Below are 56,799 nucleotides of genomic sequence, written 5' to 3'. Positions count from 1 at the left end.
CGGCGTCAACGCCAAGGACTCAGTCGCCAGGGCCAGGTCCGCCTGCTCGTGCAGCACCATTTCGGCCAATTGTGCCGGACTGCCTTCGGCCAGCGACAGATGGACTTTGGGAAACTGTTTACGAAAGCCCGGGATCACGCGCGGCAGCAGATAGCGCGCCTGCGTATGGGTGCACGCAATCACCAGGCCGCCTTCATCACGGCGGGCAAACTCGTCACTGACTTTTTTGAGATTGTCGACTTCGCGCATGATGCGGTCGATCACCTGAGACACGGCCAAACCCGGCTTGGTCAGCCCCTTGATGCGCTTGCCGTGCCGTTCGAAAATCTTGATACCGAGCTCGTCTTCAAACTCGATAATGGCTTTTGATACACCTGGCTGCGAGGTGTACAGCATGCGGGCGGCTTCGGTGAGGTTGAAGTCACGGCGAATTGTCTCGCGCACAAAGCGAAATTGTTGCAGGTTCATAATGGCCCCGAATAGATGGGCCATTATAAGTAATATAGAACCTATTTTATATAACTTATATTTATAAACTTAGAGGAAGCGAAGAGGGAACGGTCCGCCGCCAACCGGCCAGCGCCAGACCATTCCCTTGGCCATGCTCAACGCATCGAGATGGTGGTATTCACCGTCCGCCCGTGGGAAGACCAGCGAGCCGTGACCGTCTTGGTTTGTGTCCAGAATTGCACGGCTTGCTTGCCGTTCGGGCCCAGGTCACCCCGCTTTGAGCCGCGCGAACCCGTGAAACTGAACCACGCCACCGGCACGGGGATGGGGATATTGATCCCCACTTGGCCGACATCGATGTTGTTCTGGAAGTAGCGCGCCGCGCCGCCATCCTGCGTAAACAGGGCCACCCCATTGCCGTTGGGATTACGATTGATAAACGCGACGGCTTCTTCCAGGGTTTCGACACCGACCACGCACAGCACGGGGCCAAAGACCTCCTCGGTGTAGATGGTCATGTCTTCGGTCACGCCCTCAAACACCGTCGGGCCCACGAAGTTGCCTTGCTCGAAGCCTGAAACGGTCAAATTGCGTCCGTCCAGCAGCAGCTTGGCGCCCTCGTCCACCCCTTTTTGAATGAGGCTTTCGACCCGTTTCTTTGCATTGGGCGAAACCAATGGCCCCAGATCGGCCCCACGGTCCGTACCGGCATTGACTTTCAGGCGCTTGGCACGCTCTACGAAATCGGGCAACCAGTTACGGGCTTCACCCACCAGCACCGCCACCGACGCTGCCATGCAACGCTGACCCGCGGCGCCGAATGCGGCGCCAATGAGCTGATTGAGAGCCACCTCGGGATCGGCGTCGGGCAAGATCACGCAGTGGTTTTTGGCACCCATCATCGCCTGGCAACGCTTACCGGCATCAGAGGCACGTTGGTAAATCTCGGAACCCACGCGGGTCGATCCGATAAACGACACGGCCTTGACATCGGGATGCTCGCACAAGCCGTTGGCAATTTCAGGCCCGCCATGCACTACGTTCAGCACCCCCGGCGGCAGCCCCGCCTCTAGCGCCAATTGCGCCAGGAACAGGGACGAGGTGGGATCTTGCTCGGATGGCTTGAGCACAAACGTATTGCCGCAAGCGATGGCCAACGGGAACATGAAGCACGGCAACATGACGGGGAAATTGAAAGCGGTAATCCCCGCGCAGACGCCCAACGGCTGGATCAAGGTATAGACATCAATGCCGCCCGCCGCATTCTCGGCATATTCGCCCATTTGCAGGCTGGCGATCGAGCACGCGTGCTCGACAACCTCCAGGCCGCGCCCGACTTCGCCTTCGGCATCGGGCAGCGTTTTGCCGTGCTCACGCGTGATCATCTCGGCCAATTTGCCGGTGTTCTCGCGCAGCAAGTGCTGCAGCTTCAGCATGACGCGCATGCGCGCGCCCTGCCCTGCATTGCGCCAGGTCTGAAAAGCCTCTTTGGCATTGGCCACGGCCAGATCCAGTTCCTCGCGTGTGGCAAAGGGCACACGCGCCACGACCTGCTGCGTCGCCGGATCAATCACGTCGCGCCACTCTGTCGTCTTGGACTGCACGAGCTTGCCGCCTATCAATAGCGGAACGCTGGGAACTTCACTCATGATGACTCCTTTTGCCTGATGAATTACCGCCATGTGGCGGAAGAATTAAGCGTTACTTTTTAAGCAGCGGACAACTGGATTCGGCCAGCGGCTGAAAAGCCTCGTTCGCCGGGATCGTGGCGATCAGTCTGGAATAATCCCAACCGCCCTTGGACTCGTCCGGTTTTTTGACTTCGTACAAATACATATCGTGAATCACACGGCCGTCAGGACGGATGCTGGCGTTGCGCATGATCGGATCCTTGATGGGCAATTCGCGCATCTTGTCGGCAACGGTATGCCCTTGCGTACTGCCGGTCGCGGCCACCGCACGCAAGTAATGCAATACGCTGGAATACACCCCGGCCTGCGTCATCGTCGGCTTTAGACCGCGAAACGCTTTTTCGAAACGCGCCGCCCAAGCGCGTGTGTCGTCGTCGTAGTCCCAATAGAAGCCATCGACATAGGACAGGCCCTGCGCATTTTCCAGACCCAGGGCGCGTAGATCCGACAAGAAGATCAACAGCGACACCAGACGCTGCCCACCCTCGACAATCCCAAATTCGCGCGCCTGCTTGACGGCATTGACGGTGTCTTGGCCGCCGTCAGCCAAAGCCACGACTTGCGCTTTGGAGCTTTGGGCTTGCAACAGATACGAGGCAAAATCAGGCGCATTCAAGGGATGGCGCACCGACCCCGCAACAGTGCCGCCGAGCGCTTTGACGGCCTTGGCGGTGTCGGCCTCCAGCGAATGCCCAAAGGCGTAGTCCACCGTGATGAAGTACCAGGATTTGCCGCCCGCCCGCACGGTGGCTTTGGCCCCGCCCGCAGATTGCGAATACGTGTCGAACATCCAGTGAAAACCGACCGGCGAGCATTCCTTGTTCGTCAGGGCGGTGGTGGCCGGCCCCGAGAACATCACCACTTTATCTTTTTCGCGTGCGATGCCTTGCACGGCCAACGCCACAGCCGAATTGGTCAGATCGGCAATCGCCGTCACGCCATCGCGGTCAAACCATTCCCGGGCGCGAGCAGCGCCCACGTCGGCCTTGTTTTGATTGTCTGCCGAGAGCAACTCGATCTTCATGCCCTTGCACTCAGCCGCCAGGCAATCGTCGATCGCCATTTGCGCCGCCGCGACGGAACCCGCGCCGCCCATCGCCGCATACGTGCCTGACATATCCGTCAAAACACCGATTTTGACTGGGGGTTTATCCGCGGCCACTGCTTGGCCGACCCACATAGCGCCCAGGCACAAACCGGCGGCCAAGCCGCGAGCGTGCAATGTCATGATGATGTCTCCGGTAGTTATTGATGTTGTGAGCGACCCGTCGTTGTGTTCCGCGGATCTGCCGATCTAGTGTAGATGTGTAAAAATCATCAAGCAACCGGACAAAATGCACATTCGTTGTGCATAAATACACAAAGGGATTTTCATGCTGGATTGGGACAGCCTACGCTACTTCCTGGAGGTCGCGCGCACCCAGCGCGTCAGCGCCGCGGCACGCAAGCTGGGGGTGGAACACACCACGGTCTCGCGGCGTATCCGTGCCCTGGAAGCCGAGCTGGATTCCTTGCTGTTTGAAAAATCGCGCAATACGGGGTTCCTCTTGACCGACGACGGGCAACGTCTGTTCGTTTATGCCGAACAGATGGAGAGCGCGGTTCACAGTGCACGAGAAAATTTGTCCGGCATCGGCCAGGCCCTGTCAGGCCATTTACGCATCGGCGCCACAGAAGGGTTCGGCAGTTATGTGCTGACCCCACTGGCGGCGGATTTTCAGCGGCGTTATCCCCACATTACTCTGGACATCCTGCCGGTACCGCGATTTGTCAGCCTGTCTAAACGCGAAGCCGACCTGGCCATCACGATTGAACGCCCGCAACGCGGCCCCTATATCTGCACCAAACTGTGCGACTACACCCTGCGTTTATACGGCACGCCCGGCTACCTGGCCAACCATGCACCGATTCACGAACGGGCCGATCTGGCCGGCCACACGTTTATCGGCTATGTGGACGAATTGCTGTTCAGCGAGCGCCTGCGCTACCTGGAAGACCTGCTGCCCGAGAGTCGCGTCGTGCTACGCAGCACCAGCGTGATTGCGCAGTATCACGCGACGTTGCAAGGGCGCTCGCTGGCAATTCTGCCGTGCTTTATTGCCGCCCAGGATCCGCGATTAGTGCCGGTACTGGAAGACGAGATCGCGATCACGCGCAGCTTTTGGATGTATTGCCACGAAGACCTTCACAAACTCAAACGGATGGCGATTTTGTGGGATTTCATGCGCCGCTCGGTGACACGTAATACCAGGCTATTGGCGGGCAAACAGGGCACGATGCGCTATTTGCCCTGACTCGGTAGGCGTTATGGTTGCTTGGGCGACTTGACCCGCAAGCGTCGCATCAGCAGGTAGGTGGCGAGCAGCAGTACCACCAGATGGACGGCCCAGACACCGATGCCAAATGGCAGCTTGCCGCCGCTGATCCAGGCCCGCGATAGATTGATCATGTTCATGTAGAGCAAGCCGACGAGCCCCGCAATCAGCAGATCTCCGGAACGGCCTAACCGCGGATTCACGGCGCCCAGCGGAATGGCGAGGAACGCCAGATTCAGCGCCGCCAAAGGCATGGATATCCGCCACATGATCTGTGACCACGAGCTATCCGTGTCGTCGGCCACCAATTGCAACGTAGGACGCGCCTTGGTGGAGCGTTCCGCAGCGGCGCGAGCTTCGGCCAGGGGGTCGCCCGATTTGCTCTCGAGCCGCATGCCGTATTTATCAAAATCCACCAAGCGGATTTCCGGCGTACCCGGCTTCAGGTCATAGCGATGGCCACGGCCCAGCACGAGGAAGCGATCGCCGTTGGGCTCGGTCGTGATGCGCGCGCTGCTGGCCGTCATGACGCTATGCCACTCGGGACCGGTTTCGCGAGCAAACACGTTGCCCAATTCATCCTGAGGGTTCGTCGGTTCCTCAGCAAAAAACACACGCTCGCCGTTGTTTGATTCGGCAAACTGGCCTGCCGTGACTTTGGACAAATCCGAACGCTGCTCGAAGCGCTCGCGGTATTCGGCGATTTGCCGATACGCCCACGGGGAAGCCACCAACGTCAGGACCGCGATCAGCCCGGCCGTCGGCACCGCCACGCGCAACACCGGGCGCAACCAGTCGGCCAGCGACAAGCCGCTGGCGAACCAGACCACCATTTCGGATTCGCGATAATTGCGGGTGACCGTCGTCAACACCGCGATGAATAACGACACCGCCAACACAGTCGGCAGCGCGGTAATCGTAGAGAATGCAGCCAGGCCCAGTACCACGTCGGCACCGATCGAGCCCCCTGCGGCTTCGCCGAGCAAGCGCACCAATAGCACACTGAGCCACACGACCACCAGCGTGGAAAACACAACGCCAGCATGGCTGGTGATCTCGGCGACGACAGACCGTTTGAATAGAGACATGTGAGAATATGCGGGATAATCAACCGCACTGCACCACGCACACGGGAACCCTCCATGGAATTTAGCACACACACTACCGCTTCCCTGCATCAAATCAAGACGGCCGCGCTGGCGATCGGCATCTACGCCGACGGCGAGCTCAGCCCCGCGGCCGACGTGATCGACCGTGCCAGCGATCATGCCGTTCGAAATGTCGTCAAAACCGAGTTCCGTGGCCGCGCTGGCGCCACCCTCGTACTGCGCTCGCTACCCGGCGTAACGGCGCAACGGGTGGTGCTCGTCGGCCTGGGTAAGCAAAGTGAATACAACGCGCGCGCGCATGCGGCAGCCGAGCAAGGTTTTGCCGCGTATTGCGCCACGGCCCGCCTCACCGAGGGGGCCTCGACCCTGGTGGCCAATCCCGTCGCCGACGTCGATCTGCGCACCCGTGCCCGTAGCGCCGCGATTGCCGCGGGCGCTGCCACCTATCATTACGACACGACCTTCAGCGCCCCCGACCGCGACGCTCGCCCGAAACTGAAGAAAATCGTACAGGTGGTCGACCGCGCCGATGTCGCGCAAGTCCAGCAAGGTCTGCGCGAAGGCGCCGCCATTGCGCACGGCATGGAATTGACCCGCAACCTGGGCAACCTGCCCGGCAATATCTGCACACCCACCTATTTGGGCGATACCGCAAAAAAACTGGCGCGCGAATTTGGGTCGCTCAAGGTCGAGGTCCTGGATCGCAAGCAGGTCGAAGCCCTGGGCATGGGCTCATTTTTGTCCGTCGCGCGCGGCTCCGAAGAACCGCTGCGTTTCATTGTCTTGCGCCATCAAATCAAGGCGGCAAAGAAATCCAAATCGGGTCCGGTCGTGCTGGTCGGCAAAGGCATCACCTTTGACGCGGGCGGCATCTCGCTCAAGCCGGCCGCCACCATGGATGAAATGAAATACGACATGTGCGGCGCCGCCAGCGTGCTGGGGACGTTCCGCGCCCTGGCCGAATTGGAGCTGCCGGTCGAGGTCGTAGGCCTGATCGCGGCCTGCGAAAACCTGCCCAGCGGCAAGGCCAACAAGCCGGGCGACGTGGTGACCAGCATGTCTGGCCAAACCATCGAGATCCTTAATACCGACGCCGAAGGCCGACTGGTATTATGCGATGCCCTGACCTACGCCGAACGATTCAAGCCGTCGGCCGTCATCGATATCGCGACGCTGACTGGCGCCTGCGTCGTCGCGCTGGGCCACGTCAATACCGGTCTGTTCTCGACCGACGACAGCCTGGCCGACGCGCTGCTGTCGGCCGGCAAGCAGTCGCTCGACACAGCGTGGCGCCTGCCGATGGACAGCGCCTACCAAGATCAGTTGAAGTCCAATTTCGCTGATATTGCCAACATCGGCGGACCTGCAGCCGGTTCGGTGACGGCAGCCTGCTTCCTGTCGCGCTTTACGAAGGCTTATCGCTGGGCTCACCTGGATATCGCCGGCACCGCTTGGCGCGGCGGTAAAGACAAGGGTGCGACGGCCCGCCCCGTACCCATGCTGATGCAATTTTTGCTGGACCAGGCCTGAGGGTCGTTCATTGATAATGACCTTTGACGCCCCCTCTCGCACCCTCGTTCGCTCATGACGCGTATCGATTTCGCCTTTGGTGCGGGTGATCGCTTGCGAGCCGCCTGCCAGGTGGCCCGCAAGCGCTATCAGGCAGGTCAACGACTGATTGTGTACTGCGCCAATGGATCGCGCCTGACGGCGTTTGACCGTATGCTCTGGGCATTTGATGACATCTCGTTCGTACCGCACGTCCTGGTTACGGATCCGCTCGCCGCGCAGACGCCCGTGCTGTTGACTGCCGCCGCGCCGCAGGCCTCGACGGTCACGGCCGAGGGAGGCGACCCTCCCTGGCTGCTGAATCTGGATGACGATTGCCCCCCCGGTTACGATGGCTTTGCGCGACTATTGGAAATCGTCTCGGACGATCCCGACGACCGGCAGGCGGCGCGTCAACGCTGGCGCACCTATCAGGCCGGCGGGCATGACCTGCATAGTCACGACTTGGCCGGTCGCATTGGATAACGGGGTATCGACTGCGCCGTCGGGCCGCCCTGACGGTGGCGATCTCCCTGATGGTCGACACGATTCCGAGCCCGTTTAGACGTTTACCTTCACGAGCAAACTCCCAATGGAGCCACCATGCCTCACCCCTCTGATCCCGGCATCCCGACCTTGACCCAGCGGGCCGAACCGACGCTGGCGCCCGCCACACCGGCGCCGCCTCGTCAAATCCGGCCCGAACGCGACGATCTGCCCGTATTAACCGAGGTGGCTGACCCTGACGCGCCAGTTCTCGCCCCGGGCACCGCAAATGCGCACGCCCCTCAGGCCGCCGGCGGCGCGCACTCGCCACAGGCCGCATTCAGCACGGCAAGCCAATCCGACGCCAATACCGCGGTGTTACGGGCGGCTCTGCAAGCCGAGCTGGAGCAAACGCTGCAGCGCGCCTTGGATGACGCTACGGCGCAGTTGAGAGCGCGCCTGGAGGCCGAGCTGCCTGCCCTGATCGACCGCGCAGTGAAAAGTGTGCGTCCGGGTTGACCTACCCCTTGTGCCCAAAGAATTTTCCCCCATCTACAAGCGGAATCCGTCCGGCACGAATCCGCCGGAGCGGTCATAATGATTCAGTTTCCACGCAAAATTTGCGTACATATTGACCAAAACTAGAGTGGCACGCCGATTAAGTAGATATTTCAGGGAACTGTAAGGTATTCTATCCCTCTAAATACATTGGTTAGGCAACCCCGTTTGCCACACACAGGAGCCGTCCATGAACAATTACCGCCCTTCCCCCTTCAACCGCACTGGCGCCATTGCCGGCGCGCCGGGCGAGGTCGTCCGTAACAAAGTCTTGCGCAATACCTACTGGCTGCTGGCGCTGTCGTTGATCCCCACAGTGCTGGGTGCGGCGGTTGGGCTGTATACGGGCATCAACCAAGTCATGATGACCAGCCCCGGGCTGTCAGCGATCGTGTTTCTGGTCGGTGCTTTCGGCTTGATGTTTGCTATCGAAAAGAACAAAAACAGCTCACTGGGCGTCGTCCTGTTGCTGGCCTTCACGTTCTTCATGGGCATCATGCTGTCGCGCCTGCTGGGTTTTGTGCTGGGCATGGGCAACGGTGCGCAACTGGTCATGATGGCCTTCGGTGGCACTGCGGTGGTGTTCGGTACGATGGCAACACTGGCCACCAGCATCAAGCGCGATCTGTCCAACATGCAGAAATGGCTGTTTACCGGTGCAATCGTCATCCTGCTGGCGGCAGTGGCCAACATCTTCCTGCAGTTGCCCGCCCTGATGATCACCATCTCGGTGTTGGCGATCGTGATCTTTTCGGCCTTTATGCTGGTTGATCTGCAGCGCGTAGTAAACGGCGGCGAAACCAACTATGTGTCCGCCACGCTGGCCATCTACCTTGATGTCTACAACGTGTTCTCTAACCTGTTGATGCTGCTGGGCATCTTCGGCGGCAATCGCGAATAAACCCGATCAGTACTGCGTACTCCTGAGGCCCGCCTTTGTGCGGGCCTCATTCTTTTTATCCCAGTGACATTGGGTCTCTATGGCAGGTCCGTGTACGCCGACATGACCCGCCGGCGATCACGATCAATCCGATTATTGATGCGCTCGAGTTCCGCCCTCGCTTGATCGACAAACGCGTGCATCTCGGTTTCCAGCTCCTCATGCCAGCCTTTTAAAAAGCCATGTGCCTCAAGTGCTGTAGCCGCATCGATCTGCCCGGCATTCACCATGCTCTGGGTAACGGCGAGGAATTGGTCTGATTCATGGTGCACGATGTCCTGCACACAGGTAGTGGCATGATTGGCGGCGCCCATCGCCTGGGATGTATTTTCTTTTTTGATCTTCAACGCCGCCGCATCATAGGCCTGCGCGCCGTCCCGATCGACGTAGGTCACCCGCAGATGCGCTGCCAATTCGTGTTCGTTGGCGGCGTGCACGAAGACCCCGCCACCCGCCTGTGCCACTTTGGCCAGCACATCGCGTTCCGGCAATGACACATCAAAACCAATGATATTGACGATGGTCTCGCTCTCCGACTCATGCACGGTCTTGGCCGCCGCGACAGGGTCCCCGCCACAGGTCTCCAAGCCATCGGACACGACTAACACGATGGGCGGTTGTCCGTCTTTAGCCAATGAATCCAGACTTTGGCCCGCGGCCATAATCGCACCGGCCAGCGGCGTCCAGCCCTTTGCCTGCAAGCTATCGAGCACCTTGGACAGGGGTTTGCGCGTAGCGGGCGTCGGCCCGGACAACATTTCTATGCCCGCACAGGACAGGGCCTTTTCGCTCTCGTTATTGTTGCCCTGATGGCCAAAGGCGAGCACGCCAACTTGAGCCCCCCGGGGGGCAGAACGCACGAACTGGCGTACCGCCGTTTTGGCCATCATGATCTTGCGCGTGCCATCAAGGTGGCGCTGCATGGATCCCGACGCGTCAATAGCCACAACGGCGGCGCTACTCCATGGTTTTCCCAAGACCTTGGGTGTACCGGGTAACGGCGGCGCACCGTGCAGTCGATAATTGGAAAAACAGGCTTCGACGCCCTGACCGAACTCGGCCAGAAAATCGTCATAGAGTTCCTCGGACGTCCATGATGTCCGCTTGGGGGACAGCGTCGGCGCGTCGGCACTGATTGCCATCGCAGGAATCAACCACACGCAAAGCGTGGCCCATCCGATCCATCGGCGATCCCCCGCGCGATGGTTATTATTAAGTATTGTGCTGTCCAATTTTCGCCTCTTTCAGGGCGCGACGGGAAACGATCTCCCGCCCACACCCCGCGCCAACGATACCATCACAGCAGAAGAAAACGAGAGGGAAAACCTTGGCAAGCCTGTTACAAGCGATACCGCCTATAACTGCAGCAAATCCAGCAACACCCGTCGAGGGCACATCGACACGACCCCACCCTACGGCCAATGGCATGGACATCCGGGCCCGACGTGTGCTACATGATAGGCTGCCGCCCAACCCAAGAGCCCCGGATGACACTCCACCCCCTACGCCCTACCCTGGCTTGTTTCTCGGTCGTCGCGGCGCTGGCCGTGCACACGGCTGACGCCAGCTCACCCGCCGCCTGGCAACAACAAGAAGACAAGGCGCTGCGCCTATGCGCGCAAGCCTCGGGGCTGGGGCAAACCGAGCAGGTCGGCATGCCCATGCAGTTCGACGACCAATCGGGCCAGACCGCTCTGCTGATCCGCGGCCGAGCGCCCCAAGCCCACATGCAGGGAGCGGCACTGACCATGCTGTGCCTGGTCGACCGCCGCAGCAACCGCGCCAGCGTCGTCGAATGGACCGGGTCCGCCAGCCCAACCGATGCCGCCGCGCCAGCCCCTATCGTGGTGCCGCTGTCCAAGGCCCCGGCAGCGCTGGTGGTGGCCCAGGAAGCGGGCGAACCCGCGTCCATAGGCACCTACAGCGTGCGCCTGTATCGCGACCTGTCGGTCGGCGACTATGCCGACGGCCTCATTCGCTCGCGCAACGGCGAACTGCGCCAGGCAAAACTCGAAGATGTCGATGGCGACGGCCAGCCCGAGTTGGCCGTGACCCTGGTTACGACGGGTTCGGGTAACTACGTGACCCGGGATGTATACAAGGTGCGCGACGGCCAGCGCCTGGAATGGATGCCAGCGCTGTCCAAAAGCCCCTGAGGTGCGCCGCGACGCTATATTTTTTGCAGATCCAGCAGCACTCGCCGGGTAGCCAGCGGACGCCCCGCCAAGTTGGCGGCCAAGCGTTCGCGCAGATCGCGTCGCAGGCCGGGCTCGATCACCGGGTCGTCGAAATCAGGAGGATCCTGGTCAACGCCATAGCCGGTTTCGCGCAACAAGGTCCATTCAAACCGCCGCAACGCGCCGGCCGCACGGGTGCCGCCCGCCAATTGCTGCAAGGCGGTGTCGTAGGCATCGAACAACGCCGGGTGCGCGTCCTCGCGAGGCAGCAAGCGCAGCAACAATTCGTTCATATACCAGGCCGACATCAGCGCCGTGCCCGTCAGCGGTCGCAGCCCCGCGACCTCGGCACGCGTCAGTGTCTTGACCTCGCCAGCCCCGCTCCAGGAGAGCAAGAGGGGCTGAAAGGCGGACAGTACCGGCCGCAGCACCGAATAAGGGCGCTTGGCACCCTTGGCGACCAGGGCTACACAGCCATGTTCACGGGAAAAGCTCTGGACGATCAATGAGGTTTCGCGCCACGCGGTTGCGTGGAGCATAAAAGCGGGGCAATCCTGGACGCGGTTTGCCCGTCTACTCATAGCCCAAATCGCGTAAAGCACTTTCGCGATCAGACCAGCCCTTGCGCACCTTGATATAGACCTCCAGGTGCACCGGTTTGTCGACCAGCTTAGCGATATCCTGGCGCGCTTCGGTCGCGATGCGCTTCATGTGCTCGCCGCCGGACCCAAGCAGGATAGGACGATGGCTTTCACGTTCGACCACGACGCAGGCCGCCACACGCAACCCTTGATCGTTCTCTTCCCATTGCTCGATGACGACCGTGCAGGCGTAGGGCAACTCGTCGCCCACCAGGCGGAAGATTTTTTCGCGCAGCAACTCGGCGGCGATGAATCGCACGGGCCGGTCAGTCAAAGTGTCTTCTTCGAAGAGGGGTTCGCCCTCTGGCAGCCGCGTGGCAATCTCTTGCAATAGTTGATCCAGTTGCTGAGATTTTTGTGCACTGACAGGTACCACCGCATCGTAGGGATGCAGGGCCATGATTTTGGAGACAAAGGCGAACAAGTCGTCGCGATGCTTGATGGCGTCGATTTTGCTGACCACCAGGATCGTCCGCTTGGGATCGGGCAGCAACGGCAAGAGCTTAGCGTCACCGTCCGTCCATTTGCCGGCCTCGACCACGTGCACCACCACATCGACGTCGGCGAGCGCCTGTGTCACGACCCGGTTCATCATGCGGTTCATCGCGCCACCGTGGCGCGTCTGAAATCCGGGCGTATCTACGAAAACAAACTGTTCGTGTTCTTGTGTCAGTACGCCATGAATACGATGGCGGGTCGTCTGCGCCTTGCGCGAGACGATGGAGATTTTCGAGCCGATCAAGGTATTGGTCAGCGTGGATTTGCCGACATTGGGGCGGCCAACCACGGCCACAAAGCCGGTTCGGAAAGGGGTATCGCTCATTTGACCTCTTGGGCAACTGCCACGGGCAGTGACAATTGCGCTGTTTTGCGGGGCTTGCCCGATTTGCGCCCAGAACGCCCGGTAGGGCTGGCGACCTGGGCTGCTTCTAGTGCCAGTTTGGCGGCAGACTGCTCGGCGGCGCGCCGACTGGCGCCCGGGGCTATGACTTTAATCTCCAGCGAGGGAATCGCGCATTCGACCTCGAATTGCTGACTGTGGGCGGCGCCATGCGTGGCCACGACCGTATAGATCGGCAAGGCTAATTTGCGTCCCTGCAAAAACTCTTGTAACAGCGTTTTGGCGTCTTTTCCCAGGGTTTTGGGATCCATGGTGCTCAGCACGGGCTGATATTGTCGCGCGATGACTTTGCGCGCCACCTCAAAGCCCCCATCCAGGAAAGATGCACCAAAAATGGCTTCGACCGCGTCGGCCAAAATCGAGGGCCGGCGAAATCCGCCGCTTTTCAGTTCGCCCTCGCCCAGGCGCAGGTATTGCGATAACTCCAGGCGCTGCCCGATTTCCGCTAGCGACGCCTGCTTGACCAGATTGGCCCGCAAGCGGGACAGGTCCCCCTCATCCAGTTTGGGGAAACGCTCGAACAGCAAGGCCGCGACGACAAAGTTCAGCACGGAATCACCCAGAAACTCCAGGCGCTCATTGTGATGAGCACTATGGCTGCGATGCGTCAGCGCTTGCTCAAGCAAGGCAGCATCGCTAAAGCGATAGTCCAGGCGGGTTTCCAGCGTGGCAAGTGACATGTCAGTTAAAAGCTGCCAATGCGGCCAAGGTTGCTGAAGTTCATCCAAATGAAGAATGCCTTTCCGACCACATTCTCATCCGGGACAAATCCCCAATAACGGCTATCGGCGCTGTTATCACGGTTGTCGCCCATGGCGAAATAATGGCCTTCGGGTACTTTGCAGCGTACTCCATTACGGGCGTACTGGCAGTTACCGATGTTGGGAAACTGCCATATCGGACCGATCATCTGGTTTTTGTTTTCATCTAACAGTATCTGATGATCAATTTCGCCCAATTTTTCCTTATATTGGGAAATATAAGTCACACGGTCGGGCTCGAAATATTCTCCGTCGCGAACGTGCGGCACCAGGGTGCCGTTGATGTAGAGTTTTTTGTCCAGGTAGGCAACCTCGTCACCCGGCAGCCCGACGATACGTTTGATGTAATCCACGTCCGGATCGACGGGATAACGGAAAACGACCACATCCCCACGCTCCGGTGCGCCGACGTCGATGATTTTCTTATCGACGATGGGCAGGCGAATGCCGTAGCTGAACTTGTTCACCAGGATCAAATCGCCGGATTGCAGCGTGGGCAACATGGAGCCAGACGGAATGCGGAACGGCTCGACCACGAACGAGCGCAGCAGAAACACGAACACAATGACGGGAAAAAAACTGACGGCGTATTCGACCCACCATGGCACGCGTGTCGCGGATTCGAGGGCCGCTTGACGCATACGCGTGGCCTCTTGGGGGTCTGTCACATAGCGGGTGTCGACGGCGTCGACGGCCNCCCGGCCGCGCGCTGCACGCCGCCGCCGCAATACCGTCACGTCCAGCACCCAGACAATACCTGTTACTACCAACAGCACAAAAAGTATTAGCGCAAAATTCCAACTCATGAGGGTGTCGCCTTTTCCTTACTATTTGTCGTCGACTTGCAAGATAGCCAGGAAAGCTTCTTGGGGAATTTCCACGGCGCCTACCTGCTTCATACGTTTCTTGCCGGCTTTCTGTTTTTCGAGCAGTTTTTTCTTGCGGGAAATATCGCCGCCATAGCACTTGGCCAACACGTTCTTGCGCAAGGCCTTGACGTTTTCGCGCGCGATGACTTCGGCGCCAATGGCCGCCTGAATCGCCACGTCAAACATCTGGCGCGGAATCAGGCCCCGCATCCGTGTCACCACGTCGCGGGCTCGGTAGCGTGCATTGGCCCGGTGCACAATCAAGGCCAGCGCATCAACCCGATCGCCGTTGATCAGCAAATCAACCTTGACGACGTCAGCCGAGCGGTACTCGAGAAACTCGTAATCCATCGACGCATAGCCGCGCGAGACGGATTTCAGCTTGTCGAAGAAGTCCAGCACGATCTCTGCCAGCGGAATCTCGTAGGTCAGATGCACCTGGCGGCCGTGGTAGTTCATGTTGATCTGGACACCGCGCTTGTTGTTGCACAGCGTCATGACCGCTCCCACGTACTCTTGGGGCATGAACAGAGTCACCTTGACGATAGGCTCGCGAATATCGAGGATCTGGCCGACCTCGGGCATGCGCGCCGGGCTGTCGATGATCGCAAAGGAGCCATCGCGCTGTTCGACCTCGTACACCACCGACGGCGCGGTGGTGATGATGTCCATATCGAACTCGCGTTCCAGGCGTTCTTGCACAATTTCCATGTGCAACAAGCCCAGGAAACCGCAACGAAAACCGAAACCCAGTGCTTGCGAGACCTCGGGTTCGAACATCAGGGCGGAATCGTTGAGCTTGAGCTTTTCGAGCGAATCGCGCAGTTGATCGTATTCGGAGCTCTCGACCGGATACAGGCCTGCAAACACCTGCGGCTTGACCTCTTTGAAGCCTGGCAACGCCTTGGCAGCGGGCTTGCCGGCCAAGGTAACGGTATCGCCGACCTTGGCATCGGCCAGCTCTTTGATGCCGGCGATGATGAAACCCACCCCACCCGCCGAGAGCTCGGTACGCGGCTGTGATTTCGGCGTGAACACGCCCAGTTGCTCGCAAAAATGCGTCGCCCCCGACGCCATCAACAAGATCTTGTCTTTCGGACGCAGCTTACCGTTGACGATACGCACCAGCATGACCACGCCCACATAGTTATCGAACCAGGAGTCAATAATCAACGCCTGCAGAGGCGCGGCAGGATCGCCCTTGGGCGGTGGCACGCGAGCCACGATGCTTTCCAGGATCTCGTCGATCCCCATGCCGGTCTTGGCACTGGCCAGAACGGCGTCATCGGCGTCAATACCGATAACGTCCTCGATCTCCTGGCGTGCTGACTCGGGATCGGCCTGCGGCAGATCCATTTTGTTGAGCACGGGCAACACCTCGACGCCGAGGTCGATGGCGGTATAGCAGTTTGCGACAGTCTGCGCCTCTACACCCTGCGAGGCGTCAACCACCAACAGGGCCCCCTCGCAGGCCGACAGCGAACGGCTGACCTCGTACGAAAAGTCGACGTGGCCCGGGGTATCGATCAAGTTCAGGTTATAGACCTTGCCGTCTTGGGCGTGATATTCCAGCGCGGCGGTCTGGGCCTTGATAGTAATGCCCCGCTCGCGTTCGATGTCCATAGAATCCAACACCTGAGCCGACATTTCGCGCGCAGCCAACCCGCCGCAACGCTGGATCAGGCGGTCGGCCAAGGTCGATTTGCCGTGATCGATGTGAGCGATGATGGAAAAATTGCGAATATGCTGCATAGAGTGAATTTATTAGGGACAGAATACGCGTGAACACAATACGCGCAAAACAGGCACAAAAAGCGCCGAAATACAGGCAAAAACGGATATTTGGCCGCCTGCACACACACAAAACCCCGCGCAAAACGCCGGGCGGCCAGCCAAAAAGAGGGGGCGCCATGCGCCCCCTGCTCGCGGCAACCAGCCATTTTAGCTGGTCTTGCAGCTTATTTGGACGGTTCGACCGCCACCCACTGCGCCTGATCGCCACGACGGACCAACAAACCAGCCGCCTTGCCCTTGGGCAGCTTGCTGACCAGTGTGCCGAATTGGCTTGCATCCGTCACGTCAGTGTTGTTGACTGCCAGCACAATATCGCCCGGCTGCAGGCCGGCTGCCTGGGCAGCTCCGGTCACCGTACGAACTTGCACGCCACCTTTGATCCCCAGCTTGCGCTGCACGTCGGCAGCCACATCCACCACGCCCAACCCCAGTGCATTGTCTGCGTGTTCCGGTTCGGCTTTCGCCTTGGATTCGCTCTCGCTGGACTGGCTGGTGAGCTGGGCAACCTTGACCGACAACGTGACGGTCTTGCCTCGACGCCATACTTCCATGTCCGCACGCGAGCCCGGCTTGGTTTCACCAACGATACGGGGCAGATCAGACCAGCGCTTAATAGTTTCGCCCTTGAACGTGAGGATCACATCTCCCGCCTTGAGACCGGCGTCGTCTGCGGGACCATCGGGCTCGACATTGCTGACCAATGCACCCTCGGCCTTGGGCAAGCCGATGGCGTCCGCCACGTCCTTGCCTACCTCACCGATCTGTACACCAATGCGACCACGGGTGACTTTGCCATCCGCGCGCAACTGATCGGCCACGCGCATGGCTTCGTCAATAGGAATGGCCAGCGAGATGCCCATGAAGCCGCCGCTGCGCGAAACGATCTGCGAGTTGATGCCGACCACCTCGCCCTTGAGGTTGATCAGCGGGCCACCCGAGTTGCCCGGGTTGACGGCGACGTCGGTCTGGATGAAAGGCAGATACTCACCCGTGTCGCGGCTGATTGCGCTGACGATACCCGCGGTGGCGGTCGAGTCCAGCCCGAACGGCGACCCGATGGCCAGCACCCACTGACCTTTTTTGAGCTGCTTGGGATCGCCCACCGTCAGCGGCGTCATATCTTTGGTATCGATCTTGATCAACGCCACATCCGTGCGCTCGTCAGTCCCGATGACCTTGGCCTTGAACTCGCGCCCATCCGTCAGGGTGACATAGATGTCCGCGGCGTCGCTGACGACATGATTGTTCGTCAGAATGTAGCCGTCAGCCGAAATAAAGAAACCCGAGCCAACACCGCGCGGCACCGTACGCTCTTCGGGCGCCTGGCGGGGCGAAGGCTGGGGTTGTTGCGGCATCCCCGGCGCCTGGAAATCCGGGCCGAAGAACCAGCGGAACAATTCGTAGGGATCGGCCCCACCGCCCGGTCCGCTACGTACGGGTACGCTAGCGGTCGTGCGGATATTGACCACCGCCGGATCTGCCTTGGCGATGATGTCGCTGAAATCAGGTAACACTACCGCCGGGTTGGCCGTGGCCGTCGACGTTTGAGCTTGGGCAATAGGCCCATAAGCCCCCGTCAGCATAGCGGCCGACAATAGAACGGGAGCAAAGCGCCGGAAAAAAGGTTTCGACACTGAATGCGATTTCATAAGAGAACTCCGAAAATTCCCCAGGCCTTTTGCAGACCCTGTTGTTATTTAGAAGAAACAGGTACGTATTCGGTAGAGGTCGCCAACTGCTCAAGCGTGACGGCGGGGACTTCGCCCAGCGCGGTCAGCCAGAAATCAGCAATGCGCGTGCTATAGATGTTGATGGCGCCGCGCCGCCCTGACCCACCGGACATCGGCTGATGCTGACTATCATAGGGCTCGATGAATACCGAGATCGCCGCCAAGCCATCAGACAGTACCAACTGATTGACGTTGCTGCGCCCCATGGAACGCGCCACCTGCATTACAGCCACAAAGCCCGCGGGCGCAGGAATGCGCCATCCCTGGGCGGCCAGATCGATGGTATCGATTCGAGGCTGCACGACTTTCCAGTCACGCGTATTCCAGCGCGACTGCAACTCATTGGACTCGACCTTGTCGCCCAGGCGAATCGACGTAAACGAAACCTGCTCGACGACACCGAACTCGCTATCGATGGTCTGGGCCCGAAGCAACAAATTGGTGTCGACATCGGCGCACAGTCGATAGCCATAGCGCTGGCTATCACGCGGATTGATCGCGATAATGCGGCACTGACGGTCGGCCACGCGGTGCAACTTGTCTTGCACGCGGATCTCGTAGTACTGCGCCAACTCGGTGGGATTGCCCAGCAACAGTCCCGGGAACCGATCGCCGCGACGCGGCTCCATCAGCACGGTCTTGCGCTCGGGAATCAGGCACTGGATATCGTCGTTGTGGCGCAGGTATTCGCGCGGCTGACCATCAAGTATCTCGAGGCGCTCGCGCTCACCGGTACCATCAATGACGTGCACCAACCGCGACGACTGGATCGCCTCGCCCTGCTGATACATGAAAACGCCGGCATAGTCCTGCTTACGGGCTGCCTGCTGGATATCGTAGAGCAGTTGCACCGCGCCATCGGACGAGGATGGCTCCGCGGCCTGGGCAGTGTCGTGCATGGCGGACAGCGCGACGAGCAACATCGCGGTCAACGCCCATCCGGCGCTTTGTCCGGGCAGGCGATTCAAGCCTGCACGGGTCAGAACGGGTCGACAGAATTGTTGCAGCTGCGCAATCAACGTCCCGCTCCAGCATCAAATGAGACCTGGCGCACCGCGCCAGGACCCGTCATCTGGCGATGGGCTTCGAGGTAGTCGTGCAGCACCGGCGTTTCGTTGATCGAGGCATCCGCCAAGGTTCGGGTCTCCATAGGCTGGCTGCCACCCCCCATGATATAGGGCTGGGCGACCCATGCCACCGTCGCCACGGCAGCGGCTACCGCCAAGCCGGACAATCCCAGGCGCAATGGCGAACGTCGTCGTTGAGGCGCCACAATGGGCAACTCGGCATCCAGGGCGCGCGACAGCCGGGCATGGAACCCGGCGCTGGGGCTGACGGCCAGATCGGCATTGCGCAGGGCATCGCCTATCAAATGATAGGTATCCCAGGTTCGGCGGCCTTGCTCAGTGGAAAGGTCGGGAAAATCGGCATCGGACGACTCACCGTCCATCCAGGCCGACACAGACTCCTCGAAAGAGATGTCGGTTTCTACCACTGTTTTAGCTGATGACTGCATGACTGCCGCTCCTTACCAACGACGCTCGGCATCGGTGTCCAGCAATGGACGCAACCGGGTGGCGATAGCTTCGCGCGCACGAAATATGCGCGAACGTACCGTACCAATCGGGCAGTCCATGCTTTGGGCGATGTCTTCGTAACTCATACCTTCGATTTCACGGAGCACGATAGCGGTCCGAAGCTCTTCGGGCAAACCTTCGATCACGGCGTTGACCGTTTCGGCGATTTCCCGACTGGCGAGCATGGATTCTGGCGTGCTGATATCAGTTAGGTTGTCTGTTTCGTTAAAAGTTTCACCATCTTCTGTTTCAATGGCATTTGGTGCGCTGGGACGGCGTGCTGCCGAGGCCAGCCAATTACGGGCGGTATTGACCGCGATGCGGTAAAGCCACGTGTAAAAGGCACTTTCGCCACGAAACTGGGGGAGCGCCCGATAGGCCTTGATGAAGGCTTCCTGGGCAACGTCCTCGATCTCGGAGGGGTCACGGATCATGCGCCCCAGCAGGCGCAGAATTTTGCGCTGGTACTTGAGCACCAGCAGGTCAAAGGCCTTTTTGTCGCCTCGCTGTACGCGGGCGACTAATTCGGCGTCGATATCGCGTTCGCTCATGACGCCCCCCCGTGCTCCGGTGCATTCAGACGTTGCGCCGCCCCTGCCAGCAGGCAAAGCCGGCGCCAGCAGTCCGTAGACATGCCGGTCTGCCAAATGGAAATTTTGTAACTGGCAAGCGGTACCTCACCGGCCGCGCGATCCGCCTGCAGGCGCAATTCCAGCCAGCACGGCCCTCGCCGGCTATCGTGCAGCGTCACCGGGCGCCAATAGCCACCCTGGCGGACCTGCCACTGCCGACTGCCTGCGCTGGCTCGAAGGGCGCGCACAGGCAGCGCGCGATGCCCGGCGCCACGCAAAGCCTGATGCTTACGCCGCGACCGTCGCACTGCGATCGCCCCAGCTCCGGCTACGATAGCCAACCCTGACGGCCAGGCCATCCGACCCGCCGCAGTAGCGAAATCAGAGGATGAGGCCCTGACCTGCCACCACACGGCTGTCGCCGTGCAGAGCGCCGCGCTGGCCATGGCCGTACGGCTGAGCAGGGTCAGGTGACGCGGACGGCGCACGGGCACGCAGAGCGTCCGCAGGCCGGTGTCCCGAGGGAAGGCCAAATTAGATCCGGCGAACGGCCATGGAGCCGTTCGTGCCACCAAAACCAAACGAATTGGATAGCGCCACGTCGATCTTCATATCGCGCGCCTGGTTGGCGCAATAGTCCAGATCACATTCGGGATCCTGGTTGAAGATGTTAATCGTGGGTGGCGATTTTTGGTTGTACACCGCCAACGTCGTGAACACGGCTTCGATGCCGCCGGCCGCACCCAGCAGGTGACCTGTCATGGACTTGGTCGAGTTAACGACCAGCTTCCTGGCATGGTCACCGAACGCCAGCTTGAGCGCCTCGGTTTCGTTCTTGTCACCCAATGGGGTCGATGTGCCGTGCGCATTGACGTAATCGATCTCGTCGAGATTGATACCGCCGTTGCGCAATGCGTTGATGACCCCGCGACGCGGACCGTCTTTGTCGGGCGCGGTAATGTGATGCGCGTCCGAGCTCATTCCGTAGCCGGCAAACTCGCCATAGATACGGGCGCCGCGTTTCTTGGCATGCTCGTACTCTTCGAGCACCAGCACGCCGGCGCCCTCGCCCAGCACGAAACCGTCACGATCGATATCCCAGGGACGCGATGCTGTGGCAGGGTCATCGTTGCGCGTGGACAAGGCACGCATGGCAGCAAAACCCCCGATACCCAACGGCGACACGGTGGCCTCCGCGCCCCCTGCCAACATGACGTCGGCATCACCGTATTCGATCAGACGGGCCGCATCGCCGATGGAATGCAGGCCGGTCGTGCATGCCGACACCACCGCATAGCTGGGCCCCTTCATGCCGAATCGAATCGTCAACTGACCCGAGATCAGGTTGATCAGCGAAGCCGGCACAAAAAAGGGTGAAATCCGCCGCGGGCCCTTGGCCAGCAGTTCGGTTTGGGTTTCTTCGATGCGGGGCAAGCCACCGATACCCGAACCTACAATCACGCCGATGCGATCGGCATTGGCCTCTGTCACGTCCAGCCCGCAGTCTTGCCAGGCCTGAATGCCTGCGGCCACGCCGTAATGAATGAAAGTATCCATTTGACGGGCTTCTTTGGCAGGCATGTACTGCGTGACGTCGAAATCTTTGACCTCACCGGCAATATGCGTGGTGATGGCTGACGGATCGAAACGGGTGATGCGGCTGATGCCGGAACGTCCGTTGACGATATTGTCCCAGGCGCTGGAGATGTCGTTGCCCACGGGCGATACGATGCCCAGGCCAGTAATGACGACTCGTCGCTTCACGGAGGACTCCTAAAACAGACAAAAGAAAGGCGGCTTTCGGACGCGCCATGCGAACGGCTCGCTCACCGGTATATCACTATGATATCCGGCAGACGAACCGCACGACACTCCTGAAACCGCCCCGGTCCCCGGGCCCACTCCCGCACGCGGGAGGAAGGCACGGAACAAATACAGGCTGCGCTTACTGCTTACCGTGCGAGTTGATGTAATCAACCGCTTGTTGCACGGTGGTGATCTTTTCGGCCTCTTCGTCGGGAATCTCGGTCTCGAATTCGTCCTCGAGTGCCATGACCAGTTCAACCATGTCGAGCGAATCGGCACCGAGGTCGTCAAGGAAGGAGGACTCGTTCTTGATCTCGGCTTCGTTAACGCCAAGTTGTTCAGCGACGATCTTCTTGACGCGCTGTTCGATGCTTTCCATGCAGATCTCCAATTGGGAAAAATCCCGCGAATTATAGCCAAGCGCGGAGGAAAGCCAACGCCTGACCGTGACAAAAGTGACTGTACGCCTTTCAGCGCACCCCGACCGACCCCTTTTGGGACCGACCTTATTGCATATACATGCCGCCGTTCACGTGCAGCGTAGTCCCGGTAATGTAACCTGCTTGAGGGCCAGATAAAAAGGCCACCGCGTTTGCGATGTCTGCCGGCGCTCCCAAACGGCCCAGCGGAATTTGCTGCAGCAGTGCTGTGGTTTGATTCTCGCCCAAGGCACGGGTCATGTCAGTATCGATGAAACCCGGGGCCACGCAATTAACGGTGATATTACGGCTACCGAGTTCGCGAGCCAGTGCACGCGACATCCCGGCCACACCCGCCTTGGCGGCTGCGTAGTTGGCTTGCCCAGCGTTGCCACTGGCGCCCACGACCGATGTCACATTGATGATACGGCCCCAGCGGGCCTTCATCATGCTACGCAACACCGCGCGGGAAAGCCGGAATACCGACGCCAGGTTGGTATCAATCACGGCCGACCAGTCCTCGTCTTTCATGCGCATGGCCAAATTATCACGCGTAATGCCTGCGTTGTTGACCAAAATGTGCGGGCCGCCCTCGGGCGCCTTGCTCAGGGTATCAATCAGTGCGTCACAGGCCTGTGCGTCCGTGACGTCCAGCACCACGCCGCGTCCGCCTGACGGGGCCAGCGCTTCGCTGATGGCCTGTGCGCCGGATTCGCTGGTGGCCGTGCCAACGACCACCGCGCCGCGCTGCGCAAGCTCTAACGCAATGGCCTTGCCGATGCCGCGCGTCGCGCCGGTCACCAGGGCCACTTTACCTTGCAATTCTGCCAATTGAGTTTCCATATCCATTTCCGTTATGGCGGTCTTTTAGGTGGGTGCCGAAACCGGCCTCAAACCTACCCCAAGGTCGCCATCGCCGCCTCGAGCGAAGCCGGATCGGTGATCGAAAGCCCGATCAACTCGCCATCAATGCGCTTGGTCAAGCCTGTCAGTACCTTGCCGGGACCACATTCAACCACATGCGTCACGCCCTGGGCTTTCATGGCGCGCAACGTTTCGACCCAGCGCACAGGATGCCATGCCTGACGCACCAATGCATCCCGGATGGCTTGAGGCTCGGCGGGCGAGGCCACGTCGACATTATTGACGACGGGGACTTGCGGAGCCGCGATAGCTACCTGGGACAGTGCCCCTGCCAGCACCTCGGCGGCAGGACGCAGCAAGCTGGAATGAAAGGGAGCCGACACGGGCAACGGCAAAGCACGCTTGGCGCCCGCAGCCTTGGCCGCCTCGCAAGCACGCTCGACCGCCGCCTTATGGCCCGCAATGACGACTTGCGAGGGCGCATTGTAATTGACCGCTTCGACGATTTCGCCTTGAGCGGCCTGTGCACACGCGTCACGTACGGCGTCGTCGTCCAGCCCCAGGATGGCCGCCATCCCGCCGGTACCCACCGGCACGGCTGCCTGCATGGCGTCGGCGCGCACACGCACCAGACGTACGGCGTCTTCGAGGGTCAGTGCACCCGCCGCCGTCAAGGCCGCGTATTCGCCCAAGCTGTGACCGGCCATTATGGCGGGCAACGGCCCGCCCGCGGCGCGCCACGCGGCGAACACAGCCACGCCTGCCGTCAGCATGGCTGGCTGGGTATTGGTGGTGAGGTTGAGTTGATCGGCCGGTCCGTACGCGATCAACGCGCTCAGGTCTTGGCCCAGCGCCTGATCCGCACGTGCCAAGGCGTCGGCCACGGCGGCATTGCCGGCCCAGGCATCGAGCATGCCAACAGACTGGGACCCTTGGCCAGGGAAGACAAACGCGATTTTCATGATAAATGCATCAACTGATTTCAGAATTGGGAGGATACCCGACATCGAGCTATCGCAAACCCTGTCGCCGAGCACGGCATAAACAGGGCACAAAGAGTGCGGCGCTACATCCGGGCCAGTACCGAACCCCAGGTAAAACCGCCGCCCACGCCTTGCATCAACACCAGTTGACCAGCCTTGATCCGACCGTCACGACGGGCGACGTCCAGCGCCAACGGTACGCTGGCTGCGGAGGTATTTGCATGCGAATCGACGGTAATCACGACCTTTTCAGTCGGGACGTGCAATTTGCGTGCCAGGAAATTCAAAATACGGACATTGGCCTGATGAGGGACCAGCCAATCGACGTCCGATACCTCGATGCCTGCTTCGGCGCACACATCTCGAGCGGAACGATCCAGCACCGTGACGGCCTGCTTGAACACCGCCTGGCCATCCATGCGCAAGAACGGGTCACCTACGACACTGCCATAAGCCACATTGCCGGCCGCACACAAAATATTGGTCTGCGAGCCATCGGCATGCAACTGCGCCGCCAGGATGCCTGGCTGGTCAGAAGCCTTGAGGACGACGGCGCCCGCTCCATCACCGAACAGGACACATGTGCCGCGATCACTCCAGTCGAGAATCCTGGAGAAAACCTCGGCGCCGATGACCAGCGCGCACCGCGCACGCCCTGCCCGTACAAAGGCGTCGGCCGTACTGAGCGCATAAACGAAGCCGCTACAGACCGCCTGCACATCAAAGGCAGCGCCGCCCTTGGCGCCCAGCTTGGCCTGGACCAGGCAAGCGGTGCTCGGGAACACAAAATCGGGAGTCGAGGTCGCAACGATGATGAGATCAACATCAGCGGCCTGCACGCCGGCATCAGCCAATGCGCGTTTGGCAGCCTCGGTCGCCAACTCACTGGTCGTCGCGCCGCGCTCGGCCAAATGGCGCTGGCGTATGCCTGTACGCTCGACGATCCATTCGTCGGACGTGGAAATATTGCGCGTTGCCAGTTCGGCAGCCAACTCATCGTTGGACACGATACGTTCTGGCAAAAAACTACCCGAGCCAACGATCATGGCATATGTCATTGCGTTACCCATCAAACCGTATTCCCCGATACTTCGGGTGCGCTGGAAGCCGCCTCACCCATCTGGACACGCTGATTGATCAGCGCCACGATCTCGGCAGTGCGTTCCTGGAGTTTACTGATCACAGCCTCGCGTGCGCGTTGCAAAGCGAATCCGTACCCGTAGACATCCGCAGAACCGTGGCTTTTGATCACCACGCCGCGCAATCCCAACAGGGCAGCGCCGTTGTAGCGACGGTTATCGACACGATTACGCAGACGATTCAGGACGGGCTTGGCGATAGCGCCAACCAACAGCGTGACCAGGTTACGCTTGAATTCCTGGCGGATCACGCTGGACAGCATTTTAGCCAGGCCTTCGACGGATTTGAGCACGACATTGCCAACGAAACCGTCGCAGACGACAACGTCGACGGTGCCCTTGAAAATATCGTTGCCTTCGACGTTGCCATAGAAGTTCAGGGGGCTGCTACGCAGCAGCTCCGCGGCCTCTTTGACGACCTCGTTGCCCTTGATGACCTCTTCGCCGATGTTCAGCAGACCCACCGACGGGTTATCGCGGTGGTCGACCGCCTGGGTCAACGCCACGCCCATGATGGCAAACTGAAGCAAATGCTGGGCCGTGCAATCCACGTTGGCGCCAAGATCAAGGACTGTCGTCGCCCTGCCTGTCTGATTGGGAATAGACGTGGCGATAGCTGGACGATCGATGCCATCCAGCGTTTTGAGGACGTAGCGCGAAATCGCCATCCAGGCGCCGGTATTACCCGCTGAAACGCAGGCATCAGCGCGGCCATCTTTGACGGCCTGGGCCGCCAAGCGCATGGACGAGTCTTTCTTGCGACGCAGGGCGACCTCTACGGGGTCGTCCATAGCGACAACCTCGGTAGCAGGGACGATCTCCAGGCGATCAAGCGGGACGTTGCGGTGCTCGGCCAACGCCGCCTCGATAGCGTCAGGCAGCCCGACCAGCAACAACTGGGAATCGGGAAACTGCCGGGCGAACTCGATCGCGGCCGGAATCGTGACGGGCAGACCGAAGTCGCCGCCCATGCAGTCAATAGCGATGCGTATCACAGGTGCAGTTCAGCGGCTGCCTTGAGTGCAAAGTGTGCGTCCGCAGCGACTTATTCGTCGGCCTTGGTCTTGAGAACCTTGCGGCCACGATAAAAGCCGTTGGGGCTGATGTGGTGACGCAAATGGTTTTCGCCAGTGGTGGGCTCGATCGCGGTCGGCGGGTTGACCAGAAAATCGTGCGAGCGGTGCATACCGCGCTTGGAGGGGGACTTCTTGTTTTGTTGAACAGCCATGATGACTCCTAGAGACGGGCCGCATTGTACGCGATGCGACCCGAAGTTGATCTAATCTTTACGCTTTAGTTGTTCGAGCACCGCGAACGGCGACGGACGCTTGGTGGCCAACGCGTGTTGCGCGTCGCCGTCCTCGGCCTGCGCGCCCGGGCATACTGGATGCTTGGGCACAAATGGAATGCTTAAAATAAGCTCGTCTTCGACCTGGGCCAACAGGTCAAAACGATGCGAACCTACGACCTTTTCGGGCAGTAAATCCGCGTCTTCCGGGTCTTGCGTGTCAAAGGACAGATCGTCGTCGAGCTCGTCTTCCGACTTGACCAACTGCAATACTGCCCGGGAATCTACTGCAAAAGCAAACGGGATATTGCAACGCTGACAGATCACAACAGGATGAGCCTGCACATGCAGATGCAAGAGCGGCTGTCCCGACGCGATGGCAGTCCTGGCTACGCCCTTGCCGGTTTCGCCCTGGACCGACCACCTGACCAGCCCGGCCTCGCCCGCGGGCTGTTCGGGCAAGCCCTCGACAACCCGGGACAACCGTACCAGCGGCACCGTGCCCTGAGCCACACCACCCTGCCTGGCGAGCGCAAACGCATCGACCACGGTATCCGCCGACACGGACCTGCGCGACGCCGCCGCCCCTGCCCGTTCTTTGTTGCTCATGCGAACTCCGTACTCTGGTTTGAACTATGCCGACCGAGTGGGCGTGAACCCGGGCGTGAACCCGGGCGTGAACCCCGGTTTAAAACCCCGGGCATAAACCCGACGTAACCCCGTGCCGTGCAAAAATCCCGCAAAACGTTAGATAATACTGTGACTTACGCCCAACCGTCAAACAACGCATGCCCAAATTACCCCCTCGCCTGATCCTGGCCTCGAGCTCCCCCTATCGCCGGGAATTACTGTCGCGACTGCGACTGCCATTTGAGGCGATTTCTCCGGACGTCGACGAAACGCCCCGCCCAGGAGAATCCCCCGCCGAATTGGCCCTGCGCCTGTCTGTCGACAAGGCTATGGCGGTGGCCGCCAATCACGCCGGCTCTATCGTAATTGGTTCTGACCAGGTTGCCACTATCGATGGGAGCCCCATCGGCAAGCCGGGCGACTTTGACCGTGCCCGGGCCCAACTACGAGCCCTCGCGGGCCACACGGTGGAATTCCACAGCGCTCTGGCCGTGACCGACGGCCAGCGTGTCGAAAAAACCGGCGTGATCACGCTCTGCCGCTTTCGCCCGCTTCCCGATGCGATGATCGATGCCTATTTGCGGGCCGAGGAGCCCTACGACACGGCCGGCAGCGCCAAAGCGGAAAGCCTGGGCATCGCGCTGATGGAATCCATCCGCAGCGACGACCCCACGGCCATTATCGGCCTGCCCCTGATCGCGTTGACGCGTATGCTGATGACGTTTGGCCTGGATCCGCTCACCCACGCGGCCAGCCTCCACGCCACCAAGGACACCTCACAATGAGCGGCACCCTGCACCTCATTCCCGTCAGTCTGGGACCTTCCGCCCCCGAGCGCTGGCTGCCCGCGGATGCCCGCGCCCTGGCCGGTACGCTGGATACTTACGTCGCTGAAAACGCCAAGACGGCGCGTGCCTTTCTGAAGCAAATCGGCACAGTCCGCCCGCTGCAAGAGATCACCATCCATACACTAGGGCCCAAGACGGATGTCGGCCAGATCGAGCAATGGCTCAGGCCTATGCGCGACGGACAAGACATTGGCCTGGTTTCCGAGGCCGGGTGCCCGGCGGTGGCCGACCCCGGCGCAACTGTCGTCGCCGTCGCCCATCGGCTGGATATCCCTGTGCGGCCCTGGGTGGGTCCATCATCTATTTTGCTGGGCCTGATGGCGAGCGGCCTGGACGGACAGCGCTTTGCCTTTCATGGTTACGCCCCGGTAGACCCGGCCGAGCGCGCCAAACAATTACGAGCCTGGGAGCAACACTCCGCCCGTCACCACCAGACCCAGCTCTTGATCGAAACGCCCTACCGGAATGCGGCCATGTTTGCTACCCTGCTCTCGGCCCTGCGTGGCGACACGCGACTGTGTGTCGCCCGGTCGCTGACCACCGACCAAGAGTGGGTACGGACCTACAGCATCAGCGACTGGAAAAAAGCACCCGCCCCCGACCTGGACAAGCAGCCCACGCTGTTCCTGTATCTCGCTCAACGCGCATGATTCGATACCTATCCTCCCGGCTATTTGCACGACTGGCCACTCTCGCGGGCCTCGCGCTCACGCTGGGAGGATGTACCGGCACCCAGGCGCCGTCGCCCACAACGCTGCATATCGATGACTCCATCACCGCCGTCAGCCACGACAGCCGGGTACGTTATATCGTGCTGCACTACACCAAGACCGCGGCCCAGGATTCACTCAAGCTGCTGTCACAAGGCCAGGTCAGCACCCACTACCTGATCACCAACGACACGCCTGCTAAGATCTATCGCCTCGTCGACGAAACGCGCAGCGCCTGGCATGCAGGACAAAGCCGCTGGCATCAGCAAGTCTCGCTAAACCCCGTCTCGATCGGTATCGAATTGGTCAACAGCGGCCGCAAAGACCTGCCGGGCGGCAAAACAAGCTGGGAGCCCTACGCTGCCCCTCAGATTCAGACGCTGATATTGTTGCTGCAAGACTTGATCGCGCGACACGGTGTGCGGCCTGAGAATATCGTGGGGCACAGTGATATCGCGCCTCAGCGCAAGACCGATCCCGGACCACTCTTTCCCTGGAAACAACTGGCGCAGGCCGGCATCGGGCGCTGGTATGACGAGACGCTGGTTGCCTCAAACTGGGTCACACTCCAACAAGAGGGCACCCCCGACGTGGCCTGGTTCCAGCAGCAATTGGCGCGTCTGGGCTATGCGGTGCCGCAACACGGCCGACTGGATCGCGACACACAAAATGTGATCGCCGCGTTTCAGATGCACTACAGACCCGCCCGCTACGACGGGCGGCCAGACGCAGAAACCGCCGCCATCATGATGGCGTTGCCGGGGGCCTGAGTGATGGTGTTGCTGGGCGCCTGAGCCGCCACACAAGCCGCCAGCCCAACAACGCCGCCAGAATGGCTCCATAGATCAGCGGCTGCTCGAAATCATTCTTGCCCGCTTTGTGCCACCACAAATGCACGATGGCCAGGATTCCAATCAGATACACCAAGCGATGCAAGGTTTGCCAATGGCGCCCCATCTTGCGCATTGCCCACTTCGTCGACGTCACCGCCAACGCGGTCATACACACAAAAGCGGCAAAACCGACGGTAATAAAAGGCCGCTCCCCGATGTCCTGCACCATGGAGGCCAGATCCAGGCCGCGATCCCACCAGAACCAGGCGGTGAAATGCAAAGCCCCGTAAAAAAACGCGAACAGCCCGCACGGGCGACGCAAGCGCACCAATGCGGGCTGCTTCAATAACCGCCGTACGGGCGTAATCGACAGCGTTACCAGCAAACACACCAATGCCCACGTACCCGACGATCGCGTCAAGAACTCCAGTGGATTGGCCGTCAGACCATCGTTAAACCCCAACCAGAACCAACGCGCAAACGGCAATAAACCCGCAATGAACAATATTGGTTTGAATCGCCCTACCGCCACCGCCGACCATTGCGACATACGTGCGGCAACCTCAGTAATTGGCCTTCAAGTCCATCCCCTGGTACAGCGAGGCGACCTGATCGGCATAACCATTGAAAATGACGGTCTTACGCTTGGGCGCGAAGAAACCGCCTTCGCCAATACGACGCTCGCTCGCCTGGCTCCAGCGCGGATGCGGGACATCGGGATTCACGTTGGCATAAAACCCGTACTCGTTAGAAGCGGCCTGCATCCAGGAACTGGTCGGCTGGCGCTCTACCAGGCGAATGCGTACCAACGATTTAGCCGATTTGAAGCCATATTTCCAGGGGACTGCCAGACGTAGCGGTGCGCCGTTCTGGTTGGGCAAGACCTTGCCATACAAACCGAACACCAGCAGCGACAACGGATGCATCGCCTCATCCATCCGCAACCCTTCGACATAAGGCCAATCCAGCACCGGGTAACGCAGGCCGGGCATGTTTTCCCGTTGTTCGACAGTAGTGAATTCGACGTACTTGGCATTGCCCGTGGGCTCCACCTGCTTTAACAAAGCCGACAACGAATACCCCACCCACGGGATCACCATCGACCATCCCTCGACACAACGCAGCCGATAGACGCGCTCCTCAAGCGGGGCGAGCTTGAGCAAGGTGTCAATATCAAAGGTCTTCGGATGCTGAACCTCGCCCTCGACCGAGACGGTCCAGGGGCGCGTCTGCAACTTGCCGGCATTTTCCGCCGGCTGGTCTTTATCGACCCCAAACTCGTAGTAGTTGTTGTAGGACGTGATGTCTTTTAGCTCGGTCGGCTTGTCCATCACCGAATACTCGCGGCTGGGCTGACCCGGTAGCTCGTCCGCGCCTTGGGCAAACGCGCGACGCGACGCCCAGGCAGGCAACCCGGCTGCCGCCGCGACCATCGAGGCACGCGCCATCCATTCGCGGCGAGACTGCCAGACCGCCTCGGGGGTGATTTCAGACGACAGCGGCTCGGGGCCGGACTTGCGTATCAGCATGACGAAGCTCTCCTGGTGCCGTACCGTTACGCACGGTGTGGCGCACGACGGGCAAATTGCAGCAAATGAACTACGACAGAATACGCCCAGGACTTAAATTCAACCACTCACGCGCGATAACAACCACTCGCGCAAGGCGACCACATCGTCGACCAAAGCCTGGGGCGTACATGCCTGCAATTCCTGTGGGCTATGAGCACCATAGGTGACACCTAACCCATGTACGCCAGCATTGGCCGCCATATTAAGGTCGTGCGATGTATCACCCACCATGATCACGCGTTCAGGTTCGACATCCAACTCGCGCATGAGTTCATTCAACATGGCCGGATGCGGTTTGCTGAATGTTTCGTCGGCCGTGCGCGTGGCGTCAAAGACGTCGCGCAGCCCTGTCGCGGCCAACACCCGGTTCAATCCGACGCGACTCTTGCCGGTGGCCACCGCCAAGCGGATTTGCTGACCTGCCAGATCCGCCAGCAACGGCTCAATCCCCTCGAACAACCGCAGATCCGGGTCCCGCAGCAAATAATGCGTCCGGTAGCGCTCCAGGAAACGCGGCACCATAGCCTGGGTCAGATCGGGCACCGCCCGGCGCAACGCGCTTTCCAGCGACAGGCCGATCACCCAGCTCGCCTCCGATGTGGATGGCACCGGTAGATCCATATCACGACAAGCCGCCTGAATGGCAGCCACGATGCCATTCGTGGAATCCATCAGGGTTCCGTCCCAATCGAACACCACCAGCGAATACGACGACATATTTATTGAGACTCCAACTGCTGTAGTAGCTTCTGGCAGGCTGGCGGCAGGGGTGCGACCAGCTTCAGGGTTTCGCCGGTCAGGGGATGCGGCAGGGTCAACTGGTGAGCGTGCAAAAACATGCGGTTGAACCCGCGGCGCACGAACTCGGCCCGTGTCTCATCCGTCCCGTATTTATCATCCCCAATGATCGGGAACCCGCTCGCCGCCAGATGAACACGAATCTGGTGCGTCCTGCCGCTGCGCAACTCGGCGTCAACCAAACTGTAACGCCCCAAGCGCTGCTGCAGTGTGACGATGGTGTGAGCCGGTTGCCCGTCCGGATCGGGACGCACGCGCCGCTCGCCGGATTGTGTCGTCCATTTGGTCAACGCCAGCCGAATATGCTGCCGGTCGTTGACCCAATCACCCTCGACCAGCGCGAAATAATGCTTGTCACCCTTGCCTTCGCGCAGCATGGCATGCAGGGCCAGGAGCGCATTGCGCTTCTTGGCGATCATCAGCAAGCCCGACGTGTCGCGATCCAGGCGATGGACCAGCTCCAGAAAGCGCGCGTCCGGACGCGCGGCGCGCAGCTGCTCGATCACACCGAACGACACTCCGCTGCCGCCATGCACCGCGACCCCCGCAGGCTTGTCAATGACCAGTAACGCCTCGTCCTCGTACACCACGGGGAACTCGATCCCGGGCACGGGCTTGGGTTGACCGGGATCTGGCAGCCGCAGGGGCGGCACGCGCACGATATCCCCCGTCGCGACACGGTAGTCGGCCTGAATGCGTCCCTTGTTTACTCGCACCTCGCCGCCGCGAATGGCCTTGTAAATATGGCTCTTGGGTACCCCCTTGCACAGGCGGACCAGAAAGTTATCGATGCGCTGGCCCTCGTGCTCGGCGTCGACCTCTACGAGGCGGACGGTGGGCGGGGTTTTGGCAAAAGCGGGGGTTTCTTTGCGCATTACGGAAAGCGACATATAATCGGGACAGCCTTGAGGGGCTGAACATCGGGGGCTGAACAACGGGGCTGAACAAGCCGCCCGACGTAGAGATGCAGGTACGCGTCTCCGTCGAGCGTGTGGGCCGTCATTGTACCGCCGCCTGCCGGTTCAGTTCCGGGGTCTCTCGGTCGCCGGCGCAACCGCGCTCTGCCGGATGGTGGTGTGGCACTTTTTGCCCGCTGTCCTGGCTGAGTCGTTGCCTGCCGCAAGTGGCTCTGAAGCACTGCAAGAATATCGCGTAATTTTAAAGCACCAGGTGCGTGCAGACTGATCGTTCGCCGCACCTGTGTTCACAGCAACCCTTTCCGTCAACCACACTTAGTGATACTGACTCTCCTGCTGACAGAACCCCGTGCCTACTGGCACGATGTGCCCGCCTAAACGGCGGCGGCACCGCCTGGGCGCAGCCCGGCCGCCGTTTAACGTTTGATTTTCTAGCGCTGCTACAGTCCACAGCCCGAGTGACCCGGGGTCACGCGCCGATATCGGCGCGTCATGACAACGGAGAACACCACTCATGAAGCGCATGCTGTTCAATGCAACGCACCAGGAAGAACTGCGCGTTGCCATCGTCGATGGGCAAAAACTCATCGACCTCGACATCGAAACCGCCGGCCGCGAACAGCGCAAAGGCAACATTTACAAAGGCGTCATCACCCGCATCGAACCCGGGCTGGAGGCCTGCTTTGTCAACTACGGCGAAGACCGCCATGGCTTCCTGCCCTTCAAGGAAGTCGCCCGCAGCTTCTTCAAAGAAGGCGTCGACGTACGCAGCGCCCGTATCCAGGACGCCCTGCGCGAAGGCCAGGAACTGATCGTTCAGGTCGAGAAAGAAGAACGGGGCAACAAGGGCGCCGCCCTGACCACGTTCATTTCGCTGGCCGGCCGCTATCTGGTCCTGATGCCCAACAACCCGCGTGGCGGCGGCGTCTCTCGCCGCGTCGAAGGCGAGGATCGCCAGGAACTGCGCGACACCATGGAGCAACTGCACGTGCCGCAAGGCATGAGCATCATTGCCCGCACCGCTGGCATCGGCCGCAACGTCGAAGAGCTCCAGTGGGACATGTCCTACCTGATGCAGCTCTGGACGGCCATCGACTCGGCCGCCCGCGACAACGCCGCGCCCATTCTGATTTACCTGGAATCCAGCCTGGTTATCCGGGCGATCCGTGACTACTTCTCGCCCGAAATCGGTGAGATCCTGATCGACACCGACGAAATCGCCGATCAAGCCACCGCGTTCATGAGCGTGGTGATGCCGGACAATGTACAGCGCGTCAAACGCTACCGCGACGATATCCCGCTGTTTTCGCGCTTCCAGATCGAACACCAGATCGAAACCGCCTATTCCCGTACGGTGCAGTTGCCGTCGGGCGGCTCCGTGGTCATTGACCACACCGAGGCCCTGGTGGCGGTAGACGTCAACTCGGCTCGCTCGACTCGCGGCGCGGACATCGAAGAAACCGCCCTGCGCACCAACGTCGAAGCCGCCGACGAAGTCGCCCGCCAGTTGCGCTTGCGCGACCTGGGTGGCCTGATCGTCATCGACTTTATCGACATGGAGGACAACAAAAACCAGCGCGCCGTCGAACAGCGCCTGCGTGATGCCCTGCATTTCGACCGTGCCCGCGTACAAATGGGCAAAATCTCCCGTTTTGGCCTGATGGAGCTATCTCGCCAGCGCCTGCGCCCTGCCCTGAACGAAGGTTCGCACATCACCTGCCCGCGCTGCACCGGCACCGGCGTGATCCGCGACGCCGAGTCCAGTGCGCTGCAAGTCCTGCGCCTGCTCCAGGAAGAAGCCATGAAGGAAAACACCGCGGCGCTCCACGCTCAGGTGCCGGTGGACGTGGCGACCTTCCTGCTCAATGAAAAGCGCGCCGACATCACCAAGATGGAAGCCCGCCTCAAGGTCAACATGGTGCTGATCCCCAACAAGCACCTGGAAACCCCCCACCACCACATCGAACGCCTGCGGCACGATGATCCGCGCCTCGAAGAAGTCAAAACCAGCTTCGACCTTGCTGAGGCACCCTCTACCGACATGGCCTGGACGCCGACCGACCAAGAGGTCAAGACGCGCCCCGAAGCCCTGGTCAAGGGCATTACTCCCTCGCAACCGGCCCCCGTGTCGGCCGCGCCCGCTGCGGCCCCGGTATCGTCCGGCTTCAGCTTGGGTAACCTGTTCAAGCGCCTGGTTGGCTGGCTGAGTGGCAGCACCCCCCCTGCCGCGCCGGTCGAAACCAAAGAAGAACCCAAGCGCAACGGTGCCTCTCGCGGCAAACGCGGCCACGACGGCCAGGAGCGTCGCGGTGACCGCCACGGCTCCGATCGCAATCGTCAGCGCCGTAACGATGCACGTCCGACCTCAGACAACGGGGATGGAGCCGAAGGCGCGGCCCGCCATCACGTCCGTGGCAACCGTCGCCAAGAGGACCGCAATGATCGCCCGGCACGTACCGAACGCGACAATGCGCGCGATCTTGACACGTCGGGTGCCGAGCGCGCTCAGACGGCCGAGGCCGCCGCAGACGACGCCCCGCGCGGTAATCGCAACCGCCGTGGCCGAGGCCGCAACCGTCGCGATGACAGCCACTCGCAAGACAATACGTTCGTCAACGAGCAGGACAACGCCGTGGCAAGCGCCGCAGCCGTAATCGGGCTTCCCGCGGTATCCCAGGCAGCCGCCACGTCCCAGTCCGCTGACGGAGCCAACATCGAAGCAACCGCCGACGACACCCAACGCAACGACTTGCCCGGTAGCGACGACAACGCCGAGGGAACAGGCGATCCGGAGCGCAAGCGTCGCCGTCGTCGCAGCCGTCGCGGCCGCCGCAGCCAGGACGAACAAACCCTGCAAGGCGCCGACGAGCAGTCGGGCGATCAAGCCGATGCCACCGCGGAGGCCTCCCCGGAAGCTCAGGCCGAACCCGTCGTGACACCGATCTTACCCGTTGCCTCGCAGGCTGACGTGCCTGCCGTCGTCCCCCAAGCGCAGGACACACACGTGGACACCGTGGCACAACCGCAGGCCGCCACGGCAGGCATTGTTGCCGCAGCCGCCAGCGCCGCTTCGCTAACCCAAACGGCAGATACGGACGCCGAAACGACTCCCCGCCCGACGGAAACCCCGGCGAGCACCGAGTCCGCATCGACGCCGGCCTCAGCAACGCCTGTCGCACCTGCCGAGTCCACCGTTACCGAACCTGCCAGCACCGAGTCGATCAACGCCGAATCTGCCGGCACGGAATCTACGGACACAGCGCCCGCCCAGGCCGAACCCGTGACGCCCGCTGCTACCGCGGTAGAACAGGCCGCGCCGTCGACCGTCGCTGCCATCACGCCCGCCGCGGTGGAAACGGCATCGACGCAGCCAGTGAGCACGGCAGCCGAAACGGTAACGCCGCCAACAGCCGAAGGCGCTGCGCCGACTGAGACGGCCCCGGAAACCGCCTCAGCGACGCCTGCCACCCCGGCCCCCAGCGCCGAGCCGGCTGTTCCGGCACAGGCTGCGCCTTCGGCGGTCTCTCAAGCACCCGTGACCAACCCCGTGCCGGCCGCTGAACCCGCAACCGCTACGCAGCCCATCGTCATGCCGGCCGCCGCCCCTACGGCCCAAGCCTTGCATGACGTGGTCGGCGCCGCGGGCCTGAAGTGGGTGGAAACCGACCCAGAGCGTCTTGCGCAAACGCAGCAACGCATCGCTGCCGACCGTGCGCCGGTACGTCTGGGCCGCGAACGCAAGACCGTTGCTCCCGTGTCAAACGCACCTTTGGTGCAAGTCGAAACGCAACATTCCTAAGCGTTTCGCTTAAAGCAGTCCCTACAAACGCCGGCAGCATTTGCCGGCGTTTGTTTTTGGGCTCAATCGCCGTCATGGCCATTGCCAATCTGGCCATGGCGCCCGGCAACATTGATCGCACCCAAAATAAAACCCCGGCCAAGGGCCGGGGCGAGATGCTCACTTTTGCATAGACCTGGGTGGCGACTAGTCCGTCCCCTGCAAGCTCAGAACTGATATGTGTACGTCAACTGCAGCACGTCAAGGCCCGGATTCGGGCGCTTGATGCTGGCATTGGAAAAATGCGAGTAACGCAGACCCAGGCGGTTGTTCGGCGTAATCATGAAGCCCAAACCCAAGTGATCGCCAAACTGGAAAGCCGTGCTGATCTGCTCGTCGGCAAAGGTCGTGTGCGTAAATGCCGTCGCGCCGATACCGGCCTCGACGTAAAAACGATCGTTCATCCACCAGCGGAACATCGGGATCGCATTAAATTGCCAGACGTGGCTGGGAGAACGTGAACCGTCGGCCATCCAATAGGCCGCGCCAAATTCACCATTCAGCTCAATATGGCCCCAATTACCACCAAACCGAAACAACTCAATGCCTGGGGTTTCGTATACCAACTCAAGGCGTTGATAGTGATCGCCGACGCCATAGTGCAGGCCAACGCCACCTTGACTCGTTTGAGGTTGAGTTTGGGCCTGAGCCGAAAAAGCCAGCCCAGTAAACGACAAAGCAGCTAAAACTGCCCGGATGTTTTTATTATGAAAACTCAGCATGAAAACTCCTGTATTCCGTGTACTGCCAAAGTTATCAGAAATTAATCGATATCTGCAGGCGTTGTATAAGCTAGGCAACAGTTCTGTCGTAAAACTCGACATCGAGTGGTGAATCGGCGGGGGATTCCCTTCGAAAATGGAAGAATCATTCTGATTTTGCCGGACATGGTTGTCATGAACCTGACGTGGCAAAGCCCCCGAAGGGGCCCTGAGATCACGCACTGAACAAGGTCACACGACCAGAGATCGGGACCAGCCCCAGGATCAGGCGTTAATCAGGCTGCTACGACATCGGCAGGCTGGTCTGTCAGCAGGGCCAACAGGCGGGCGATTTCCTCACGTAGTTGTCGGCGATCGACCACCATGTCGATGGCGCCTTTTTCCAGCAAAAACTCGGCGCGCTGAAAGCCTTCGGGTAATTTTTCGCGTACGGTTTGCTCGATCACGCGTGGGCCGGCAAAGCCGATCAACGCCTTGGGCTCGGCAATCACGACGTCGCCCATGAAAGCAAAACTGGCCGACACGCCACCCATCGTCGGATCGGTCAACACACTGATGAATGGCAAGCCCGCTGCCGACAAACGCGTCAACATCGCATTGGTCTTGGCCATCTGCATCAGGGACAGCAGACTTTCTTGCATCCGTGCGCCACCCGAAGCGGCAACGCAAATAAAAGGCGTCTTGTTATCCAGCGCAGCCTGGGCACCCCGGGCAAAACGCTCACCCACGACCGATCCCATCGAGCCGCCCATAAACTCGAACTCAAAACAGGCCAATACGGCGGGCACCCCGCGAATCGCACCACTCATGACCACCAGCGCATCGGTCTCACCCGTTTGCTTGATAGCCTCCTGGACGCGCTCGGGGTACTTGCGCGTGTCTTTGAACTTCAGCGAATCGACCGACCGCGTGTTGTCGCCGATCTCGACCCGCCCTTCGACGTCCAGCAGCGAATCCATTCGGGCACGAGAGCCGATGCGCATGTGATGATCGCATTTCGGACACACATGCAGATTGGCGGCCAGATCCTCGCTATACAACACCGACTCGCACGACGGGCACTTGACCCACAGGCCCTCGGGCACGCGCCGCGCGCCGCTGTCGTTGGTCGTCTTGTTGATGCGGGGTGGCAGGAGTTTGTCAATCCAGCTCATTATCTATTTCCATAAAGAAACCGTGCATCTGCCCTCAGGCAGACACACCATCTCGTTTGACTTGGTCGAGTGCCTGGCGAATACCGCTGAGCCACTGGCTAGCGGCCGCGACGGCAAGTTCGGTATGTTGGTCGGCGGGCGCGTTTGCCACGGCCTGCTCCATGGTTTCGATCAGCTTGCTGCCAATCACCACGGCGTCGGCCTGACGAGCAATGTGTTGGGCAGTCTGCGCATCGCGGATCCCAAAACCCACGCCCACGGGAATGCTCACGTGTTGTTTGATCAACGCCACGCGCGCAGCCACGTCGTCGGTATTCAGACTGCCCGAACCCGTGACGCCTTTGAGCGACACGTAATAAACATAACCCCGTGCAACATCGGCAATGGCCTCAATACGGGCCTGTGTCGACGTGGGCGCCAACAAGAAAATCGGTGCGATACCGCAGGCCTCGAGATGACCGGCAAAGTCTTTGACTTCTTCGGGTGGGTAATCCACCACGAGCACGCCATCGACACCGGCAACCTGCGCGGCCTGCGCAAAAGCCTGCTGGCCGATGCGTTCGATCGGATTGGCATAACCCATCAACACCACGGGCGTGTCAGCGTCGTCGCGCCGAAACTGGGCGACCATCTCCAACACCCGACGCAGCCCCACGCCCTGGGCAACGGCCCGCTCGGCAGCTCGCTGAATGACGGGGCCGTCGGCCATCGGATCGGAGAATGGGACGCCTAGTTCGATGATGTCTGCCCCGGCTTTCGTCAAGGCGTGCATCAGCGGCACAGTGGTCTCGGGCGAAGGGTCACCCGCGGCAATATAAGGGATCAGCGCTGCGGCGCGACCGGCTTCGGCCACACGGGAAAACGCAACAGCGATACGGTCGGTTCGGCTTGTCATGGTGTCAGAACTGAATGCCCGCGCGTTCCGCGACGGTGTGCATGTCTTTGTCGCCACGGCCCGACAAATTGACCAGGATGATTTTGTCCTTCGGCAACGCAGGCGCCATTTTTACGGCCTGGGCAATGGCATGCGACGACTCCAGCGCCGGCATGATGCCCTCGATGCGGCAGCAGTCATGGAATGCCGCCAGCGCCTCGTCATCGGTGATACCGATGTATTCGGCGCGGCCGCTGTCTTTCAGCCAAGCGTGTTCGGGGCCGACACCAGGATAATCCAGACCGGCCGAGACCGAGTGCGTCTCCAGAATCTGGCCGTCCTCGTCCTGGATGATATAGGTACGGTTGCCATGCAGCACCCCGACCTGCCCGGCGGCCAACGACGCCGCGTGACGACCGGTCTCCATACCGTCGCCGGCAGCCTCGACTCCGATCAGTTTCACGTCGTCGTAGGGGATGTAGGGATGGAAAATACCCATGGCATTCGAACCGCCCCCCACCGCGGCGACCACGAAGTCCGGCTGACGGCCAGCATCCTGCGGCATTTGCTCCAGGCACTCGTTACCGATGACCGTCTGAAAATCACGGACCATGCGGGGGTAAGGATCCGGCCCCGCGACGGTACCAATGATGTAGAACGTGTCCTCGATATTGGTCACCCAGTCGCGCATGGCCTCGTTCAGTGCGTCTTTCAGTGTGCGCGATCCGGACTCGACCGCCACGACCGTCGCCCCGAGGAGCTTCATGCGATAGACATTGGAAGCCTGGCGCCGCATGTCCTCGCTGCCCATGAACACCACGCATTCCATGCCATAGCGGGCCGCCACAGTCGCCGTCGCCACGCCGTGCTGGCCCGCACCCGTTTCGGCGATCACGCGCTTTTTGCCCATACGGCGGGCGAGCAACGCCTGACCGATGCAATTGTTGACCTTGTGTGCCCCCGTGTGGTTCAGGTCTTCGCGCTTGAACCAGATCTGGGCACCGCCCAACTCGCGCGACCAGCGCTCGGCGTGATAGACCGGGCTCGGGCGCCCGACAAAATGCTTGAGCTCGTAGTTGAACGCCTCAATGAACGAGGGATCAACGCGGCAGTTGTCGTACGCAGTACGCAACTCGTCAAGCGCGTGCATCAGCGTTTCCGCGACAAACACGCCACCATAGGGGCCAAAGTGGCCCTGTGCATCCGGAAGGTCGTAAGAAGTCACCAGTATCTCCTGGGCAGGCGGCAAACACGTCGTTGGCCACTCAACCCACATCGCAACTTATCATTTTACCCGAGCGCGCGATGCAAGCGGACCGACACCAGTTCACCCCTGGCCAACGACACCGGCACCCCCGCCGGCAACGCCATCCTCGTTACGTCAGCGACTGCCCCAGACGCCGCAGAAACCTCTCGCAGTCGGCCAGTTGGTCCAGCGCGACATACTCGTCAGGCTTGTGCGCCTGCTCGATATGCCCGGGCCCACACACCACTGTGGGAATGCCCAAATTGTGAAACAGGCCCGCCTCAGTGCCATAAGCCACCTTGCGTTTGGCATGGTCGTTCGTCAATGCACGAGCCAATTGGGTGATCGCGGCCTCTTCGGAAGCATCCATCCCCGGAGCCCGCGCCCCCATCACGATATCGATGCGAGCGCCGTCGTACTCCGCGCGCATGGCAGGCAACAGTGTTTCTTGCACGTAGCGATCAATCTCGGCCTGAATTTCGTCAGGCGGATTGCCGGGCAGGTTTCGGAACTCGTACGAGAACTCGCAACGCTCCGGAATCGTGTTGACCGCGATTCCGCCCTGAATCAGGTTGGTCGTCAACGTGGAAAACGGCACATCATAAAGCTCGTCATAAGGGCCCTGCGCCTTGAACGCGTCGGCCACATCGCGAATCCGGCAAATCAGGCGCGCCGCGTATTCAATGGCATTGCACCCTCGCGGTGTCAACGACGAATGCGCCGCCTTGCCCTGCACGCAGCAGCGAAACAGATTGATTCCCTTGTGCGCGACCACTACCTGCATCCCGGTCGGCTCGCCCACGACGCAGCCCTCAGCCTGAATACCGCGATCACGCAGTTCGGCCAGCATCACCGGCGCACCCACGCAGCCCACCTCTTCGTCATAGGAAAACGCCAGATGAATCGGTTTTTTGCGCGGCATGGCCAAAAATTCGGGCACCAGGGCCAGCGAGGTCGCGATAAAGCCTTTCATATCGCACGACCCACGGCCGTACAGCCGACCTTCGGACTCGGACAAAGCAAAGGGGTCCGTTGACCAATTTTGTCCATCTACCGGTACCACGTCCGTATGGCCCGACAACACAATGCCGCCCTGCTCGCCACCATCACTGGCCGGCAAGGTGGCAAACAAATTGGCCTTGTTGCCCTCTGTGTTGTGCGTCAGCCAAGCCTGCACGCCTTGCGCCTTGAGGCTGTCCCGCACTGTTTCGATCAGACCCAGATTCGAATCACGACTCGTGGTATCAAATCCCACCAGCGTTTCCAGCCAAGTACGCGTGTCCATGTGATGACTCTTTAGGTGTAAACCATCAGTGTAGGCGAGAAATTACAGACGCCACAGTAGCGAAAACACTGCCCGGCACCCGCCTAATAGCGCACCGCCGAACTCACGCCCGGCACCTCGGACAGCGCGGCCAAGGCCTTGCCCAGCGACTCTCCGCCACGCACTTCGACGGTGAAAATCATATGCGCCAGCGACTGGCGGCTTTGTGTATTTACGCCCACGACATTGAGTCGGAGCCGGGCGAAGACCTCGGACAAGTCCCGCAGCAACCCCGAGCGATCCCGGGCATGCACACTCACGGCGACGGGATAAAACGTCTCCGAGGTCTCGCCCCAGGCCACATCGATGATCCGTTCGGGCTCGCGCGCGGCCAGCGCTCGATAACTGTGACAGCCCGTACGATGAATCGACACCCCGCGCCCGCGGGTCACAAATCCCGCAATCTCATCCGGCGGTGCCGGACGGCAGCAGCGGGCCAACTGTGTCAACAACGACCCCACTCCCACCACCAGCACCCCGCTTTTTCCGCTGCGGGTCGCACTATCCACACTGTGCGCGTGCGCCAAATCCGCCGCCTCGGGCTCGACCTCCGGTGCCGGCCGCTGAAACACGGTGTCGATCTGACGCAAACTGAATTCGTCTTTCGCCACCGCCACATACAGGTCATCCGCCCGCGCAAAACCCAGATTTTGCGCCAACTGCTCGAGATTGACTGCTGTCTTGCCCAAGCGTTGCAGTTCCTTTTCGACCAGCGCCTGACCCGTCGTGATACGTTGCTGCAGCTCAATGGCGTTAAACCACATGCGCACCTTGGCGCGCGCACGCGGACTGGCCAGAAATCCTAACTGCGCATTCAACCAATCCCGCGACGGCCCTCCGGATTTAGCGGAAATAATTTCCACGGTCTGGCCAGTGGCCAAGCGGGTCTGCAACGGCACCATCTGGCCATCGACACGCGCTCCACGGCAGCGATGCCCCAAATCCGTATGCAGGTGATAGGCAAAATCGACCGGCGTCGCGCCCTCCGGCAACTCAATCACCCGCGCTTGCGGTGTCAGCACATAAATACGCTCGCCGGGCTTCTTATTGTCGGGTTTCGTCGCACCGGACGGATCCAGGGCATCACCCGCTTCCATCTCCGTATTCCAGGCCAGCAATTGGCGCATCCAGGACAACTGACGGTCGTATTCGCTCGATGCCGCGACCTGACCGCCCTGGACGCCCGCCTCTTTGTAGCGCCAGTGCGCCGCCATCCCGTACTCGGCGAACTGATGCATCTCGCGGGTACGGATCTGTACCTCGAACGGCTTGCCGTCCTCGTCGGTCACTACCGTGTGCAGCGAACGGTAGCCATTGGGCTTGGGGCGGGAAATATAGTCGTCGAACTCCTCCGAGACAGGGCTCCACATATCGTGGATCATGCTCAACGCGGTGTAGCAGTCGCGCACGTCATCCACGATGACGCGCAACGCGCGCAAGTCATACAACTGTGAAAACTCCAGCCCCTTGAGGCGCATCTTGTTCCAGATGCTGTAGATATGCTTGGGCCGGCCACTGACATCGGCCGCAATCCCCGCCTTGGCCAGCGTCGTCTGCACGCGCTCGATCGTGCGCTCGATGAAGGCCTCGCGTTCGACTCGCTTTTCTTCGAGAAGTCGCGCGATCTGCTTGTAGCGATCAGGATCGAGAAAGCGAAACGAGAGATCCTCCATTTCCCATTTGACTTGCCAAATACCCAAGCGATTGGCCAGGGGCGCGTACAAGTCCATCGTCTCGCGCGCGAATGCCGGTGAGCAAGGTTCTTTGGAGGCCGCGTACCACCGCAACGTCTGCAACCGCGAGGCCAGGCGCATCAGGACAATGCGCAGGTCGGCGGCCATGGCCAGCAGCATCTTGCGCTGCATTTCCTTTTGGTCGCCGCTGTCCGACTCGCTATCGCTGGCATGCCGCGCCACCAGCCCCAGCCGCAACAGGGCACGCGTGCCCTGCACCAAGCGTGCAATTTCCGTGCCGAACTCGGCGGCGACCGGATCATTACGCAACGACGGTGCGGGTGCCGACAAATCCACCGGTAACGCCGCCACTAACGCAGCAATGCGGGTCGCCACATCCGTTTGCAACCCAGCCAGAATACGCACCACGTTGGCCGCATGAAAAGCGACCGGCTCGCCAGTCGCCGCACGCTGTCCGGCAAACCGGGGCAACACCCAGGCCACGGCGTGCTCAATACGCGCGCGGGTGTCGGGTTCGAGGCCGGCCCCAGCTATCTGGTGCCACGCGTCGTCAAAAGGCGAGAACGCATCAGTATCGGGTATCACGGACATCGCAAACGAAACGGGCCAACAGGAAAGCGAAATTTTCCTACACTCTACACTAAGCGCAAACGGGACGATGCCCGCACAGCACGGTATATGAGGAATTCTGAATCATGTTGCGATGGCTCAAAGGCCGCGGCGCAGGCGCTTCGGCGATCGCCCAGATGCAAGCCCGCATCTCACCCGAACTCTGGGGTCTCGTCTTGCAGTCATACCCCTTTCTGGCGACGCTCGGCGCCGACGAAGCTGCCCAGCTACAAGCCCGGGCCGCCTGGCTGCTGGCCAGCAAGACCATGAACGGCGCGCGCGACCTCGAACTCACAGACTTTATGCGCCTGTCCATTGCCGCCCAGGCCGCGCTGCCTATCCTGAATCTCTCTCCCAAGCTGTACGAGGGCTGGGACGAAATCATCATTTATCCCTACGGCTTCACCATCCCTCGCATCCTGCAAGACGACGCCGGGGTCGTTCATGAATACGACGAAGACGCTGCCGGCGAGGCCTGGGATGGCGGGCCGATCATTCTGTCCTGGATGGACGCGCTACCCGGCGACACCGCCTTTAACGTCATCATTCACGAATTCGCCCACAAACTGGATCTGTCCTCCGGTAGCGCCAACGGCATCCCGAGCCTGAGCGCGCACCCGGGCCTGTCCGTACATACGTGGCGCCGCATCCTGAACAACAGCCTGGACCAGTTCACCGCCGCCCTGGAGGCCGTCGAAGCCGCCATCCCCCACGACATTGACCCAGAAAGCGACGCCGCGACACACTGGTACCGTCAACTCCCCCTGGATCCCTACGCAGCCACCGACGAAGCTGAATTCTTTGCCGTCAGTTCCGAACACTTCTTCGTCGACCCCGAGCCTCTCGCGCAAGCCCTGCCCGACTGGTACGAATTACTCCAGACCTACTACCAGCAGGACCCGTTGGCGCGATCGAAAAGCGAGCCACCGATATGAAACACCTGCTCATCATCTGGCACTCTCGCACCGGCGCGGCAGAGCAAATGGCCCAGGCTCTCGTTCGTGGCGCCACTGACGCCGCCCGAGCCCTGGAACAAACCGCCAGCCTGCAAATCCACCTGCAACCCGCGCGCGCCACCCAGCCTGCAGACCTGATCGCCGCTGACGGCTACCTCTTTTGCGCCCCGGAAAATCTGGCCAGCCTGACTGGCGAAATGAAAGAATGTCTGGACCGCTGCTACTACCGCGTCCTGGATGAGCTGCAGGGCCGCCCCTATGCCGTGGCCATCAGCGCCGGCACGGATGGCGCCGGCGCCGCCCGCCAACTCGAGCGCATCTGCACCGGCTGGCGCCTGCGCGCCATCGCCCCCGCCCTCATCGAACGCAACGGTGCGCAAACGCCCGAAGCGATCCTGGCCCCCAAGACCGTCCCGCCCGACGCCTTGGCCCGGTGCCACGAACTGGGTGGCCTGCTCGCCGCCACCCTGCTGGTCACGGGAAGCTAACGATCAGTGGCGCCCCACGCCGTCCTCAAGTGAAAAAAACGCCGTGCTCTCATGAAAAACCCCTGAAGGTTGGATCTACATCCAACTTTCGGGGGCCGTTCACTCAAGCACAGCGGTTTTTCAGTGCGGCGCCAAGCAGCGTTATTTACGCTACAGCGGCCGTGACGACGATCTCCACCTTGAAATCGGGATTCGCCAGACGCGCTTCCACGGTCGCGCGCGGCGGGGCATTGCCATCGGCGACCCACGCGTCCCACGCCCGGTTCATCGCGTCGAACTCTTTCATATTGGACACAAAGATCTGGGCCATCAATATCTTGCTTTTGTCCGACCCAGCTTCGGCCAGCAAACGATCGATCGTCGCCAGCACCTGAGCCGTCTGACCCGCCATATCCAGCGACCCATCGTCAGGCACCTGACCCGCCAAATAGGCGACACCGTTATACACGGCCATATCGGACAGACGCTTCTCTACATTGACGCGCTTGATGCTCATCAAATATCCCCAAAAAGAAATAAGTTAACTAAAGAATCAACACTGCCACCGACCGCACTCAGGCCGGAGGCAACTGAAACACCTGACGTAAGTACGCCAAATAAGCCGGGTCGTCGCACATGGTTTTTTCCGGGGCATCCGACACCTTGGCCACCGGCTGACCATTGCAACGAACCATCTTCATCACGATCTGCAACGGCTCATGGCCCAAGTCATTCGTGAGGTTGGTGCCGATCCCGAACGAGACCTTGCAGCGGCCGGCAAACTGCCGGGCCAACTCAATCGCGCGCGGGAATGTCAGCGAATCCGAGAACACCAGCGTCTTGGCGCGCGGATCGACACGATTATCGCGATAGTGCTGCAGCAAGCGCTCGCCCCACACAAACGGATCACCCGAGTCATGGCGCGCGCCATCAAACAGTTTGCAGAAATACATGTCGAAATCGCGCAGGAAGGCATCCATCCCGTACACATCCGACAGGGCAATACCGAGATCCCCCCGGTACTCCTTGGCCCAGACCTCGAGCGCAAACACCTGGGAATCCCGCAATCGCGGCCCCAACGCCTGGCAAGCCTGCAGATACTCGTGGCCCATCGTACCCAGTGGCGAAACATTGTGCTGCATAGCCAGCAAGACATTGCTGGTGCCCGCAAAATGCTTGCCCATCTGCGCTTTCATGGTCGAGACGATTTCCTGGTGCCACAGCTTGGAAAATCGTCGCCGCGTGCCGTACTCGGCCACCCGAAAATCCGCCAGCGCCGGATCATCCAGCACCAAATGCATTTTCGACTGCAACCGCTGGCGCCCTTCTTCCCAGTCGGGATTGCGGCTCGTATTGCGGAAATACACCTCGTTGACGATCGCCAGCACCGGGATCTCGAACAAGATCGTGTGTAGCCACGGCCCTTTGACGGTGATCTCGATTTCGCCGGGCAACGCGCCCTCGGTAATCGAGATACAGCGCTCGGGCATGTGAAACAAGCCCAGAAAATCCACGAAATCGCTTTTGATAAACCGCAGGCCGCGCAAATACTGCAATTCAGGCTCGGTAAAGCCCAACTGGCACAAGTCGTGCACCTCGGCACGGATCTCATCCAGATACGGCTGCAAATTCGCACCTGGTGTACGGCATTTATACCGATATTCAACCTGGGCAGCCGGAAATTGATGCAACACCACCTGCATCATGCTGAATTTATACAGATCGGTGTCAAGCAGTGAAGTAATGATCATGATGACGCGCGTTGCGCGCGGATTGGTTTGTCATACCTGATTTTCTCCACACCATAGCACAAGCAAGGCGGCCTTTCGCCCCGGCGCCCCCGTGTCAGCACTACCGCGGCCAGGGTTATCAACGCCTCGATGGGCCGCATATGAGTAAAATCTTGGAAATTCAAAAAGTTGTTGCTTGTCTGCGGAGTCCCGAATGACCCACGTCGTTACCGAAAACTGTATCAAATGCAAGTACACCGATTGTGTCGACGTGTGCCCAGTGGACTGTTTTCGTGAAGGTCCCAACTTCCTGGTCATTGATCCAGACGAATGCATTGATTGCGCGGTGTGTATCCCCGAATGCCCTGCCAACGCCATCTATGCAGAAGAAGACGTCCCGCAAGATCAACTGCAATTCATCGCGATCAATGCCGAACTCACGCCCGAATTCGCACCCATCAGCCGCACCAAAAAGCCGCTGGACGATGCCGACGACTGGAACGGCAAAGAAGACAAACTGCAGTTCCTGGAAAAATAGGCCTGGGCCAGGCCGGGCTCGCCATCGCGAAACGCCCCCACACCCCTAGATGACCGATTTAAAGTACACGCGCCAAACCATCACCCACGTACACACCTGGGTGGCTGACAAACTGTTCTCGGTACACGTTACCCGCGACCCGGCCTTCACGTTCCAGGCGGGCCAGTTTGCGCGTGTTGGACTGCCGGACGCCAGCGATCCTGATGGCGCGCCGACCCTGTGGCGTGCTTATTCCATGGTCTCGGCGCCCCAAGAATCCGGGCTGGAGTTCTACTCCATCGTGGTGCCCGACGGGCTCTTCAGCCCACGTCTGGCTCAGCTCAAAGCCGGCGATGCCCTCTATGTCGAAAAAAAACCGTTTGGCTTTCTCACCATCAATCGTTTCGCCCCCGGCGGCGATCTCTGGTTGCTGGCCACGGGCACGGGCTTGTCCGCCTATCTGTCCATGCTGCGCGATCCCGCGACATGGCAAGCTTTCCGACGCATTATTGTGGTCCATGGCGTGCGGTCGGCGACCGAATTAGCCTACCGCCAGGAGATCGAAAACTGGCACCAGCGCCCCGAGCTTGCCGATCACGTCCAACAGGACCCGTGCAAGTTGATCTATCTGCCTATCGCCACGCGTGAAGCCCTGCCCGGCATGCCCCAGGCGCGACTGACCACCCTCATCGAGGATGGCGGACTCGAGCAACTCGCCGGTATCCCCCTGGATGCCCAGCAATCCAAAATCATGCTTTGCGGGAATCCGGCCATGCTGACCGACGCACGCAAACTGCTATCCGAACGCGGTTTTGCGCCGGGACGACGCGGTATTCCCGGCAATCTGGCTGTCGAAAATTACTGGTAATACGCGCACATCACGGCAAGAAGTTGTTTTTTGGGCACACAAAAGCCGCAAATAACGCCAAGCATCCAGACAAATTAGATATATCCTTACTCGAAATGGTAATAATCAAACCCGAGAAATTCGACTTTTTTGACGAATTTCCCGGCTGACGGATCTCTAGTTCTGGCCAGCCCGCCTGGCCCCGTCCAGATAAAGGAACATCGCCTAGATGCTGTATCACCTACATGAAATGCAGCGAGCGTTCCTCACGCCGCTTGCCGCCTTCACCGACGCGGGCTCACAGCTTTTTTCCAATCCCTACAGCCCGCTGGCCTACACCCCGCTATCACGCCAATTAGCCGCCAGCTGCGAGCTGGTGCACCGCCTGGGCAAGGAATACCAAAAGCCCGCCTGGCTGTTGCCCACGACCCACATCGACGGACAAGACGTCGCCGTGACGGAAACCGTTGCCCTGGCGCGGCCCTTTTGCCGTCTGCTGCATTTCGAACGCGACACGCGTCGCAACGATCCTCGCGTGCTGCTGGTCGCCCCGTTGTCGGGTCACCATGCCACCCTGCTGCGCGACACGGTGCGCGCGCTGCTGCCCAACCACGACGTTTATGTGACCGACTGGATGGATGCCCGCATGGTGCCGCTGGCCGAGGGTCCGTTTCACCTGAACGACTACGTCCGCTATATCCAGGACTTCATCCGCCACCTGGGCGCCGATGTGCACGTTATTTCGGTCTGTCAGCCCACCGTACCCGTGCTGGCGGCTATCGCCCTGATGGCGGCTGAGGGCGATCCCAAACAACCTCGCAGCATGGTCATGATGGGCGGCCCGATTGATCCGCGTCAATCTCCGACCCAGGTTAATCGACTCGCCACGACCAAGCCCTATTCCTGGTTCGAAAGCCAATTGATCAACACTGTGCCGGCCCGCTATCCGGGCGCCAACCGGCAGGTGTATCCCGGCTTTCTGCAGCACATGGGTTTCGTGGCCATGAACCCGGACCGGCATCTGAAGTCCCATTACGACTTCTATCTGGACCTGCTGCGCGGCGACGATAGCGACGCCGAGGCCCACCGACGTTTCTACGATGAATACAACGCGGTACTGGACATGCCGGCCGAGTTCTATCTGGACACCATACGCATGGTGTTCCAGGAGTTCCAGTTACCAAACGGCACCTGGAAAATCGATGATCAGCTCGTCAGGCCCGCAGCGATCAAACAAGTCGCCCTGCTCACCATCGAGGGCGAACTGGACGACATTTCCGGCCAGGGCCAGACGCGCGCGGCGATCTCGCTGTGCCGCGGCATCCCGGCGGCACACAAACAGCATTACACCGCGCCGGGCTGCGGCCACTACGGCATTTTCTCCGGCCGGCGCTGGCGCGAGATGATCTGTCCTAAAATTGCGGAATTCATCCGTCAGGCCTAGGCCGGACGTCTACCGGATCATCCCGGTCCCAGCCGCACCGAGCGCCGTGCTCCGAAAAGGGCACGGCCTGTTTTCGCATTCTCTGTCATGTCCTGTCCCTCCCTTGCCGACCGTATCGATGCCCTGCTGCCGCAGACACAGTGCACCAAATGCGGCTACGACGGCTGTCAACCCTATGCCGAGGCAATTGCCGATGGCACCGCATCCATCAATCGCTGTCCGCCGGGTGGCGATGAGGGCATCGCGGCGTTGGCCGCATTGCTGGACACTGCCACGCTACCCCTCGATCAAACCCGCGGCCTGCCCGGGCCCCTCTTGGTCGCGCGCATCGATGAAGCGCATTGCATCGGCTGTACGCTGTGCATTCGCGCCTGTCCGGTCGACGCAATCATCGGCGCCAACAAAAAAATGCATACCGTCCTGAGCGACTGGTGTACCGGCTGCGATCTGTGCGTCGCGCCCTGTCCCGTCGACTGCATCGATATGGTGCCCGCCAATCGCGCCTGGACACCCGCCGATACGCAAATCAGCCGCCAGCGCCATCGTGCCCGCCAAGCACGTCTGACGCGCGAAACCGCCCACAACGAGCGACTGATGGCCACCACCATCGATGCTGATGCGCCAACCGCGTCGTCGCCCGCGGCCCCTCCTGTGATGAGCGCTGACGACGAAGCACGCAAGCGCTCTGCCATCGAATCTGCCCTGGCACGCGCCCGGGCACGCCGAACGACCTCCTCATGAACGCTGCCAAACGCCGAGCCATTTTTCAACGCCTGCAAGCTGCCAATCCGCACCCCACGACCGAACTGGAATATGGCTCGCCGTTTCAGTTGTTGATTGCCGTATTGCTCTCGGCCCAAGCGACCGACAAGTCCGTCAACCTGGCGACTCGCAAGTTTTTCCCTCAGTACGTGACGCCCGAGGCGATGGTCGCGCTGGGCGAAGAAGGCCTCGCCGATTACATCAAAACCATCGGTCTTTATCGCACCAAAGCCAAAAACGCGATTGCCACCTGTAGGCTCTTGATCGAGCGTCATGGCGGCGAGGTACCGCAAACACGCGAGGCCCTAGAGGCGCTACCCGGCGTCGGCCGCAAGACCGCCAACGTCGTGCTCAATACCGCGTTTGGCCAGCCCACCATGGCCGTCGATACGCATATTTTTCGGGTATCCAATCGCACCGGCATCGCACCGGGCAAAAATGTACTGGAAGTGGAAAACAAATTGGTGAAATTTGTACCCTCTGAATACATGCAGGATGCTCACCACTGGCTGATTTTGTTAGGCCGCTATATTTGCGTGGCGCGTACACCCAAATGCCCACAATGCGGCATTGCGGATCTGTGCGAATACAAGCCCAAGACCCCACTGCAATAATGGCGAAGTAACACGCTATTTTTCCATCGTCGCCGACCTGCATGTTGCAATGCGATGCGACGATCCCTGGCATTTACGCCCTCACATTGTCAGCTAGCCGACAATGCGACATGTCGCAATGCAATACCTATGAAAAACCCTCATGGAATTTTCAGCCATACGTGCGCATACTCGCCGCAACTCTTAAAAAGATAGCGCTGGTGCCGCAGACATGGATGACATAATCCTGGAGACAAAAGGCCTCACGAAAGAATTTCTTGGCTTCGTTGCCGTGAACGGGGTCAACTTGCGTGTGAAGCGTGGACATATCCATGCCTTGATTGGCCCTAACGGCGCAGGAAAGACGACCTGTTTCAATCTGCTGACAAAATTTCTGGCGCCTACCAAAGGCCAAATTTTGTATAACGGCGTCGACATCACTCGCGATCGCCCGGCGCAAATTGCACGACGCGGCATTATTCGCTCATTCCAGATTTCAGCCGTATTTCCGCATCTGTCTGTGCTGGAAAATGTACGCATTGGCCTGCAGCGCAAAACGGGAAAATCGTTTCATTTCTGGCGCAGCACCAAACAGCTGGAATCCCTCAATCCCGCGGCACTCGCGCTACTCGAAGAAGTCGACCTGGGCGCGTTTGCCAACGAGACCACCGTCAACCTGCCTTATGGTCGTAAACGTGCGCTGGAGATTGCCACCACGTTGGCAATGGAACCCGAACTGATGCTGCTTGATGAGCCCACGCAAGGCATGGGTCACGAAGACGTAGACCGCGTCACTCAACTGATCAAACGAGTCAGCCAGGGACGCACGATTTTGATGGTTGAACACAATATGAATGTCGTCTCATCGATTGCCGATACCATCACCGTACTGGCACGCGGCGCCGTGCTGGCAGAGGGGCCTTATGCAGAGGTTTCGCGTCACCCGGCGGTGATGCAAGCCTATATGGGCACCACCGAGGGGGAACTGGAAGGAGCGCACGCATGAGTACCCCCGCACTCGAAATTTCCAATCTGCAGGCATGGTATGGAGAGTCACACATTCTGCATGGTGTCGATCTCCAGGTCAGCCAGGGCGAAGTCGTTACCCTACTGGGCCGTAATGGCGCCGGCCGCACCACGACCTTGCGAGCCATTCTGGGATTAACGGGCTCGCGCAAAGGCTCGGTACGCATACATGGCACCGAGGCCATCGACCTGGCCACCTACAAGATCGCTCATTTGGGTGTCGGCTACTGCCCCGAAGAGCGCGGTATCTTCGCCAGCCTGTCGTGTGAAGAAAACCTGTTGCTCCCGCCGGCCGTGGGTGGCGCATTGGGCGGCGGCATGTCGCTGACAGAAATCTACGACATGTTCCCCAACCTGCAAGAGCGCCGCAACTCGCCGGGTACGCGCTTGTCGGGCGGTGAACAACAGATGCTGGCCGTGGCCCGTATCCTGCGCACCGGTGCGAACCTATTGCTGCTGGACGAAATATCCGAAGGCCTCGCACCGGTCATTGTGCAGACACTGGCGCGCATGATCACAACGCTGAAACAACGCGGCTACACCATCGTCATGGTTGAACAGAATTTTCGCTTCGCAGCGCCATTATCCGACCGTTTCTATGTCATGGAACATGGTCAGATTGTCGAGCACTTTGAGGCCAGCGAACTTCAAGAGAAGCAGGATACGTTGAACGAACTGTTAGGCGTATAAGAATCCTGTCATTCGCCGTATAGCGGCACCCACAAGAGAAGTGAAGGAGTCGTCCCATGAAGCTGCAACATATCACTGCCGTGCTAGCCTTGGCTGGCCTGGGATTATCTGGACTACCCGCCCAGGCCGCCGGCATCTCCGACGATGCCATCCGCATCGGTTTCATTACTGACATGTCGGGCGTGTACTCCGATATCGATGGCCCCGGCGGAGTCGAAGCCATCCGCATGGCCATTGCCGACGCCGGCGGCGTCATCGACGGCAAGAAAATCGAACTGGTCACGGCCGACCACCAAAACAAGGCCGACATTGCCTCCAGTCGCGCACGCGAATGGTTCGACCAGAACCATATCGACGTCCTGATCGGCGGCACCAACTCTGCCACCAACCTGGCCATGGCGGCTGTCGCGGCGGAAAAGAAACGTCCCTTCATTTCCATCGGTGCGGGCGCATCGGACCTGACCAATGCACAGTGTACGCCCTACACCGTTCACTATGCCTACGACACCGTGGCGCTCGCACGCGGCACGGGTTCAGCAGTGGTGAAAAATGGCGGCAAATCCTGGTTCTTCCTGACCGCGGACTACGCGTTCGGCCACGCCCTGGAGCGTGACACCAGCGCCGTGGTCAAGGCCGCGGGCGGCGAGGTCAAAGGCAATGTGCGCGCACCGCTGGCCACGTCCGACTTCTCATCATTCCTATTGCAAGCACAAGCCTCTGGCGCCCAGATCCTGGGCCTGGCCAATGCCGGTGGCGACACCGTCAACTCGATTAAAGCCGCCAATGAATTCGGCGTCACTCAAACCATGAAGATGGCGGGTCTGCTGATCTTCATCAACGACATCCACTCGCTGGGTCTGCAAGCCACCCAGAACATGTACCTGACCGACAGCTGGTACTGGGACCAATCCGACGAGGCTCGCGCCTGGTCCAAGAAGTTCGAAGAAAAGATGAAGCGCAAACCGTCCAGTCTGCAGGCCGCCGACTACTCGTCGGTCGCCTTCTACCTGAACGGCGTCAAAGCCTCCGGCACGGATGACCCCGACACGTTGATGAAATGGATGAAATCCAACAAGGTCAACGACTTCTATGCCAAGGATGGCTATGTCCGCGAAGACGGCCGCATGGTACACGACATGTACCTGATGCAAGTCAAAACGCCCGCCGAGTCCAAAGGACCTTGGGACTACTACAAAGTCGTAGCCACTCTGCCCGGCGACGAGGTCTACACCAAGCCCTCGGAATCGACCTGCAAAGTCTTCAAAAAGTAATCCGTTAGTCTGCGCGGCGCCCACTCTCCTACCCGGACCCGGGCACCGCGCACTAGCACGCCTCCATCCGAACGCGCAGGATTCTTCCCTACATGACTGACCTATTCGGCATACCAATACAGGCCCTACTCGGCCAACTGCTTCTGGGCCTCGTAAACGGGTCGTTCTATGCCATGCTGTCTCTGGGCCTGGCCGTCATATTCGGGCTGCTGAACGTCATCAATTTCGCGCATGGCTCGCTCTACATGCTGGGCGCATTCGTGGCCTGGATGGGCCTGTCCTACCTGGGCCTGAACTATTGGGTCATGCTGATCCTCGCCCCGCTGGTCGTGGGCCTGTTCGGCATCGTGATAGAAAAACTGCTGCTCAAGCACCTCTACAAACTCGACCACCTGTACGGCCTGCTGCTCACATTTGGCCTGACCCTATTGATCGAAGGCCTGTTCCGCAGCTTTTACGGCGTATCGGGCCAACCTTACCCCACACCTGACGCGCTGCGTGGCGCCACCAATCTGGGCTTCATGATCTTGCCCAACTATCGCGCCTGGGTCGTCGTCGCCTCCGTCACCGTCTGTGTAGCGACCTGGTTCATCATCGAGCGCACCCGCCTCGGCGCCCTGCTGCGCGCCGGTACCGAGAATCCAAGACTCGTCGAGTCCTTCGGCGTCAACGTGCCGCGCATGGTGACCCTGACCTACGGTTTCGGTGTCGCCCTAGCCGGCTTTGCCGGCGTGCTCGCGGCCCCCATTCTGCAAATATCGCCATTGATGGGCTCGAACCTGATCATCGTTGTCTTCGCCGTCGTCGTGATCGGTGGCATGGGCTCCATCCTCGGGGCCATCGTCACGGGTCTCGGACTAGGCGTCATCGAAGGGCTGACCAAGGTCTTCTGGCCCGAAGCCTCCAGCACCGTCGTGTTCATCATCATGGCCATCGTCCTGTTGGTTCGCCCCGCCGGACTGTTCGGGAAAGAAAAATGAATCGCCAACTACTCTGCTACGCGGCGGCGGCCATCGTCGTGGCCCTCTTGCCCTTTATCGGCGTGTATCCCATCTTTGCCATGAAGGTGATGTGCTACGCCCTGTTTGCCTGCGCCTTTAACTTGCTGCTGGGCTATACCGGCCTGCTCTCATTTGGCCACGCTGCCTTCCTGGGCAGCGCTGCCTACGCGGCTGGACATGCCATCAAGATCTGGGGCTTTCCTACCGAGCTCGGCCTCATTTTCGGCACTGCCGTCGCTGCCGCTCTCGGCCTGGTCATGGGCCTGTTCGCCATTCGACGTAGCGGCATCTACTTCGCCATGATCACGCTGGCCCTGGCGCAGATGGTCTTCTTCTTCTTTCTGCAAGCCCACTTTACTGGCGGAGAAGATGGCCTGCAACGCGTCCCCCGCGGCACGCTGCTGGGCTTCATCGACCTGAGCGACGACCTGAACCTCTACTACATGGTGATGGGCATCTTCGCGATCGGCTATTTCATCATCTGGCGCACCGTCCATTCACCTTTCGGCCAGGTCCTGCAAGCCCTGCGAGAAAACGAACCCCGCGCCCTTTCCCTAGGCTACGACGTCGATCGCTTCAAACTACTGGCCTTCGTCCTCTCTGCCGCCATTGCAGGTCTAGCCGGCGCCACCAAGACGCTCGTCTTCGTCTCGGCCACCCTCTCCGACGCTACTTGGCAAATGTCGGGCTTGGTCATCCTCATGACCCTCGTCGGCGGCCTTGGCACCTTGACCGGCCCCATCCTTGGTGCCTTCATCGTCGTCCTCCTCGAAAACAAAGTCGGCGACTTCGGACGCTTCATGGCCCACGCCACCGGCAGCGACTGGTTTTTGCGCCTGGGCGAATCCGTCACCATCGTCATCGGCCTCATCTTCATCATCTGCGTCCTGGCCTTCCGTAGAGGTATCGTCGGCGAACTCCAAGCCTTCGTCCAACGCCGTCGGGCACGAGTGGCGTCGTAGAGAGTTGAGTCCTTTTGGGGCGGTGTTGTTGCTTGCTGTTGCAGGGTTTCTCTATGGTGACGTTCGGGGATCGTGCCAGGGCGTGGGGGTGGCCAAATCACCTCGGCTCGGGCGCATGCAGGCGCCCTCGGTCCCGCTGCGCGGGAC

Annotated in this window: 56 protein-coding genes and 2 pseudogenes (1 of these 58 only partly in view); 22 read left to right on the top strand and 36 right to left on the bottom strand. The window is 60.4% G+C overall.

What is annotated here, in order from left to right:
- The 3 genes from ACNAZS_RS14470 to ACNAZS_RS14460 all read right to left on the bottom strand — a co-directional run.
- Positions 1 to 468, bottom strand: the 5' portion of a protein-coding gene (locus ACNAZS_RS14470) for a CysB family HTH-type transcriptional regulator (RefSeq protein WP_415790451.1). 477 nt of this gene lie to the left of the window's left edge; only the first 468 of its 945 coding nucleotides appear in the window; it begins with the start codon at positions 466 to 468; the stop codon falls past the left edge of the window.
- Positions 469 to 605: 137 nt separating this feature from the next.
- Positions 606 to 2,099 (bottom strand): CoA-acylating methylmalonate-semialdehyde dehydrogenase, encoded by a 1,494-nt coding sequence (locus ACNAZS_RS14465; RefSeq protein ID WP_415790449.1) that lies wholly within the window; start codon positions 2,097 to 2,099, stop codon positions 606 to 608.
- Between the two features lie 52 nt (positions 2,100 to 2,151).
- Positions 2,152 to 3,369 carry an ABC transporter substrate-binding protein gene (locus ACNAZS_RS14460; protein ID WP_415790447.1) on the bottom strand — a complete coding sequence of 406 codons (1,218 nt, stop codon included), beginning with the start codon at positions 3,367 to 3,369 and terminating at the stop codon, positions 2,152 to 2,154.
- A gap of 145 nt (positions 3,370 to 3,514) precedes the next feature.
- Here ACNAZS_RS14460 and ACNAZS_RS14455 point away from each other — a divergent pair, with 145 nt between their 5' ends.
- A complete protein-coding gene (locus tag ACNAZS_RS14455) occupies positions 3,515 to 4,435 on the top strand; it encodes a LysR family transcriptional regulator (protein ID WP_415790445.1) in 921 nt (306 codons plus the stop codon).
- An 11-nt stretch (positions 4,436 to 4,446) separates the two neighbouring features.
- Here the strand turns inward: ACNAZS_RS14455 and lptF are convergent, their stop codons facing one another.
- Positions 4,447 to 5,544, bottom strand: coding sequence for an LPS export ABC transporter permease LptF (lptF, locus tag ACNAZS_RS14450; RefSeq protein WP_415790443.1), 1,098 nt, complete (start codon positions 5,542 to 5,544; stop codon positions 4,447 to 4,449).
- 54 nt (positions 5,545 to 5,598) lie between these two features.
- Between lptF and ACNAZS_RS14445 the strand changes: the two genes are divergently transcribed.
- From ACNAZS_RS14445 to ACNAZS_RS14430, 4 genes are all read left to right on the top strand, one after another.
- Positions 5,599 to 7,095, top strand: a complete 1,497-nt coding sequence (locus ACNAZS_RS14445; RefSeq protein WP_415790441.1) for a leucyl aminopeptidase — start codon at positions 5,599 to 5,601, stop codon at positions 7,093 to 7,095.
- A gap of 54 nt (positions 7,096 to 7,149) precedes the next feature.
- Positions 7,150 to 7,599, top strand: coding sequence for a DNA polymerase III subunit chi (locus ACNAZS_RS14440; RefSeq protein ID WP_415790439.1), 450 nt, complete (start codon positions 7,150 to 7,152; stop codon positions 7,597 to 7,599).
- A 117-nt stretch (positions 7,600 to 7,716) separates the two neighbouring features.
- A complete protein-coding gene (locus ACNAZS_RS14435) occupies positions 7,717 to 8,118 on the top strand; it encodes a hypothetical protein (protein WP_415790437.1) in 402 nt (133 codons plus the stop codon).
- Positions 8,119 to 8,347: 229 nt separating this feature from the next.
- Positions 8,348 to 9,058 (top strand): Bax inhibitor-1/YccA family protein, encoded by a 711-nt coding sequence (locus tag ACNAZS_RS14430; RefSeq protein ID WP_415790435.1) that lies wholly within the window; start codon positions 8,348 to 8,350, stop codon positions 9,056 to 9,058.
- 77 nt (positions 9,059 to 9,135) lie between these two features.
- Here the strand turns inward: ACNAZS_RS14430 and ACNAZS_RS14425 are convergent, their stop codons facing one another.
- Positions 9,136 to 10,239 carry a vWA domain-containing protein gene (locus ACNAZS_RS14425; RefSeq protein WP_415790433.1) on the bottom strand — a complete coding sequence of 368 codons (1,104 nt, stop codon included), beginning with the start codon at positions 10,237 to 10,239 and terminating at the stop codon, positions 9,136 to 9,138.
- Between the two features lie 345 nt (positions 10,240 to 10,584).
- On the opposite strand from ACNAZS_RS14425, the gene ACNAZS_RS14420 reads away from it, so the two are divergent.
- A complete protein-coding gene (locus ACNAZS_RS14420; RefSeq protein ID WP_415790431.1) occupies positions 10,585 to 11,253 on the top strand; it encodes a PliI family lysozyme inhibitor of I-type lysozyme in 669 nt (222 codons plus the stop codon).
- Positions 11,254 to 11,267: 14 nt separating this feature from the next.
- On the opposite strand, the gene recO is transcribed toward ACNAZS_RS14420, so the two are convergent.
- The 19 genes and pseudogenes from recO to ACNAZS_RS14325 form a co-directional block, all read right to left on the bottom strand.
- Entirely contained in the window at positions 11,268 to 11,855 is a 588-nt protein-coding gene (gene recO, locus ACNAZS_RS14415) for a DNA repair protein RecO (RefSeq protein ID WP_415790429.1), read from the bottom strand.
- A complete protein-coding gene (gene era / locus ACNAZS_RS14410; RefSeq protein ID WP_415790427.1) occupies positions 11,848 to 12,738 on the bottom strand; it encodes a GTPase Era in 891 nt (296 codons plus the stop codon). The genes recO and era overlap by 8 nt, the downstream gene beginning before the upstream one ends.
- On the bottom strand, positions 12,735 to 13,496 hold the full coding sequence (rnc, locus tag ACNAZS_RS14405; protein ID WP_415790425.1) for a ribonuclease III: 762 nt from the start codon (positions 13,494 to 13,496) through the stop codon (positions 12,735 to 12,737). The genes era and rnc overlap by 4 nt, the downstream gene beginning before the upstream one ends.
- A gap of 5 nt (positions 13,497 to 13,501) precedes the next feature.
- Positions 13,502 to 14,273, bottom strand: a pseudogene (gene lepB / locus ACNAZS_RS14400) (signal peptidase I); the annotation flags it as partial.
- Position 14,274: 1 nt separating this feature from the next.
- Positions 14,275 to 14,383 (bottom strand): annotated as a pseudogene (locus ACNAZS_RS14395) (signal peptidase I); the annotation flags it as partial.
- 21 nt (positions 14,384 to 14,404) lie between these two features.
- The gene (gene lepA / locus ACNAZS_RS14390) at positions 14,405 to 16,198 is read right to left on the bottom strand and encodes a translation elongation factor 4 (protein WP_415790423.1); all 1,794 of its coding nucleotides are present in this window, start codon (positions 16,196 to 16,198) and stop codon (positions 14,405 to 14,407) included.
- 206 nt (positions 16,199 to 16,404) lie between these two features.
- Positions 16,405 to 17,889 (bottom strand): DegQ family serine endoprotease, encoded by a 1,485-nt coding sequence (locus tag ACNAZS_RS14385; protein WP_415790421.1) that lies wholly within the window; start codon positions 17,887 to 17,889, stop codon positions 16,405 to 16,407.
- Positions 17,890 to 17,933: 44 nt separating this feature from the next.
- Positions 17,934 to 18,989, bottom strand: a complete 1,056-nt coding sequence (locus ACNAZS_RS14380; protein WP_415790419.1) for a MucB/RseB C-terminal domain-containing protein — start codon at positions 18,987 to 18,989, stop codon at positions 17,934 to 17,936.
- Positions 18,986 to 19,486, bottom strand: coding sequence for a sigma-E factor negative regulatory protein (locus ACNAZS_RS14375; RefSeq protein WP_415790417.1), 501 nt, complete (start codon positions 19,484 to 19,486; stop codon positions 18,986 to 18,988). The genes ACNAZS_RS14380 and ACNAZS_RS14375 overlap by 4 nt, the downstream gene beginning before the upstream one ends.
- Before the next feature lie 12 nt (positions 19,487 to 19,498).
- On the bottom strand, positions 19,499 to 20,098 hold the full coding sequence (rpoE, locus tag ACNAZS_RS14370; protein WP_415790415.1) for an RNA polymerase sigma factor RpoE: 600 nt from the start codon (positions 20,096 to 20,098) through the stop codon (positions 19,499 to 19,501).
- Positions 20,095 to 20,652 carry a hypothetical protein gene (locus ACNAZS_RS14365; protein WP_415790413.1) on the bottom strand — a complete coding sequence of 186 codons (558 nt, stop codon included), beginning with the start codon at positions 20,650 to 20,652 and terminating at the stop codon, positions 20,095 to 20,097. The genes rpoE and ACNAZS_RS14365 overlap by 4 nt, the downstream gene beginning before the upstream one ends.
- 1 nt (position 20,653) lies before the next feature.
- A complete protein-coding gene (gene fabF, locus ACNAZS_RS14360; protein WP_415790411.1) occupies positions 20,654 to 21,883 on the bottom strand; it encodes a beta-ketoacyl-ACP synthase II in 1,230 nt (409 codons plus the stop codon).
- 181 nt (positions 21,884 to 22,064) lie between these two features.
- The gene (acpP, locus tag ACNAZS_RS14355; protein WP_012248678.1) at positions 22,065 to 22,304 is read right to left on the bottom strand and encodes an acyl carrier protein; all 240 of its coding nucleotides are present in this window, start codon (positions 22,302 to 22,304) and stop codon (positions 22,065 to 22,067) included.
- A 127-nt stretch (positions 22,305 to 22,431) separates the two neighbouring features.
- Positions 22,432 to 23,187 carry a 3-oxoacyl-ACP reductase FabG gene (gene fabG / locus ACNAZS_RS14350; RefSeq protein WP_415790408.1) on the bottom strand — a complete coding sequence of 252 codons (756 nt, stop codon included), beginning with the start codon at positions 23,185 to 23,187 and terminating at the stop codon, positions 22,432 to 22,434.
- Between the two features lie 53 nt (positions 23,188 to 23,240).
- Positions 23,241 to 24,170, bottom strand: a complete 930-nt coding sequence (gene fabD, locus ACNAZS_RS14345; RefSeq protein ID WP_415790406.1) for an ACP S-malonyltransferase — start codon at positions 24,168 to 24,170, stop codon at positions 23,241 to 23,243.
- Between the two features lie 104 nt (positions 24,171 to 24,274).
- On the bottom strand, positions 24,275 to 25,261 hold the full coding sequence (locus ACNAZS_RS14340) for a beta-ketoacyl-ACP synthase III (protein WP_415790404.1): 987 nt from the start codon (positions 25,259 to 25,261) through the stop codon (positions 24,275 to 24,277).
- Positions 25,261 to 26,325 carry a phosphate acyltransferase PlsX gene (gene plsX, locus ACNAZS_RS14335; RefSeq protein ID WP_415790402.1) on the bottom strand — a complete coding sequence of 355 codons (1,065 nt, stop codon included), beginning with the start codon at positions 26,323 to 26,325 and terminating at the stop codon, positions 25,261 to 25,263. Before plsX ends, ACNAZS_RS14340 begins: the two co-directional genes overlap by 1 nt.
- A gap of 50 nt (positions 26,326 to 26,375) precedes the next feature.
- Positions 26,376 to 26,558, bottom strand: coding sequence for a 50S ribosomal protein L32 (gene rpmF / locus ACNAZS_RS14330; protein WP_094820226.1), 183 nt, complete (start codon positions 26,556 to 26,558; stop codon positions 26,376 to 26,378).
- 51 nt (positions 26,559 to 26,609) lie between these two features.
- A complete protein-coding gene (locus tag ACNAZS_RS14325) occupies positions 26,610 to 27,227 on the bottom strand; it encodes a YceD family protein (protein WP_415790399.1) in 618 nt (205 codons plus the stop codon).
- Positions 27,228 to 27,406: 179 nt separating this feature from the next.
- On the opposite strand from ACNAZS_RS14325, the gene ACNAZS_RS14320 reads away from it, so the two are divergent.
- Genes ACNAZS_RS14320 through ACNAZS_RS14310 form a run of 3 tightly spaced genes read left to right on the top strand, consistent with a single transcriptional unit; the run spans position 27,407 to position 29,576 of the window.
- Positions 27,407 to 28,033, top strand: a complete 627-nt coding sequence (locus tag ACNAZS_RS14320) for a Maf family nucleotide pyrophosphatase (protein ID WP_415790397.1) — start codon at positions 27,407 to 27,409, stop codon at positions 28,031 to 28,033.
- Positions 28,030 to 28,746 carry an SAM-dependent methyltransferase gene (locus ACNAZS_RS14315; protein ID WP_415790395.1) on the top strand — a complete coding sequence of 239 codons (717 nt, stop codon included), beginning with the start codon at positions 28,030 to 28,032 and terminating at the stop codon, positions 28,744 to 28,746. Before ACNAZS_RS14320 ends, ACNAZS_RS14315 begins: the two co-directional genes overlap by 4 nt.
- Positions 28,743 to 29,576, top strand: a complete 834-nt coding sequence (locus tag ACNAZS_RS14310) for an N-acetylmuramoyl-L-alanine amidase (protein WP_415790393.1) — start codon at positions 28,743 to 28,745, stop codon at positions 29,574 to 29,576. Before ACNAZS_RS14315 ends, ACNAZS_RS14310 begins: the two co-directional genes overlap by 4 nt.
- Here ACNAZS_RS14310 and msrQ read toward each other — a convergent pair.
- From msrQ to ACNAZS_RS14290, 4 genes are all read right to left on the bottom strand, one after another.
- Positions 29,551 to 30,189, bottom strand: a complete 639-nt coding sequence (gene msrQ, locus ACNAZS_RS14305) for a protein-methionine-sulfoxide reductase heme-binding subunit MsrQ (RefSeq protein ID WP_415790391.1) — start codon at positions 30,187 to 30,189, stop codon at positions 29,551 to 29,553. The genes ACNAZS_RS14310 and msrQ overlap by 26 nt on opposite strands.
- Before the next feature lie 13 nt (positions 30,190 to 30,202).
- Positions 30,203 to 31,168 carry a protein-methionine-sulfoxide reductase catalytic subunit MsrP gene (gene msrP / locus ACNAZS_RS14300; protein WP_415790389.1) on the bottom strand — a complete coding sequence of 322 codons (966 nt, stop codon included), beginning with the start codon at positions 31,166 to 31,168 and terminating at the stop codon, positions 30,203 to 30,205.
- Positions 31,169 to 31,267: 99 nt separating this feature from the next.
- Complete coding sequence (locus ACNAZS_RS14295; RefSeq protein ID WP_415790387.1) at positions 31,268 to 31,927, bottom strand: HAD family hydrolase; 660 nt, start codon at positions 31,925 to 31,927, stop codon at positions 31,268 to 31,270.
- Positions 31,928 to 31,929: 2 nt separating this feature from the next.
- The gene (locus ACNAZS_RS14290; RefSeq protein WP_415790385.1) at positions 31,930 to 32,898 is read right to left on the bottom strand and encodes an RluA family pseudouridine synthase; all 969 of its coding nucleotides are present in this window, start codon (positions 32,896 to 32,898) and stop codon (positions 31,930 to 31,932) included.
- A 541-nt stretch (positions 32,899 to 33,439) separates the two neighbouring features.
- Here ACNAZS_RS14290 and ACNAZS_RS14285 point away from each other — a divergent pair.
- Complete coding sequence (locus ACNAZS_RS14285) at positions 33,440 to 36,724, top strand: Rne/Rng family ribonuclease (RefSeq protein WP_415790383.1); 3,285 nt, start codon at positions 33,440 to 33,442, stop codon at positions 36,722 to 36,724.
- Positions 36,725 to 36,930: 206 nt separating this feature from the next.
- Here the strand turns inward: ACNAZS_RS14285 and ACNAZS_RS14280 are convergent, their stop codons facing one another.
- From ACNAZS_RS14280 to ACNAZS_RS14255, 6 genes are all read right to left on the bottom strand, one after another.
- Complete coding sequence (locus ACNAZS_RS14280; RefSeq protein WP_415790914.1) at positions 36,931 to 37,485, bottom strand: acyloxyacyl hydrolase; 555 nt, start codon at positions 37,483 to 37,485, stop codon at positions 36,931 to 36,933.
- Positions 37,486 to 37,760: 275 nt separating this feature from the next.
- Positions 37,761 to 38,639: an acetyl-CoA carboxylase, carboxyltransferase subunit beta gene (accD, locus tag ACNAZS_RS14275; protein ID WP_415790381.1), complete on the bottom strand. Its 879-nt coding sequence runs from the start codon at positions 38,637 to 38,639 to the stop codon at positions 37,761 to 37,763.
- A gap of 34 nt (positions 38,640 to 38,673) precedes the next feature.
- The gene (gene trpA / locus ACNAZS_RS14270) at positions 38,674 to 39,534 is read right to left on the bottom strand and encodes a tryptophan synthase subunit alpha (RefSeq protein WP_415790379.1); all 861 of its coding nucleotides are present in this window, start codon (positions 39,532 to 39,534) and stop codon (positions 38,674 to 38,676) included.
- Between the two features lie 4 nt (positions 39,535 to 39,538).
- Entirely contained in the window at positions 39,539 to 40,789 is a 1,251-nt protein-coding gene (trpB, locus tag ACNAZS_RS14265) for a tryptophan synthase subunit beta (RefSeq protein ID WP_415790377.1), read from the bottom strand.
- A 100-nt stretch (positions 40,790 to 40,889) separates the two neighbouring features.
- Positions 40,890 to 42,044, bottom strand: coding sequence for an acetylornithine deacetylase (argE, locus tag ACNAZS_RS14260; RefSeq protein ID WP_415790375.1), 1,155 nt, complete (start codon positions 42,042 to 42,044; stop codon positions 40,890 to 40,892).
- An 83-nt stretch (positions 42,045 to 42,127) separates the two neighbouring features.
- A complete protein-coding gene (locus ACNAZS_RS14255; RefSeq protein ID WP_415790373.1) occupies positions 42,128 to 44,368 on the bottom strand; it encodes a RelA/SpoT family protein in 2,241 nt (746 codons plus the stop codon).
- Positions 44,369 to 44,472: 104 nt separating this feature from the next.
- Between ACNAZS_RS14255 and ACNAZS_RS14250 the strand changes: the two genes are divergently transcribed.
- Together ACNAZS_RS14250 and ACNAZS_RS14245 are read left to right on the top strand one after the other, a co-directional pair.
- A complete protein-coding gene (locus tag ACNAZS_RS14250) occupies positions 44,473 to 45,321 on the top strand; it encodes a M90 family metallopeptidase (protein WP_415790371.1) in 849 nt (282 codons plus the stop codon).
- Positions 45,318 to 45,830 carry a flavodoxin family protein gene (locus tag ACNAZS_RS14245; protein ID WP_415790369.1) on the top strand — a complete coding sequence of 171 codons (513 nt, stop codon included), beginning with the start codon at positions 45,318 to 45,320 and terminating at the stop codon, positions 45,828 to 45,830. Before ACNAZS_RS14250 ends, ACNAZS_RS14245 begins: the two co-directional genes overlap by 4 nt.
- A 145-nt stretch (positions 45,831 to 45,975) precedes the next feature.
- On the opposite strand, the gene ACNAZS_RS14240 is transcribed toward ACNAZS_RS14245, so the two are convergent.
- Positions 45,976 to 46,329: a RidA family protein gene (locus ACNAZS_RS14240; protein WP_415790367.1), complete on the bottom strand. Its 354-nt coding sequence runs from the start codon at positions 46,327 to 46,329 to the stop codon at positions 45,976 to 45,978.
- 55 nt (positions 46,330 to 46,384) lie between these two features.
- Positions 46,385 to 47,560: a nicotinate phosphoribosyltransferase gene (pncB, locus tag ACNAZS_RS14235; RefSeq protein WP_415790365.1), complete on the bottom strand. Its 1,176-nt coding sequence runs from the start codon at positions 47,558 to 47,560 to the stop codon at positions 46,385 to 46,387.
- Positions 47,561 to 47,753: 193 nt separating this feature from the next.
- Here pncB and fdxA point away from each other — a divergent pair, with 193 nt between their 5' ends.
- From fdxA to ACNAZS_RS14185, 10 genes are all read left to right on the top strand, one after another.
- Positions 47,754 to 48,077 carry a ferredoxin FdxA gene (fdxA, locus tag ACNAZS_RS14230; protein ID WP_415790363.1) on the top strand — a complete coding sequence of 108 codons (324 nt, stop codon included), beginning with the start codon at positions 47,754 to 47,756 and terminating at the stop codon, positions 48,075 to 48,077.
- A gap of 49 nt (positions 48,078 to 48,126) precedes the next feature.
- A complete protein-coding gene (locus ACNAZS_RS14225; RefSeq protein ID WP_415790361.1) occupies positions 48,127 to 48,924 on the top strand; it encodes a ferredoxin--NADP reductase in 798 nt (265 codons plus the stop codon).
- 208 nt (positions 48,925 to 49,132) lie between these two features.
- Positions 49,133 to 50,347, top strand: coding sequence for a polyhydroxyalkanoate depolymerase (locus ACNAZS_RS14220; protein WP_415790359.1), 1,215 nt, complete (start codon positions 49,133 to 49,135; stop codon positions 50,345 to 50,347).
- Positions 50,348 to 50,434: 87 nt separating this feature from the next.
- Positions 50,435 to 51,088, top strand: coding sequence for an electron transport complex subunit RsxB (gene rsxB, locus ACNAZS_RS14215; protein WP_415790357.1), 654 nt, complete (start codon positions 50,435 to 50,437; stop codon positions 51,086 to 51,088).
- Positions 51,085 to 51,723 (top strand): endonuclease III, encoded by a 639-nt coding sequence (nth, locus tag ACNAZS_RS14210; protein WP_415790355.1) that lies wholly within the window; start codon positions 51,085 to 51,087, stop codon positions 51,721 to 51,723. Before rsxB ends, nth begins: the two co-directional genes overlap by 4 nt.
- A 211-nt stretch (positions 51,724 to 51,934) precedes the next feature.
- The gene (locus tag ACNAZS_RS14205) at positions 51,935 to 52,708 is read left to right on the top strand and encodes an ABC transporter ATP-binding protein (RefSeq protein ID WP_415790353.1); all 774 of its coding nucleotides are present in this window, start codon (positions 51,935 to 51,937) and stop codon (positions 52,706 to 52,708) included.
- On the top strand, positions 52,705 to 53,418 hold the full coding sequence (locus tag ACNAZS_RS14200) for an ABC transporter ATP-binding protein (protein WP_415790351.1): 714 nt from the start codon (positions 52,705 to 52,707) through the stop codon (positions 53,416 to 53,418). The genes ACNAZS_RS14205 and ACNAZS_RS14200 overlap by 4 nt, the downstream gene beginning before the upstream one ends.
- A gap of 56 nt (positions 53,419 to 53,474) precedes the next feature.
- Entirely contained in the window at positions 53,475 to 54,689 is a 1,215-nt protein-coding gene (locus ACNAZS_RS14195; protein WP_415790349.1) for an ABC transporter substrate-binding protein, read from the top strand.
- A 92-nt stretch (positions 54,690 to 54,781) separates the two neighbouring features.
- Positions 54,782 to 55,669 carry a branched-chain amino acid ABC transporter permease gene (locus tag ACNAZS_RS14190; protein ID WP_415790347.1) on the top strand — a complete coding sequence of 296 codons (888 nt, stop codon included), beginning with the start codon at positions 54,782 to 54,784 and terminating at the stop codon, positions 55,667 to 55,669.
- Positions 55,666 to 56,652, top strand: coding sequence for a branched-chain amino acid ABC transporter permease (locus ACNAZS_RS14185; protein WP_415790345.1), 987 nt, complete (start codon positions 55,666 to 55,668; stop codon positions 56,650 to 56,652). Before ACNAZS_RS14190 ends, ACNAZS_RS14185 begins: the two co-directional genes overlap by 4 nt.
- The last annotated feature ends 147 nt before the right edge of the window (positions 56,653 to 56,799 follow it).

Source organism: Bordetella tumulicola (assembly GCF_965138755.1).
GTDB lineage: Bacteria > Pseudomonadota > Gammaproteobacteria > Burkholderiales > Burkholderiaceae_B > Bordetella_A > Bordetella_A tumulicola.
Note: the sequence above shows the minus strand (reverse complement) of the source record. Positions and strands in the feature narration are given on the sequence as shown.

Bases quoted from the DNA above. Each gene is read 5' to 3' on its own strand.
- ACNAZS_RS14195 (WP_415790349.1), top strand. From the start codon at position 53,475: ATGAAGCTGCAACATATCACTGCCGTGCTAGCCTTGGCTGGCCTGGGA.
- ACNAZS_RS14430 (WP_415790435.1), top strand. From the start codon at position 8,348: ATGAACAATTACCGCCCTTCCCCCTTCAACCGCACTGGCGCCATTGCC.
- rsxB (WP_415790357.1), top strand. From the start codon at position 50,435: ATGTCCTGTCCCTCCCTTGCCGACCGTATCGATGCCCTGCTGCCGCAG.
- fabD (WP_415790406.1), bottom strand. From the start codon at position 24,170: ATGAAAATCGCGTTTGTCTTCCCTGGCCAAGGGTCCCAGTCTGTTGGC.
- ACNAZS_RS14295 (WP_415790387.1), bottom strand. From the start codon at position 31,927: ATGTCGTCGTATTCGCTGGTGGTGTTCGATTGGGACGGAACCCTGATG.
- rpmF (WP_094820226.1), bottom strand. From the start codon at position 26,558: ATGGCTGTTCAACAAAACAAGAAGTCCCCCTCCAAGCGCGGTATGCAC.
- ACNAZS_RS14185 (WP_415790345.1), top strand. From the start codon at position 55,666: ATGAATCGCCAACTACTCTGCTACGCGGCGGCGGCCATCGTCGTGGCC.
- fabG (WP_415790408.1), bottom strand. From the start codon at position 23,187: ATGGAAACTCAATTGGCAGAATTGCAAGGTAAAGTGGCCCTGGTGACC.
- ACNAZS_RS14445 (WP_415790441.1), top strand. From the start codon at position 5,599: ATGGAATTTAGCACACACACTACCGCTTCCCTGCATCAAATCAAGACG.
- ACNAZS_RS14245 (WP_415790369.1), top strand. From the start codon at position 45,318: ATGAAACACCTGCTCATCATCTGGCACTCTCGCACCGGCGCGGCAGAG.
- ACNAZS_RS14465 (WP_415790449.1), bottom strand. From the start codon at position 2,099: ATGAGTGAAGTTCCCAGCGTTCCGCTATTGATAGGCGGCAAGCTCGTG.
- ACNAZS_RS14255 (WP_415790373.1), bottom strand. From the start codon at position 44,368: ATGTCCGTGATACCCGATACTGATGCGTTCTCGCCTTTTGACGACGCG.
- msrQ (WP_415790391.1), bottom strand. From the start codon at position 30,189: ATGTCGCAATGGTCGGCGGTGGCGGTAGGGCGATTCAAACCAATATTG.
- pncB (WP_415790365.1), bottom strand. From the start codon at position 47,560: ATGATCATTACTTCACTGCTTGACACCGATCTGTATAAATTCAGCATG.
- nth (WP_415790355.1), top strand. From the start codon at position 51,085: ATGAACGCTGCCAAACGCCGAGCCATTTTTCAACGCCTGCAAGCTGCC.
- ACNAZS_RS14435 (WP_415790437.1), top strand. From the start codon at position 7,717: ATGCCTCACCCCTCTGATCCCGGCATCCCGACCTTGACCCAGCGGGCC.
- trpA (WP_415790379.1), bottom strand. From the start codon at position 39,534: ATGACAAGCCGAACCGACCGTATCGCTGTTGCGTTTTCCCGTGTGGCC.
- ACNAZS_RS14200 (WP_415790351.1), top strand. From the start codon at position 52,705: ATGAGTACCCCCGCACTCGAAATTTCCAATCTGCAGGCATGGTATGGA.
- ACNAZS_RS14290 (WP_415790385.1), bottom strand. From the start codon at position 32,898: ATGTCGCTTTCCGTAATGCGCAAAGAAACCCCCGCTTTTGCCAAAACC.
- ACNAZS_RS14320 (WP_415790397.1), top strand. From the start codon at position 27,407: ATGCCCAAATTACCCCCTCGCCTGATCCTGGCCTCGAGCTCCCCCTAT.
- ACNAZS_RS14375 (WP_415790417.1), bottom strand. From the start codon at position 19,486: ATGCAGTCATCAGCTAAAACAGTGGTAGAAACCGACATCTCTTTCGAG.
- ACNAZS_RS14385 (WP_415790421.1), bottom strand. From the start codon at position 17,889: ATGAAATCGCATTCAGTGTCGAAACCTTTTTTCCGGCGCTTTGCTCCC.
- fdxA (WP_415790363.1), top strand. From the start codon at position 47,754: ATGACCCACGTCGTTACCGAAAACTGTATCAAATGCAAGTACACCGAT.
- ACNAZS_RS14460 (WP_415790447.1), bottom strand. From the start codon at position 3,369: ATGACATTGCACGCTCGCGGCTTGGCCGCCGGTTTGTGCCTGGGCGCT.
- ACNAZS_RS14250 (WP_415790371.1), top strand. From the start codon at position 44,473: ATGTTGCGATGGCTCAAAGGCCGCGGCGCAGGCGCTTCGGCGATCGCC.
- ACNAZS_RS14440 (WP_415790439.1), top strand. From the start codon at position 7,150: ATGACGCGTATCGATTTCGCCTTTGGTGCGGGTGATCGCTTGCGAGCC.
- ACNAZS_RS14205 (WP_415790353.1), top strand. From the start codon at position 51,935: ATGGATGACATAATCCTGGAGACAAAAGGCCTCACGAAAGAATTTCTT.
- ACNAZS_RS14280 (WP_415790914.1), bottom strand. From the start codon at position 37,485: ATGCTGAGTTTTCATAATAAAAACATCCGGGCAGTTTTAGCTGCTTTG.
- ACNAZS_RS14310 (WP_415790393.1), top strand. From the start codon at position 28,743: ATGATTCGATACCTATCCTCCCGGCTATTTGCACGACTGGCCACTCTC.
- ACNAZS_RS14285 (WP_415790383.1), top strand. From the start codon at position 33,440: ATGAAGCGCATGCTGTTCAATGCAACGCACCAGGAAGAACTGCGCGTT.
- rpoE (WP_415790415.1), bottom strand. From the start codon at position 20,098: ATGAGCGAACGCGATATCGACGCCGAATTAGTCGCCCGCGTACAGCGA.
- accD (WP_415790381.1), bottom strand. From the start codon at position 38,639: ATGAGCTGGATTGACAAACTCCTGCCACCCCGCATCAACAAGACGACC.
- argE (WP_415790375.1), bottom strand. From the start codon at position 42,044: ATGGACACGCGTACTTGGCTGGAAACGCTGGTGGGATTTGATACCACG.
- ACNAZS_RS14420 (WP_415790431.1), top strand. From the start codon at position 10,585: ATGACACTCCACCCCCTACGCCCTACCCTGGCTTGTTTCTCGGTCGTC.
- era (WP_415790427.1), bottom strand. From the start codon at position 12,738: ATGAGCGATACCCCTTTCCGAACCGGCTTTGTGGCCGTGGTTGGCCGC.
- ACNAZS_RS14190 (WP_415790347.1), top strand. From the start codon at position 54,782: ATGACTGACCTATTCGGCATACCAATACAGGCCCTACTCGGCCAACTG.
- ACNAZS_RS14315 (WP_415790395.1), top strand. From the start codon at position 28,030: ATGAGCGGCACCCTGCACCTCATTCCCGTCAGTCTGGGACCTTCCGCC.
- ACNAZS_RS14225 (WP_415790361.1), top strand. From the start codon at position 48,127: ATGACCGATTTAAAGTACACGCGCCAAACCATCACCCACGTACACACC.
- rnc (WP_415790425.1), bottom strand. From the start codon at position 13,496: ATGTCACTTGCCACGCTGGAAACCCGCCTGGACTATCGCTTTAGCGAT.
- lptF (WP_415790443.1), bottom strand. From the start codon at position 5,544: ATGTCTCTATTCAAACGGTCTGTCGTCGCCGAGATCACCAGCCATGCT.
- ACNAZS_RS14325 (WP_415790399.1), bottom strand. From the start codon at position 27,227: ATGAGCAACAAAGAACGGGCAGGGGCGGCGGCGTCGCGCAGGTCCGTG.
- acpP (WP_012248678.1), bottom strand. From the start codon at position 22,304: ATGGAAAGCATCGAACAGCGCGTCAAGAAGATCGTCGCTGAACAACTT.
- ACNAZS_RS14425 (WP_415790433.1), bottom strand. From the start codon at position 10,239: ATGGCAATCAGTGCCGACGCGCCGACGCTGTCCCCCAAGCGGACATCA.
- ACNAZS_RS14340 (WP_415790404.1), bottom strand. From the start codon at position 25,261: ATGGGTAACGCAATGACATATGCCATGATCGTTGGCTCGGGTAGTTTT.
- ACNAZS_RS14220 (WP_415790359.1), top strand. From the start codon at position 49,133: ATGCTGTATCACCTACATGAAATGCAGCGAGCGTTCCTCACGCCGCTT.
- ACNAZS_RS14455 (WP_415790445.1), top strand. From the start codon at position 3,515: ATGCTGGATTGGGACAGCCTACGCTACTTCCTGGAGGTCGCGCGCACC.
- msrP (WP_415790389.1), bottom strand. From the start codon at position 31,168: ATGCTGATACGCAAGTCCGGCCCCGAGCCGCTGTCGTCTGAAATCACC.
- recO (WP_415790429.1), bottom strand. From the start codon at position 11,855: ATGAGTAGACGGGCAAACCGCGTCCAGGATTGCCCCGCTTTTATGCTC.
- trpB (WP_415790377.1), bottom strand. From the start codon at position 40,789: ATGTGGGTTGAGTGGCCAACGACGTGTTTGCCGCCTGCCCAGGAGATA.
- lepA (WP_415790423.1), bottom strand. From the start codon at position 16,198: ATGCAGCATATTCGCAATTTTTCCATCATCGCTCACATCGATCACGGC.